The organism is Streptomyces cupreus, assembly GCF_014257025.1.
GTDB classification, from domain to species: domain Bacteria; phylum Actinomycetota; class Actinomycetes; order Streptomycetales; family Streptomycetaceae; genus Streptomyces; species Streptomyces cupreus.
Map to the genome: position 1 here is coordinate 56,515 of NZ_JACMSF010000027.1, position 50,448 is coordinate 106,962.

Sequence of the window (50,448 nt, forward strand, 5' to 3'; positions counted from 1 at the left end):
GGGGTGCGGATCGTGCACGCCGGCGCGGAGCTCGTCGTACTCGAAGTGGACGGTGTGCAGCGCCGGTTCGAGGTTGCCCGCCACGGCGAGGAGCTGTACGTCAACAACACCGCCCTCGAACCCCTGCCCCGCTTCCCCGACCCGACGGCCCAGCTCGCGCCCGGGTCCCTGCTGGCCCCGATGCCCGGCACGGTCGTCAGGGTCGCCGAGGGGCTCGCCGCGGGAGCCGCTGTACGGGCCGGGGAGCCCCTGCTGTGGCTGGAGGCGATGAAGATGGAACACAGGATCACAGCGCCGGTCACAGGGACGCTCAGCGCCCTGCATGCCGTCGTCGGCCGGCAGGTCGACGTCGGAGCTCTGCTCGCCGTCGTAGAGGAGGACCAGGACCAGTGAGCACCAACTTGGAAACCGAGGAGCACAAAGCCCTGCGAGCCGCGGTGGCCGCCCTCGGCAGGCGCCACGGACGCGGTTACGACCGAGAGTCGCTGTGGTCCGAGGCCGCCAAGCTCGGCTACCTCGGCGTCAACCTCCCGGAGGAATACGGCGGAGGCGGTGGCGGTATCGCCGAACTCTCCCTCGTCCTGGAGGAGTTGGGCGCGGCCGGTTGCCCGCTGCTCATGATGGTCGTCTCCCCGGCCATCTGCGGCACCGTGATCTCCCGCTTCGGAACGGACGCCCAGAAGCGGGAGTGGCTCCCCGGCCTCGCCGACGGCACCCGCACCATGGCCTTCGGCATCACCGAACCCGACGCCGGGTCCAACAGCCACCGCATCACCACCACCGCCCGCAAGGACGGCGCCGACTGGCTGCTCACCGGCCGCAAGGTCTTCATCTCCGGTGTCGACATCGCGGACGCCACCCTCATCGTCGGCCGCACCGAGGACGCCCGCACCGGCAATCTCAAACCCTGCCTGTTCATCGTCCCGCGCGACGCCGAAGGCTTCTCTCGGCGGCAGATCGACATGGAACTCAACGCCGCCGAGAAGCAGTTCGAGCTGGTCCTGGACGACGTACGACTGCCCGCCGACGCGCTCGTCGGCGACGAGGACGCGGGGCTCCTCCAGCTCTTCGCCGGACTCAACCCCGAGCGCGTCATGACGGCCGCGTTCGCGATCGGCATGGGCCGCCACGCCCTCGCGCAAGCGATTGCGTACGCCCGCGAACGCACCGTCTGGAAGGCCCCGATCGGCGCCCACCAGGCCATCGCGCACCCCCTCGCCCAGGCGCACATCGACCTGGAACTGGCCCGTCTGATGATGCAGAAGGCGGCTCATCTGTACGACGCCGGGGACGACGTGGGTGCGGGGGAGGCCGCCAACATGGCCAAGTACGCGGCCGGGGAGGCCTGTGTGAAGGCGGTCGACCAGGCCGTGCACACGCTCGGCGGGAACGGCCTCACGCGCGAATTCGGGCTCGCGTCGTTGATAACCGCCGCGCGCGTGGCACGTATTGCTCCGGTGAGCCGGGAGATGATTCTCAACTACGTCTCCCACCAGACCCTGGGCCTGCCCAAGTCGTACTGAGACCCTGCACGGCGTTGTGCGAGGAGGAACCGTGTTCCGCAGCGAGTACGCAGACATATCCCCCGTCGACCTGCCCATCCACGAGGCCGTGCTGGGCGGCGCGGCCGAGTTCGGCGACACGCCCGCCCTGATCGACGGCACCGACGGCACCACCCTCACATACGAGCAGGTGGACCGGTTCCACCGCAGGATCGCCGCCGCACTCGCCGAGGCCGGGGTGCGCAAGGGCGATGTGGTCGCCCTGCACAGCCCGAACACGGTGGCCTTCCCGACCGCCTTCTACGCCGCCACGCGCGCGGGCGCCTCGGTCACCACCGTGCACCCGCTCTGCACGCCCGAGGAGTTCGCCCGGCAACTCGGCGACAGCGCCGCCCGCTGGATCGTCACCGTCTCCCCGCTGCTGGAGGTCGCCCGGCGGGCCGCCGAACTCGCGGGCGGGGTCGAGGAGATCTTCGTCTGCGACAGCGCGCCCGGGCACCGCTCGCTGATCGACATGCTCGCCTCCACCGCCCCCGAACCGCGGGTCGGCATCGACCCCGCCGAGGACGTCGCGGCCCTGCCGTACTCCTCGGGCACGACCGGTGTGCCGAAGGGCGTGATGCTCACCCACCGGCAGATCGCCACCAACCTCGCCCAACTCGAACCGGCGGTCCCCGCGGGCCCGGGCGACCGCATCCTCGCCGTCCTGCCGTTCTTTCACATCTACGGTCTGACCGCGCTGATGAACGCGCCCCTGCGCAAGGGCTGCACGGTCGTCGTGCTGCCCCGCTTCGACCTGGAGACCTTCCTCGCGGCGATCCAGAACCACCGCATCACCGCCCTGTACGTGGCCCCGCCGATCGTCCTCGCCCTCGCCAAGCACCCGGCGGTGGAGAACTACGACCTGTCGTCGCTGAAGTACCTGATCAGCGCCGCGGCCCCGCTGGACGCGAGGCTCGCCGCGGCCTGCTCCCAGCGGCTGGACCTGCCGCCGATCGGCCAGGCGTACGGCATGACGGAACTGTCCCCGGGCACCCATGTCGTCCCCCTGGACGCCATGCGCGAGGCGCCCCCCGGCACGGTCGGCAAGCTCATCGCCGGCACCGAGATGCGGATCGTCTCCCTCGACGACCCCGACGAGGACCTCGGCGTGCGGGAGGCCGGCGAGATCCTCATCCGGGGCCCGCAGGTCATGAAGGGCTACCTCAGGCGCCCCGAGGACACCGCCGCGCTGATCGACAAGGACGGCTGGCTGCACACGGGGGACGTCGGTTACGCCGACGCCGATGGCTGGCTGTTCGTCGTCGACCGGGTCAAGGAGCTCATCAAGTACAAGGGCTTCCAGGTGGCCCCCGCCGAACTGGAGGCGCTGCTGCTGACCCACCCGGGCATCGCCGACGCCGCCGTCATCGGCGTCCACGACGACAACGGCAACGAGATCCCACGCGCGTACGTGGTCCGCCAGCCGTCGGCCGCGGACCTCTCCGAAGGAGAGGTCATGATGTACGTCGCCGAACGCGTCGCCCCCTACAAGCGGATCCGCCAGGTCGCCTTCATCGACGGCGTGCCCCGGGCCGCCTCCGGGAAGATCCTCCGGCGTGAGCTCAGGGAGCGCGCGTGACACTGATCGGCCGTACACGCGCGCGTGGCGTCGAGACGCTCAGCCTCGACTCGCCGGACAACCGCAACGCCCTGTCGGCGGCCCTGGTCGGCGAACTCGCCGTCGCGCTGGCCGACTGCGCCAAGGACACGGGCGTCCGTGCGGTCGTCCTCACCCACACCGGCAACACCTTCAGCGCCGGGGCCGATCTGCGCGATCCGCCCCACCCGGACGCGCTGGTCGGCCTGCTCCGGCAGATCGTGGAGCTGCCCCGGCCGGTGGTCGCCCGGGTCACCGGCCATGTGCGCGCGGGCGGCCTGGGCCTGATGGCCGCCTGCGACATCGCGGCCGCCGCGCACACGGCGAGCTTCGCGTTCACGGAGGTACGGATCGGGGTGGCCCCCGCGGTCATCTCGCTCCCGCTGCTGCCGCGTACGGACCCCCGCGCCCTCGCCCGCTACTACCTCACGGGCGAGCGCTTCGACGCCCCCGAGGCGGCCCGTATCGGCCTGCTGACGGCCGCGGGGGACGACGTGGACGCCGTACTGGAACCCGTCCTCGACGGCCTCAGGCGCTCCGCCCCCGAGGCCCTGGCCGAGACGAAGCGGCTGCTCACGGCTAGGGTGCTGGAGTCATTCGACCGGGACGCGGCCGACCTCACCGCGCTCTCGGCCCGGCTGTTCTCCGCCCCGCAGGCCCGCGAGGGGATGACGGCCTTCCTGGAGCGACGGGATCCCTCATGGGCGGTGTGAGTACGGCGGAACGCGACCGCGTTCCCAAGCAGGACCGCAGCCGGGCGACCCGGCAGCGGCTCCTGGAGGCCGCGGTGGCCTGCCTCGCCGAACACGGCTGGGCCGGCTCCACGGTGTCCGTCGTCGCCGAGCGCGCCGGGGTCTCGCGGGGCGCCGCCCAGCACCACTTCCCGACCCGCGAGGACCTCTTCACGGCCGCCGTCGAGTACGTTGCCGAGGAACGCTCCACGGCCCTGCGGGCACTGTTCCCGGAGGGCGCCGCGGAGGACCGGCGGGCGGTCGTGGCGGCGCTGGTCGACCTGTACACGGGCCCCCTGTTCCGCGCCGCCCTGCATCTGTGGGTGGCCGCCTCCAACGAGGAGCAGCTGCGCCCGCGCGTCACCGAGCTGGAGGCCCGCGTGGGGCGCGACTCGCACCGCATCGCCGTGGAACTGCTCGGCGCCGACGAGTCCGAGCCGGGCGTGCGGGAGACCGTGCAGGGGCTGCTGGACATGGCCCGGGGGCTGGGCCTCGCGAACCTGCTGACGGACGACAAGGGTCGGCGCGAGCGGGTGGTGGCGCAGTGGGCGTCACTCCTCGACGACGCCCTGGGCGTCACGGGCTGAGCCGCTCCACCCGCCAGCTCCCGTCCGGCTGGGTCACATAGCGCAGCCGGTCGTGCAGCCGGTTCTCGCGGCCCTGCCAGAACTCCACCGACTGCGGCGCCACCCGGAAACCGCCCCAGTGCGGCGGTACGGGCACCTGCTCGCCCTCCGGGTAGCGGGCGGCCAGTTCGGCGTACGAGGCGTCCAGGTCGGCCCGGGTGGGGATCACCGAGGACTGCTCGCTGGCCCAGGCACCGAGCTGGGAGCCGTGCGGGCGGGTGCGGAAGTAGGCGGCCGTCTCGTCGCGCCCGGTGCGCCGCGCGATGCCCTGGACGATGACCTGGCGGGCCATCGGGTGCCAGGGGAACAGCAGCGACACATAGGGGTTCTCCGCCAGGTCACGGGCCTTCTGGGAGTCGTAGTTCGTGTAGAAGACGAAGCCCTGCTGGTCGAACTGCTTCAGCAGCACCGTGCGGGAGCTGGGGCGGCCCTCGGCGTCCGCGGTGGAGACGACCATGGCGTTCGGCTCGAACAGATGAGCCTCGCTTGCGGCCTGCTTGAACCAGCGCGCGAACTGTTCCACCGGGGTGGCGGCCAGCTCGTTCTCGGCGAGGCCCGCGGCCCGGTACTGCTTGCGCATCACGGCGGGGTCCGGCGGTACGGCGTCTCGGTCGGTCACGCGGTCATCTTGCCGTATGCGCACGGCCGGTTCGGCACGGTGTCCTTCGTCACTGCGTGGCACTCAGTGCCGCAAGGCCTCCCCAAAGGTGGCACTCGGGGATATCGTTCTGATGCCGTTCCGGTTGGATGACCGCCAGCCGCAGCGGGCATCACCGGGGTACCGCCCAGGACCGCGAGTCCGTCGAGCCACGACCGCGGATCCACCGGGCGCGCAGCCGTCCCTGCCGTACCAGCAACGGTCCGCACCATCACCCCCACAACACCATCTGTCGCACACATCACGAGGGAGCCGCCTGATGTCCGACTTCGTACCCGGACTCGAAGGAGTCGTCGCGTTCGAAACGGAGATCGCCGAACCCGACAAGGAGGGCGGCGCACTCAGGTACCGGGGCGTCGACATCGAGGACCTCGTCGGCCATGTCTCGTTCGGCAACGTCTGGGGCCTGCTCGTCGACGGGGCCTTCAACCCCGGTCTGCCGCCCGCCGAGCCGTTCCCGATCCCGGTGCACTCCGGCGACATCCGCGTCGACGTCCAGTCCGCGCTCGCCATGCTGGCCCCGGTGTGGGGCCTGAAACCGCTGCTCGACATCGATGCCGAGCAGGCCCGCGACGACCTCGCCCGGGCCGCCGTGATGGCTCTGTCCTACGTCGCCCAGTCCGCGCGCGGGCAGGGCCTGCCGATGGTTCCGCAGCGCGAGATCGACAAGGCGCAGTCCGTCGTCGAGCGGTTCATGATCCGCTGGCGTGGCGAGCCGGACCCGAAGCATGTCGCCGCCGTCGACGCGTACTGGACCTCCGCCGCCGAGCACGGCATGAACGCCTCCACCTTCACGGCCCGCGTGATCGCCTCCACCGGCGCGGATGTGGCCGCCGCGCTCTCCGGCGCCGTCGGAGCGATGTCCGGGCCGCTGCACGGCGGTGCGCCCTCGCGCGTGCTGTACATGATCGAGGAGATCGAGCGCACCGGGGACGCCGAGGCGTATGTGAAGCAGGCCCTCGACAAGGGTGAGCGGCTCATGGGCTTCGGGCACCGGGTGTACCGCGCCGAGGACCCACGCGCGCGTGTGCTGCGGCGTACCGCGCGTGAGTTGGGTGCGCCTCGCTTCGAGGTGGCCGAGGCGCTGGAGAAGGCGGCGCTGGCGGAGCTGCACGCCCGGCGTCCCGACCGGGTGCTCGCCACCAACGTGGAGTTCTGGGCGGCCATCGTCCTCGACTTCGCGCAGGTGCCGGCGCACATGTTCACGTCGATGTTCACGTGCGCGCGTACCGCCGGGTGGTCGGCGCACATCCTGGAGCAGAAGCGGACGGGGCGGCTGGTGCGGCCGTCCGCACGGTATGTGGGGCCGGGGCCGCGCGATCCTCGGGAGATCGAGGGGTACGGCGACATCGCCCGCTGAGAGCAGCCCACAACGCAGACGACCCGCGAGCTCGGGTTCCTCCGCCTGACGGCGGAGGAGCCGGCCGGACGTACCGGCGAACTCGCGGGTCGGGTGACTGCTTGGGATTGGGCCGGCTGCACGCATCCGTCACGTGCTGGTCCGGCACCGCAACTAGTGGGGTGCTGGGCCGCTAGCCCGCAGCCACCTCACGCGTCCGGTTTCCATACATCTGCCGAACCACCTCCCTTCTCGTGTGCCCCACACACTAGGAAGCGACCGCGGCGGGTTCAACCACTTTTTTTCAGAGGTTGAGCCGTACGCGCCGTGGGGAGATGCCAGGCGTGAACGATCTTCGTGTCGTGCCGGTGGACGGCGACCGCATGCTGGAGCAGTGGCGGTACGTCCACAACCTCATCGTGCCGCCCGACGAGCTGAGCCCCGACGAGGTGCGCGAACGCAGTGGGCGGCACCGGCTGGAGAACGCCTATCTCGGGGACGAGCTCGTAGGCTGCTCGACCGTGCGGCCGCCGGGCGGCGAGGACGCGGTGGCGACCGTCATCGCGCGTGTGCTGCCCGAGTACCGGCGGCGCGGGTTCGGGGCGGCCCTCTACGAGCACTGCCTCGCCCGCGCGCGCGTGCTCGGTGCCCAGGGCATCCAGACCGTCGTCCTCGCCGCCAACACCGATGGGCTGCGGTTCGCCGAGGCGCGCGGTTTTGTCGAGGTGGAGCGGTATGTGGCGCCCGAGGACGAGACCGAAGTGTGGCTCACACTGCGGCTTGAGCGGTGAGTGGTACGACGTTTCCGGCGTGCAACGATTCCCTCAATCTTGTGGGGAACCGGGTGTGTGCTGCGTCACGTTCGAGTTGAATGATTGTTAGTGGGCGAACCGCCGCACCGTACGCGTGCGGACGCGGCTTGGCAGGGGGTCCAGGTGAGTGCTTCCCGGCGTAGTGGGACCACCGACGAACTGGGGCCGGACGAACCCGAGCGGGCCGGTCCCGAGGGCTCCGGCGGCTCCGATCTGCTCGCCGCGCTGCTGGACGGGATGGACGCGGCGCTGTGCGCCTTCGACGCCGACGGTGTCGTCACGCACTGGAACCGCGAGGCCGAGCGGATCCTCGGGTGGACCGCCGCCGAGGCCGTGGGGCGGCAGGGGTTCGCCGGATGGGCGGTGCGCAGTGCCGACGCCGAGGAGGTCGAGGGGCGGCTGATGTCCGCCATGGACGCCCCCGGACGGCAGGTGCACGAGTTCGCGCTGCTCACCAAGGACGGCGGCCGGGTCCTCGTACGCACCCAGTCCGCGGCCGTACGCGGCCCCGACGGCAAGCCCGCCGGCGTGTACTGCGCCTTCAGCGAGGTGCACGCGCAGATCGACCTGGAGCGGTCCATCGCGCTCAGCGAGGCACTCTTCGAGGACGCCTCCTGGGGCGTCGTGCTCGTCGACGCGGATCTGCGCCCCGCCGTCGTCAACGCGCACGCCGCGCGCGCGTTGGGCATCGGCCGTACGTCCGTCCTGGGCCGCCCGCTCGGCGAACTGCTCGCCCAGGGCGTCGAGGAACTGGAGAGCGCGCTCACCCATGTCCTCGCGGAGGGCGCGCCGCCCGCCCCGGCCGAGATCTGGGTGAGTGTGCGCATCCCCGAGGGCGAGCAGCGGCGCTGCTGGCGCTGCGGCTTCGTACGGCTGGCCTCGCCGCTCGCCGAGGAACCGGTGCCCCTGGGGGTGGGCTGGCTCTTCCAGGACGTGACCGAGGCCAAGCAGGGCGAGCAGGAGGCGGCGCTGCTGCGGTTCCGTACCAACCAGATGCACCGGGCCGCGCGCGCGGCGGCGGAGTGCGAGGACCCCACGGAGGCGGCCACCGTCCACCTCGACTTCGCGCTCGCCGGATTCGCCGACCACGCGCTGGTCGACCGCGTCGCGGGCGGCATCCTGAGCGACGCCGACGCGGCCGCCCCGGTCCGCCTGGTCAGAGCCGCCGCCACCCCCTCCGGCGCACCGGGCCCCAGCCTGCCCACCGGCGCCGCGGGCCTGCCCGTGCGCTACACCGAGAACCACCCGGCGCTCCAGTGCGTGGCGCGCGCCGGATCGGTGCGGGCCAGCGTCGGCACCGTACCGCCGGAACAGGCCCGCGCCTGGGCCGAGGCCCGCCAGTGGCCGCCCGACTCGGTGCACGCCCTGTGCGCGGTGCTGCGCAGCCGGGGCCGGACACTCGGCGTGGTGACGTTCCTGCGGGGAAGCGGCCGAAGCGCCTTCGAACGCTCCGACGCGACCTACGCCGAGGACGTGGCGGCGCGTATCGCGACGGCCCTGGACCTGGCGAGCGCCACCTGAGGGCTCACCGCCGGTAGAAGATCCGGTCCCCGTACTCCTCGAACACGCGCCCGTTCCACTCATGGCCGCCGTCCACGTTGCCGGAGCGCAGCAGCGGCGGCTCGATGCCCCGGTCGGTCAGGGCGCCGACCGCCGTGGCCATGACGGCCTGGAGCAGGGCCGCGGTGACGACGGTCGACGCGGGCGCGAACGGCGCCGGCACGGTGTCCAGGGTCAGCTCGGCGTCCCCGACGGCGATCTTGGAGTCGAGGACAACATCGCAGTGGTCCTTCAGACAGGTCCCGGAGACATGCCGCGACTTCGTCTCGGAGGCGTACGCCACGGACGTCACCCCGATGACCTTCACCCCGAGTGAGCGGGCGTTCATGGCCATCTCCACGGGCAGCGCGTTGCGCCCGGACAGCGAGACGATCACCAGCACGTCCCCCGCGCGCAGCGGCGAGGTGTCCAGGACGGCGGCGGCCAGTCCGTCGACCCGCTCCAGGGCGGAGCCCAGAGTGGCGGGCATCACATCGACGCCGACGACCCCCGGCACCGCCAGCAGGTTCATCAGCGCGAGCCCGCCCGCGCGGTAGACGACGTCCTGCGCGGCGAGCGAGGAGTGCCCGGCGCCGAACGCGAACAGCCGCCCGCCCTCGGCGACCGTGTCGGCGAGCAGGGTGCCGGCCGCCTCGATGTTCCCGGCCTCCTCGTCGCGGACCCGCTGGAGCAGCCCGATCGCGGCGTCGAAGAACTGGCCGGCCAGCTTGCGGTCGCTCATGCGCGGGGCCCCTTTGCCGTGCGAGAGTGCGGTGACGGTGGTGAGTGGTCGTGATCTGTGTCGCGGATCACCGTGCGGTCTGGACCAGTGCGGTGTCAATACGGCGGTACGGCTGGCCGGGGGCGCCCGCCGGGCGCGGCCGCGGGTCGGGCGCGCGCCACCGTGTACACGCGCGAAACCCCCTGGTTTCAACGGCACGGCACGGTTGTCAGCGCTATGGGTCAGAATTGAAGCCAGGGCCAGCGCACACGCCGCGAAGCTGTCGCGCTTCCGGCAGATCTCACCAAGGGGCACGTATGTCCGGACTGATCGACACCACGGAGATGTATCTCCGCACCATCCTTGAGCTGGAGGAGGAAGGTGTGGTCCCCATGCGTGCCCGGATCGCCGAGCGGCTCGACCAGAGCGGGCCGACCGTCAGCCAGACGGTGGCGCGGATGGAGCGGGACGGTCTGGTGTCCGTCGCCTCCGACCGCCATCTGGAGCTGACGGACGAGGGCCGCCGGCTGGCCACGCGCGTGATGCGCAAGCACCGCCTCGCCGAGTGTCTGCTCGTCGACGTGATCGGCCTGGAGTGGGAGCAGGTGCACGCCGAGGCCTGCCGCTGGGAGCACGTGATGAGCGAGGCCGTGGAGCGCCGTGTGCTGGAACTGCTCCGGCACCCGACCGAGTCGCCCTACGGCAACCCGATCCCGGGTCTTGAGGAGCTCGGCGAGAAGGACGGCGCCGACCCCTTCCTCGACGAGGGCATGGTCTCGCTGGCCGAGCTGGACCCGGGCCTTGAGGGCAAGACCGTCGTCGTACGCCGGATCGGCGAGCCGATCCAGACGGACGCGCAGCTGATGTACACGCTGCGTCGGGCGGGCGTGCAGCCCGGCTCGGTGGTCAGCGTGACCGAGTCGGCGGGCGGTGTGCTGGTGGGCAGCGGCGGCGAGGCGGCCGAGCTGGAGGCGGACATCGCCTCGCATGTGTTCGTCGCCAAGCGCTGAGCACCCGTAGTTGCCGACGGTGGCCAACTCCTGTTGCTGTGGGGGTAGTTGAGGCGACCGACGCGATCTCGTCGTTTCCAAGATTCAGTCCGTGGAATCGCAGCGTTCCGGCGCTTCGCGTGCGAGGCTGTCGCGAGGGGCATATGACCTGAGGGGGGCGGAGGATGCGCCGCAGACGTGTGGAAGGCCCCGGCGCCATGCGGCGCCGGGGCCTGTCCTCCCCTGTGCTGACCCGGAGCCCCGAGCTCTCAGGGTCATTCCCCTCGGACCGTCTTCCCCGAGCGGCCCGCCTCCCGTTGAAGATCTCCCCTCGTCTGCGGCCGTCAATCCCTGAGGGAGGTCACTCGAATGAGGGGTGTTGTCCGCCGAGACGGCATCTTCGAATAGAGGTTCGATAATCTGCGGGGCAAGGGCACGGCAGGCGGAGCTAGGGGGGTTCCAGGACCTATGGCACGGCGTATCGACGTGACCGGGACGGGCGGAGTACGCCTCGCGGCCTGGGAGTTCGGCGACCCACCGAAGAACGACCGGCTGGCCGCCGCCGAGGGCGAGCCGGGGCACGGCGTGCTGTTACTGCACGGGCTGATGGGCCGCGCCTCGCACTGGGCGGCCACGGCCCGCTGGCTCTCCGAGCGGCATCGCGCGGTGGCGCTGGACCAGCGGGGGCACGGTCGCAGCGACAAGCCGGCCGAGGCCGCGTTCACGCGCGAGGCGTATGTGGAGGACGCGGAGGCCGCCCTCGAACAGCTCGGCCTCGCGCCGGCCGTGCTCATCGGCCATGCGATGGGGGCGCTGACGGCCTGGCAGCTCGCCGCGAAGCGCCCTGACCTGGTCAGTGGCGTGATCATCTGCGATATGCGAGCCTCCGCCCTCGGGGCGTCCTCGCAGCGGGAGTGGGCGAACTGGTTCAAGTCCTGGCCCGTTCCCTTCGCGACCCTCGCCGATGTGCGCAAGTGGTTCGGCGAGGACGATCCGTGGGTGGAGCGGCCGAATCCCGCGCGCGGGGAGTTCTACGCCGAGGTCATGCAGGAGTGCGAGGACGGATGGCGGCCGGTGTTCGAGCCCGAGCAGATGCTGAAGTCCCGCGAGACGTGGGTGTACGACGCGCACTGGGAGGAACTGGCGCAGGTCCAGTGCCCGACGCTGGTCGTGCGGGGTCTGGACGGGGAGCTGGGGCGGGCCGAGGCGCAGGAGATGGTGCGGGTGCTGCCCAGGGGGGAGTACGCGGAGGTGGCCGACGCGGGGCACCTTGTGCACTATGACCAGCCGGAGGCCTGGCGGGCGGCGATCGAGCCGTTCCTGGACGCGGTACGGACGGTTTGAGGGCGCTCAGGGAGTTCCACGCCTCCGGCGTCGGCACGATCCGCCCACAGTCCCTAGCCCTTGCTCACCGCCGTCAGGATCTCCGGAAGCCTCGCCGCCGTCTGTGGCGCCGCCAGCCGTAGTCCCAGTGCCGTGATTCCCGCCCCGTACGCCGCGCCCACGGGCAGGAGCAGCCATCTCCAGTCCTCGCCGTTCGCCGAGACGTTCAGCCAGATCGTCAGGGCGATGAACGGGGCGCAGAGCAGGGCCGCCGCGACCATTCCGCCGAAGATGGAGATCCAGGCCAGGCCCACCTGGCCCGGGGCCACGTTCTTGTAGCCCTCCTGCGGGATGGAGTACGGGAAGCGGGCCGAGGTCCAGGCGCCGGTCGCCAGCATCGCGCCGAGCAGGGCGAAGGACAGGCCCAGGGCGTCGGGCAGGCGGGGCCAGTCGTCCAGCAGGGCGGCCGTCAGGACGGTCACCAGCGTCGCGTACGGCAGGGTGATCAGCAGCAGCGCGAGCGCACGCGCGCGTAGCTCGACGTAGGCGTCCCGCGTCGACGAGATCGTCATCGCGACCATCCAGAACGCCGAGGTGTCCTGACCGAACTGGTTGTACATCAGGATCCCGAGCATCCCGGCCGCGAAGCAGGCGAAGTAGATCGAGCCGGTGCCCTGGACGGCGTTGAACACCGGCACGATCAGTCCGATGGCCAGCGAGGTCACCCAGGCCGCCTTGGTCTTCGGATCCCGCCAGATGTAGCGCAGGCCGCGCTCCATGGCCGTACCGGTGCGCCCGGCGGGCAGCAGACGGGCCAGGCCGGTGGACTGCCGTACGGCGGTGTCGGTGGCCGCTTGCAGGGTCGAGCCGTCGGGTTCGGTCATCAGGCGGGTCAGATGGCGTGCCCATACGGCGATCAGGGCCGCCAGCACACCGGCCGTCAGGGCCAGTTGCAGCAGCGCGACACCGTACGAACCCTCGCTCGCCGCGTCCGCCGCCCCGATCGCCGACGCGGGCGGGATCCAGCGCAGCACGTCCGCCGCCGGGTCGAGTTCCCCGAGTCCCGAGGAACCGAGGCGCTGCGCACCGAAGTTGACGACCTGCGCGCCGACCGCGATGACCAGACCGCTCAGTACCGCGAGATCCCGGCCCTTCCGGCTGGTCAGCAGGCGGATGTTGGCGGCGGCGACGGCCCGCGCGAGGGCCACGCACACCAGCAGCGCGAGGACGACTCCGACGACGCCCACGACGTAGGCCATGGTGCCGTGCGCGACCGCGATCACCGAGCCGGTCAGCAGGCAGAGGGTGAACAGGGGGCCGATGCCGACCAGGGAGGCGGCGAGGAGGGCGCGTACCAGGGGACGCGGGCGCAGGGGGAGCATGACGAGGCGGGTCGGGTCGAGGGTCTCGTCGCCGCCGGGGAAGAACAGCGGCATCACCGCCCAGCCGAGCGCCAGCACCGCCACCAGCAGGATGACCACGGACGCGGCATGGGCGTGGCCGCGCAGGGCGATCAGACCGATCAGCTGCAACGCGGCCAACAGCAGCGTGACGACGACCGAGGCGACGTAGGCGGCGCGGCGTCCGCTGGACTGGCGCAGTCCGTTGCGCAGCAGCGACAGCTTCAGCCGGACGAAGACCGAGGTGACCGGTGTAACCGTGGGCGCGCTCATCGCGCCCCGCCGCCCAGCCAGTCGAGGTCGGACCCGGCGTCGCGCCCATGGGCCCCCACCAGCTCCAGGAACGCCTGCTGGAGGGAGGGCGCGGCCCCGCGCACCTCGATGAGGGGGCCGTGCGCCCGGATACGGCCCGCAGCCATGACGGCCACCCAGTCGCACAGCGACTCGACGAGCTCCATGACATGGGAGGAGAAGACGACGGTGGCGCCGGAGGCGGTGTACCGCTCAAGGACGCCCCGGATGGTCTGCGCGGAGACCGGGTCGACGCCCTCGAACGGCTCGTCCAGGAAGAGCACTTCGGGGTTGTGGAGGAGAGCGGCGGCGAGCCCGATCTTCTTGCGCATGCCGGTCGAGTAGTCGACGACGAGCTTGTGCTGGGCGCCGGCCAGGTCCAGCACGTCGAGGAGCTGCGTGGCCCGCTTGTCGACCTCGGCGCCGGGCAGGCCGCGCAACCGCCCTGAGTAGGCGAGCAGTTCGCGCCCCGACAGCCGTTCGAACAGCCGCAGCCCCTCCGGCAGCACCCCGATCCGCGCCTTCACCTCCACCGGGTCCCGCCACACGTCGTGCCCGACGACCTCGACCGACCCCTGATCGGGCCGCAGCAGCCCGGTCACCATGGAGAGCGTGGTGGTCTTCCCGGCCCCATTGGGCCCGACCAGCCCGATGAACTTCCCGGCTGGTAACTCCAGATCGATCCCGGCAACGGCGATTTGCTGCCCGAACCGCTTCCAGAGCCCACGTACCACCACAGCAGAGGTCATGGCCAAACCCTACGGCGGGCTATCGGTCCCGTCCGCACGCGTAGGCGAGCGGTGAGATCAACTCCTCGGCGTCCGGCAGCCAGCGATTGGCGGCTGTGGGCCGACAGGCCCACTGCACAGCGCCCCGGGACCCGAACCGGGTCGGGGGAGCGGCGACATAAGTGCCCTCGCCGAGCGCGTCGAGATCGAGCGAGGACAGCGACCAGCCCAGCTTCCGCACCAGGTCGGGCACCTTCACCGCCGCCCCGGGCAGCACGAAGAAGTGCATCCGGCCATCCGGCGTCAGCGTCACGGGACCGAGCGTCAACTCCATCCGCTCCATGCGGGCCAGCGCGAGAAACCCGGCCGTCTCCGGGACGGAGATCGCGTCGAACGTACGGCCGGTGGGCAGCAGGATCGAAGCGAGCGGCTGCTTCGACCACATCCGGCGCGCGACCGTCGCACTCCCCGTAGCCTGCGTCCCCCAGTCCGCGCGCGCCGGATGCGCCCCGGGCGCATCGCACGAGGCGTCGCCGCACGAGCAGCGCTGCACCCCGTCGACGGCTTCCAGCCAGGTGCCGGGAAACACGTCCCAGTGGCGCTCCTCGGCGTAGCGAACGGCGGTGTCCAGCAGCGATGCCCCGCGCTGCTTCGGAATCTGAGCGGTTTCAGTGCCCGCGATCGTCTCTTCCACGCACATCACAACTCCCGCACCCACCTGGAGTTACGGCTGCACCGCGCGCGGGGGAGGAGCATCGATTCGGCACCTGGGGCGCATGGATGCATGTGTGGGGGCGCGCGGGAGGATCCACGGCGGGAGCTGGGTAGCCACGAGTGGGGTCGGACACAGGCTCTTATCCCGGCAATCCTCGCATGCCTCGCATTTTCGGCATGTCCGCGGGGCATTGATCTTCACGGCCGGATCTTTTCGGTGCGAAGACAAGAAACCTCGGTGCGTGGGCAGGCACCGCAGCCACAGGGGGTACGCCATGGCCGCAAGGCCTCTCGTCGCGCGGCAGCCGAACGAACGGTTGCAGGCGCTCATCCAGGAAGCGGGCTGCTCGAACGCAGGGCTCGCCCGCCGGGTCAACATGTGCGGCGCCGAGCACGGCCTCGACCTGCGCTACGACAAGACGTCCGTGGCCCGTTGGCTGCGCGGACAGCAGCCGCGCGGACGCGCCCCGGCGATCATCGCGGAGGCACTCGGCCGCAAGCTCGGCCGTACGGTCACGATCGACGAGATCGGCATGGCCAACGGCAAGAACCTCGCCTCCGGTGTCGGCCTCCAGTTCTCGCCGACGGTACTGGGCGCCATCGAGCAGGTGTGTGAGCTGTGGCGCAGTGACGTGGGCCGACGGGACTTCCTGTCCGGCTCGTCCGTCGCCGCGTCCGCGCTCGTCGAACCCAGCCGCGACTGGCTGATCTCCGCGCCCGACTCCCAGGTCGCGCGCTCGGCGGGCCCGCGCGTGGGCAGGTCCGACGTCGCGGCCGTGAAGGCGATGACCCAGGCCCTGGTCGACCTGGACCACCAGTTCGGCAGCGGGCATGTGCGCCCGGTCGTCGTGCACTACCTCAACAGCGTCGTCTCGGGGCTGCTCGCCGGGTCGTACCGGGAGTCCGTGGGGCGTGAACTGTTCGCCGCGGTGGCCCGGTTGACCGAGCTCGCCGGCTACATGGCCATCGACACCGGCCAGCCCGGGCTCGCCCAGCGGTACTACATCCAGGCCCTGCGGCTCGCTCAGGCGGCCGGGGACCGCGGTTACGGCGGTTACGTCCTCGCCGCGTCCATGAGCCATCTGGCCGCGCAGCTCGGGAACCCGCGCGAGATCGCGCAGCTGGCGCGGGCGGCGCAGGAGGGGGCGCGCGGTCGCGCCACCCCCCGCGCGGAGGCCATGTTCTACGCCGCCGAGGCCCGGGGGCACGCGCTCATGGGCGACGTACGGGCGGCGCAGTCGGCGTCCGGTCGGGCGGTGAGCGCGCTGGAGGCGGCGGATCCGGCCGCCGGGGACGACCCGGTGTGGATCGCGCACTTCGACGAGGCCTATCTGGCCGACGAGTTGGCGCACTGCCATCGCGACCTCGGACAGGCCGAGGCGGCGGCGCGGCGCGCGGAGGAGTCCCTCGCCGGGCTGCCGGAGTCCAAGGCACGGCGGCGCGCGATCGGCTATGTGCTCCTCGCCACGGCCCAGGTCCAGCAGCGCGAGGTCGAACAGGCGTGCTACACCGGCCTGAAGGCCGTGGAACTGCTGGAGACCCTGCGGTCCAACCGGGGCGCCGAGTATCTGGAGGACTTCCAGCAGCGGCTTGAGCCGTACCGGGAGGAACCCGTGGTACGGGAGTTCGGGGCGCGCCTTGAGCTTCAGACGGCGGCCTGAAAGTACGGCCACGCGCGCGTGAACCCATGGGAAACGAAGGCGTCGACACGGAGAGGAGACCGTAGACAGCGGATGGGGGGCCGGTTCTGTTACGGCGGTCACAGGGACGGACATCACGTTCTGAGCTGCGTGGCACGCGACTCACGGGACCCGGTAGCGTGAGCCGACGATTCCGAAGGTCCCCCATTCGTAGGAGTCCCGGTGACGCAGAGTGGACAGGGCGAGGAGCCCTCGGCGCGACCCGCGCGCGAAGGCATCGTGCTGCCCTCCGACGGAGGCGAGCCGTTGCTCCCGGGCATGACGGGCGGACCCGGCGGCCCCCAGCACGCCCATCCGACCCCGCCGCCCGCCCCGGCGGCCCCGCCCGGCGGCCAGGCCTGGAACGGCGCCTGGGGCCCGGAGCAGCACCAGCCCCCGGCGGCCCCGCCTCCGGGGCAGGGCTGGACGCCCGCGCCCGCCCAGCCGTGGGCCGGACCGGAGCAGCCCGCGGTGGCATGGGGCACCCCGGACAACGCGCCGGCCCCGTCCCAGCCGCTCCCTCCGGAGAACGCCCCGGCACCGTCGTACGGCAGCCCGGCCTACGGCGGCCAGGACTACGGCACCCCGTCCCAGGGCTACGGCCCCCAGGGCACCGGCGCGCTTCCGCCCGCCGCGCCCTACGGTGACGACGGCGCCACCCAGTTCATCCCGCCCGTCGCGGACGGCGCCACGCAGTACATCCCCCCGGTCGTCGGCGACGCGGCCACCCAGTACATCCCGCCGGTCGGCGGCGGAGCCCTGCCGCCCGAGGTCACCCCCGAGGCGCCCGCCGAGAGCACCCAGGTGCTGGGCCGGGTCCGGCAGAATCCCGCCCCGAACCCGGACGCCGAGGCCACGCAGTACATCGCGCCCGTGCCCGCGAGCGCGGGTGGCGAGCGGCAGACGCCCGCCGAGTTCGACAACCTCTTCCGCAGCGAGCCGGGCGGTGAGCCCCCGGCCGCCTCCACCCAGCAGCTCCCGCGCTTCCAGCAGCCCCAGCCGCAGCCGTACGGCGCCCAGCAGCCGTCGTTCATCCCGAGACGTGAGAGGCACGACGACGAGGAGCCCCGCCGTGGCGGCCGTACCGGCTCCCGTGTGACGCTCTTCGCCGCCGTGGGGGTCGCGATCGCCGTCCTCGGCGTCGGCGCGGGCGCGCTGATGGCCAGTGGCGGCGAGGACGACAAGAGCGACAACAAGACCGTCGCCGCCACGGCGCCGGCGAGCCAGTCCGCCTCGCCCTCCCCGTCCGCCGACCCGGCCGAGCAGCAGGCCGTCGAGCTGGACAAGCTGCTGGCCGACAGCGGCAACAGCCGGACCATGGTCATCAACGCGGTGGCCGACGTGAAGGCCTGCACCAACCTCTCCCAGGCGGCCAAGGACCTCAGGGACGCCGCCAAGCAGCGCAACGACCTGGTGACCAAGCTGTCCACGCTGGCCGTCGACAAGCTGCCGCAGCACACCGAGCTGACCACCGCGCTCAACAAGGCCTGGCAGGCGTCCGCGTCGGCCGACAACCACTACGCGGCCTGGGCCGACCAGGTCGCGCAGCGCAAGGGCAGCCTCTGCAAGAAGGGGCAGGCCAAGTCCACCCCGCAGACCCAGGCCGGCAACCAGGCCAGCGGCACGGCCAGCACCGAGAAGATCAAGGCCTCGGGCCTGTGGAACTCGATCGCGAAGACCTACGGCCTGACCGAGCGCCAGCCGACCCAGCTCTAGGAGTCGATCAGCTCAGGTCGGCCTGCTGGAGGGTCTTCGTCACATCGATGAAGCCCTTCCGGGCCGACACCAGCCGGCCGTCCCGTACGACCTGGAGGGTCACGTCGGCGTTGACCAGCTGCGGGAAGCCGACCTGGGCGAGGCTCTCCGAGAAGTCCCAGCTCAGCGGTGGGGTGAGACCGCCCGTGCTGATCTCCAGACCGTTGTCCAGGGCGCGGCGGACCGAGCGGGCGGTCACCTCCCCGTCGCCGATGGAGTCGACGACGGCCTTGAACACGGTGTAGGCGATCCAGGTGGTCTGCACTCCGGCGTCCGCGGGGTCGATGCGGTTGTCGCCGAAGGCCTGCGCGCTGATCACCTTCTTCATCTCGTCCCAGCGCTTGTCGCTGGCCACGGGATACCAGCCGGTGATGTACGCGTCCTCGTAGGGCCCGGACTTGCCGCCGGAGGCGTTGATCACGGTCTGGTCGACGCCGCCCAGCACGGTCGCCGTGCGCACGTCGGGGTACTCCTTGCGGTCTCGCCGGAAGGAGTCCATGAAGGTGCTGGTGCGGTCCCCGAGGGCGGGCACCACGCAGCCGGCGCTCGTCGGGTCGGTGCTGGTGTACTCCAGCGCCCGCTCCGAGTGCGCCGAGTACTCGGTCGCGTCCTCCGCCGCCAGCTGGTCGCCCGCGTTCGCGTGGCCGCCCGCGGAGAGGCCCGAGTTCAGCAGGGCGGGCAGCTCGTCGCCCGCGATGCTGTCGGGCCGTACGAGTGCGACGGGCCCGCAGTTCTTGGCGAGCTCCCGGCCGAGGCCCGCCAGCAGGCTGGGCTGGCCGCCGTTGACGGGGTAGGACAGCGGGCTGGTGAACTCGGAGGCGGTGACGCCGTAGCCACCGATGTAGGGGATGCCCGCGCTCTCCAGCGTGGGGAAGAAGGAGTCGCCGTACTGGCTGTAGGAGCCGACGACGGCGACCACGTTCTCGTCGACGGCGCGCTCGGCGCACTTCGCCGCGGCGACGCTGTCGTTGTGGTCGTTGCAGTTCAGGACCCGCAGCTTGCGGCCGTTGATGCCGCCCTGGGAGTTGATCCAGCGGGCGTAGGCGAGCGCCAGCGCGGGCATGCCGGGCTTGTTGGTGGCGCTGGTGTCCTGCGGTGCCCAGGTCATCACGGTGATCGGATCATCCCCGGAGCCCCCCGAGACGCCGGGAATAACTCCGCAACCGACGGCGAGTGACGCACACACGGCCAGGACCGCCGCTTTGCTCGCGGTGGCTCTGACGGGTCGAGTGAGCGCGGGGAGGTGGGTATTGCGGAAGCGACGCCTGCCGGTCATGGACACGCACGATTCCGCCACATCACTAACCCGGGAGTGATCTACGGTCAACGTAAGGTGACGTGAAGGTGAATTACGGGGGCCTGCGAACGGAGTTCGAGCGAGAACGTACGATCGATGACCGTGCAAGGTTCGGAGAACTCTTCCCGTCGCGGCCGTCGCTCATCCACCATGGGCGGCATGCCACTCAACGACATGCCGTGGTGGCGCTGGCGCAGCAATGTGCGCTCCGCGCTGCACATGCTCTCCGACCCGGTGTTCCAGCGGGACGCCTGGCTGGCCGGCGTCGACGGCTACGGAGACGTCACCGATGCCGTGTACCGCCTGGTCGAGGACACCTGGCTGGACAACTGGTCCGCCGAGAAGTACGTCGGCACGATCTTCCGGGACTCGCAGGAGGCGGCGCTCGTCGACACCGCCGTGCTGCGGGTGCTGCGGATCATGCACCAGGTCGGTCCTGACGCGCCCGTCGCCGCGTATCTGGAGCACCAGGGGTGGCCGGACGCGGTGCGCGCGGCGCGGGACGCGCATGTGCGGATGGCGGCGAGCGACGGGGACGACCCGGACGCTCCGCCGCGCACCCTTGAGGTGCTGCGGATCATGACGAGGTCCGCGTAGCGGGACGGCCGTGATCGGGGGGCTCCGTTTGTGGGACCCTGTCCTGCATGAACGAGCAGTCCGACCGAGCCGCGGTCCCCTCCGACCAGTACGTCCTGACCCTGTCCTGCCCCGACAAGCAGGGCATCGTGCACGCCGTGTCGAGCTACCTCTTCATGACCGGCTGCAACATCGAGGACAGTCAGCAGTTCGGCGACCACGACACGGGTCTGTTCTTCATGCGCGTCCACTTCTCGGCGGAGGCGCCGGTGACGGTGGACAAGCTGCGGGCGAGCTTCACGGCGATCGGTGACGCCTTCCAGATGGACTGGCAGATCAACCGGGCCGACGAGAAGATGCGCATCGTCCTGATGGTCTCCAAGTTCGGGCACTGCCTGAACGACCTGCTGTTCCGGGCGCGGATCGGGGCGCTCCCGGTGGAGATCGCGGCGGTGGTCTCCAACCACACGGACTTCGCGGAGCTGGTGGGCTCGTACAACATTCCTTTCCACCACATTCCGGTGACGAAGGACACGAAGTCGGCGGCCGAGGCGCGGCTGCTGGAGATCGTGCGCGAGGAGAACGTCGAGCTGGTCGTTCTCGCGCGTTACATGCAGGTCCTCTCGGACGACCTGTGCAAGCAGCTCAGCGGCCGGATCATCAACATCCACCACTCCTTCCTGCCGAGCTTCAAGGGCGCGAAGCCGTATCACCAGGCGCATACGCGGGGTGTGAAGCTGATCGGTGCGACGGCGCACTATGTGACCGCCGACCTCGACGAGGGGCCGATCATCGAGCAGGAGGTCGAGCGGGTCGGGCATGACGTCACGCCGGACCAACTGGTGGCGATCGGCCGCGATGTGGAGTGCCAGGCGCTGGCGCGGGCCGTGAAGTGGCATGCCGAGCGGAGGATTCTGCTCAATGGGCGACGAACGGTTGTGTTCGCCTAGGAGTTCGGGGCGTTCCGCAGTCGCCGACGTATCGGCAACCAGCCCCTACATCCGGCTCAACGACGCCACCGAGAACAGCACATCCCTGATGGCCTCGCGGTCGCCCACCTGCCCCGCCGCTGCCTCCGTCGGAGACACATGTCCCGCCGCCAGGCGGCAGAACTCCACGCCGTCCAGCGCCACGTGCGCCACCTCGTGCTCGGCGGAGCCCACCGCCGCGGGGGAGTCCAGCGGGATCAGCCACTCGCCGCCGCCCGAGCCCTCGATCTCCAGGCGGACGCTGCGGCCGGGGCCGCCGGCCAGGCCGAGGTGGCGACCGTGCCGCGGGGACGCCAGGCCGTTGCGGCGGCGTCTGGCCAGGGCCCCCGGCAACATACGGGCCCCCAGGTCGATCATGTCGTGCAGATGGCGGGCCGAGGGCAGGGTGTACGGGTAGTCCACGGCCTCCGCGATGTCCTCCGCGTGCACCCAGCACTCGAAGGCCCGGTCCAGCATCGCGTCGTGCAGCGGCAGCTCGAAGTCGCCGTAGGAGACCGTCATGCCGCCCGCCTGGCCGCCGGTGAAGGAGACCGTGCGGACCAGGTCGTGGCTCTGCTCCCGCCAGGGCGCCCGGACCGAGCGGTTGGGCGGGAAGTGGGAGGCACGCCAGTACGCCTCGGTGCGGGCGGACGGGGTGGGGCGGTCGGCCTCGACGTCGCCCAGGGGGTCGTCGAGGCCCAGGGCGATCGCGGCCAGGCCGTCGACGGTCAGCAGGTGTGCGATCACCCCGGCGACCGTCGTACGGCGGCTCGTGGCCTCGTCGGCCCTGAACCACCGCAGCCGCACGGGCGCGTGCCACTCCGCGTCCCCGAAGTCCTGGAGCAGCGCGTCCAGTCGCGCGGTCTCGGCGTCGTACGCCGCCGCCCAGCCCGGCACCGGGATGCGCGGCGGGCGGCGCTCCAGGCAGCTCTCCAGGACCCGGGTGCGCAGGGCGGGGTCCAGGTCGAGGCTCTCGGCTTTGTGCAGCAGGCCCACGGCCTCGCGCAGCCGCAGCGCCTCGTCGGCGCAGGAGCCGCAGCCGCCGAGGTGCGTCTCGACGGCGAGCGTCTCCTCCGGCGAACACGCGGCCAGCGCCCACGCGCCGAGCAGCGACTTCAGCACCAGGTGCTCCAGGACGAGCGGCACCGGATCCGTGACGAGGTCGGGCAGCGGCCTTCCGGTGTCCTCGACGGAGGCGCGGGGGAGCGGTATGCGGGGCGGCTCCTCCGGGTCGGGCCGTGGACCGCTGCCGTAGCCCTTTCCGGAGCCGCCGGAGTCCGACACACTGGCGTCCTTGTCGCCCTTCTCCGGGCCGTCCTGACCCTCGTAACCCTGCTCCTCCTTGGGCTCGCCCTCTTCCTCGTGCTCGTCGTACGCCTCGAACCGGCCGGCGTCGGTCACACGGCACCCCCGTATCCCGGCGGGGCGTCGGCGTCGTGGGCGGTGGAGAGCAGTTGCAGGCCGAGGCGGAGCCGGCGGCGGGCCTCGTCCTCGGTGACGCCGAGGTCGGTGGCTGTCTGGCGGTAGTCGCGGCGCTGGAAGTACGCCTGCTCCAGCGCGGCGCGCAGCGGCACCGGCATGGCCTGCACGATGTAGTCGGCGCGGGCGGCGACGGAGGCGTGGCGCACCTTGCGCTCCAGCTCCTCGGTGGTGCCGTGGCCGCCCTGGGCCAGCGCGGCGGTCTCGGTGGCGCGCAGCCGCTGCACGGCGAGGCGGTGGGTGAGGGTGGCCACCCAGGAGCGCAGGGGGCCCTGCTTGGGGTCGTAGGTGTCGGGGTGCTCCCAGACGTGGGCGAAGACCTCGCGGGTGATGGTGTCGGCGGCGCGCTCGTCGCCGAGGACGGTGTGGGCCAGGCCGTGCACCAGGGAGGCGAAACGGTCGTAGAGCTCGCCGAGGGCGGCCGCCTCCCCGCGCGCCAGCCGCTGCTGCATCCTGCGGTCCCAGCGGGGCGGTGCGTCCTTCTTCGCCATGCGGCCCCCTCGCCTCACACTGCCTGTGCCCTGGTCAAGCCTGATCCCACCGTCTCCTCGAATGTAGTCGGCACCTCTGGCAGCGCACGCCCCTTTGTCGCAATGTGCGCCCCCTGACGGGCCCCAGGTGATAGTGAACCGTCGCCTACCCAGTCCAGAACTGATCGAACAAGACCGAAGACGACAGAAACAAGCCTCTTTCCATCTCTTTCTGTTTCTGGCCCGGTGTTTCAGGGCACTGCCGCTGGGCAGCCGCGCTGCGAGGAAGCGTAGGGACGGCTTCCGTTTGCGGGGGGTCCGGCGAGCGAAGGGCATGGCGGTGGCGTTCAAGGTGACCTGCGAGGAGCAGGGCGGGTGGGCCGTACTGCGGGTCTCGGGCGAACTGGATCTGGTGACCTCGCCCGTGCTGCGCCAACGCGTGCACGACGAGGTGGCCGAGGGCCGGCACAGCCTTGTCCTCGATCTGTCCGAGGTCTTCTTCTGCGACTCCAGCGGCGTCGGCGTGCTCATCGCCGCCCGACGGCTCGTCCGCTCCTGCCGGGGCCGTCTGCGCCTGATACTGCCCGCGCACGGTGCCGACGAGGGCTCTCACGTCAACCGCGTCCTCGGCGCCCTCGGCGTCCGCCGCCTCTTCGACGTCCACCCCGACCTGGGCTCGGCCACCGACGAGGAGACCGGACCGCTGTCGGCGTAGCCCGTCGCACTGCCACACCGTTGTCCCGAAATTCCCCCGGTCTTGGCACAACCGTCGCTTTCCCGCTCCCGGACGGGCCCTGACGTCGTACGCTCCCTGCCAGAACGCACCCCACGTGACGTAAAGGCGGCACGAAAAGACATGGTCAGCAGCGAGTACGAGCGCAGGATCGCCGCCCGGTTCGCCACCTTCGACCAGGACGGCAACGGCTACATCGACCGTGAGGACTTCAACGCGGCGGCCAAGGCGCTGCTCACGGAGTTCGGTACGGCGGCCCGGTCCGACAAGGGCCAGGCGCTGTACATCGGCGCCGAGGCGTTCTGGCAGGGCATGGCGGGAATAGCGGACCGGGACGGCGACCAGCGCATCACGCGGGACGAGTTCGTGGGCGGCGCGGTCAAGCGGCTGCGCGACAACCCGGACCGGTTCGCCGAGATCGCCCGCCCCTTCCTGCACGCGGCCCTCGCGGTGGCCGACGGGGACGGCGACGGAGCGGCCACCCTCGCGGACACCGCGCGCGTGCTGACCGCCCTCGGCGTGGACGCGGAGGTCGCGCGGGCCGCGGCGGCCACCCTCGACGCCGACAGCGACGGCAGGGTGGAGGAGTCCGAGATCGTGACCGCCTTCGCCCGCTACTTCACCGTCCCCGAGTAGCGCTCCCTGAGCTTGTACTTGAGCACCTTGCGCAGCGTGTCGCCCCGCGGAAGAGCGTCCACCACCTCCAGCTGCTCCGGCAGCTTGTGCACGGACAGCCCTTCCGCGCGCAGATACGCCGTGACCTGCGCGAGGCTCAACTTCACTGCCCCCTCGGGCTGTTCGACCACGGCACACACGCGTTCCCCGCGCTCGGTGTCCGGCAGCCCGATGACGGCCGCGTCCGCGACCGCCGGATGCCGGTGCAGCAGATCCTCGATCTCCTTCGCCGAGATGTTCTCGCCCTTGCGGATGATCACGTCCTTCAGTCGCCCGGTGAGCACCAGATGCCCGGTGCCGGTGAGCAGCCCCAGGTCGCCGGTGCGCAGGAAACCGTCCTCGTCGAAGGCCTGAGCGGTCTGCTCCGGGTCCAGATAGCCCCGGCACACCGCCTCCCCGCGCAGCCGCACCTCCCCGTCCACGATCCGGATCTCCATGCCCTCGGGCGGCCGTCCCTCGGTGGTGGCGAGCAGCTCCGGGGCGTCGTCCGGGTCGCCCATCGTGATCATCGGCACCTCGGTCATGCCGTAGCCGTGGGTCAGCTGCACGCCCATCTCCCGGACCACGGCGTGATACAGCTCCGGCGGCTTCGGCGCCCCGCCCCCCGCCAGCAGCCGGAGCGTCGGAACCACCTTCGTGCCGGGCTGTTTGCGCTGCTCGGTCAGGAACATCGAGTAGAACGCCGTCGATCCGCCCGCCATCGTCACCCCGTGCCGGCGATAGCCCTCCAGCGCCTCCGGCAGCGCGAACTGCTCGAACAGCACCGCCGGGAAGCCGTACAGGAGCAGCATCACCATGTAGTCAGGGCCGCCTATGTGGGCGTAGGGGAAGGCGATCGAGCCGACGTCGGCGTCGGTGGGGCGCAGGGCGTGGGCGAGGCAGGAGCCGCCCGCGATCAGCGAACGGTCCGTGTGCAGCACGCCCTTGGGGTCGGAGGTGGTGCCCGAGGTCCAGTAGATCCAGCGCACGGAGGTGCCCTCGGCGGGCGGGGCGGGCAATACCCGCGGATCGCCGTCCGGGAGTCGGTCGTACGCCTCGAAGACGCCCTTCGCGCCGAGTCGCCGGGCCATCTCCGTGTGGTCGAAGCCGCGCCAGGTGCCCGGTACGGCGAAGTACTCGGCCTTGGACTCGCGCAGGGCGAAGCCGACCTCGCGGTCGCGGTAGAAGGGGATGACCGGGGACTGTACGGCGCCGAGGCGGGCCAGGGCGAAGGAGAGCAGGGCGGTCTCGATCCGGGTGGGCAGTTGCCAGGCGACGACCGTGCCGGCGCGTACGCCCATGTCGTACAGGCCGGCCGCCACTCGCTCGGCACGCGCGCGTAGCTCGCCGAAGCTCGATGTGCGGTCCTCCTGGAGGAGGACGGGCCGGTCCGGGGTGAGGTCGGCGCGGCGGGCGAGCAGGTCCCACAGGGTCCGGGCGGAGCTCAGGTCGAGTGCGGTGTCGGTCACGGTGGCGACCCCCTTTGCTGACGGTGCGTCAGATAGTGGCCAGAGCGTAGGGCTCCCCGCCTTGTCGGTCCAGGGGTGCGGGGCTAGCCTGAACTGACGGATCGTCAGATTGGTGGGCCGCCGTATGGACCTCACGTACACGCCCGAGGAGGAGGAGTTCCGGGCGCGCCTGAGGCGGTGGCTCGGCGAGGTGCTGCCGAAGCTGCCCCCCGCGCCCGCCCCCTCCGACTGGCCCGCACGACGCGCCTACGACCTCGGCTGGCAGCGCATGCTCCATGACGCCGGATACGCCGACGTCCATTGGGACGCCTCCCCGACCACCCGCCTGATCTACCTGGAGGAGACCGAGCGCGCGGGCGCCCCCTACGTCGGCGCCAACTTCGTCGGACTGCTCCACGCCGGCCCCACCATCGCCGCCGAGGGCACCCCTGAACAGCGGTCGCGCTGGCTGCCGCCGATCCTGCGCGGCGAGGAGGTCTGGTGTCAGGGCTTCAGCGAACCCGGCGCCGGCTCCGACCTCGCGGCGCTGCGCACGCGCGCGTGGCGCGACGGGGACGCCTATGTGGTGACCGGCTCCAAGATCTGGACCTCGCATGCCGAAGTCGCCGACTGGTGCGAGCTGTTGGTCCGTACCGACCCCGAAGCGCCCAGGCACCGGGGCATCACCTGGCTCGCGATGCCCATGGACGCGCCCGGCGTCACCGTACGGCCGCTGCGGACCCTCGCCGGGTCCACCGAGTTCGCCGAGGTGTTCCTCGACGAGGTACGGGTGCCGATCGCGAACCGGGTCGGCGCGGAGAACGACGGTTGGCGCGTGACGATGGTGACCCTCTCCTTCGAACGCGGCACGGCCTTCGTCGGCGAAGTGGTCGCCTGCCGCCGCGTCCTCGGCGAACTGGCCGCGGAGGCCCGCAAGAACGGCCGCTGGGACGACCCGGTGCTGCGGCGCAGGCTCGGCCGCCTGAACGCCGAGTTCCGCGCGCTGTGGCGGCTGACGCAGTGGAACGTGAGCGAGGCGTCGGCGGGCGGGGTGCCGGGGGTCGGCGGTTCGGTTTTCAAACTGAGGTATTCGCACGCCCGCCAGGAGCTCTACGACGCCGCCGCCGACGTCCTCGGACCGGGCGCCCTCGACCTCGACCGGCCCTGGGTGCTCGACCGGCTGTCGTCGCTGTCGTACACCATCGCGGCCGGCACCTCGCAGATCCAGCGCAACATCGTGGCCGAGCGGATCCTGGGGCTGCCGAAGGGGAAGTGAGCATGCGTTTCCAACTGACCGAGGACCAGAGGGCGTTGCAGGCCGGGGTGCGGGAGCTGCTGGACCGGCGGTTCGGTGCCGAGGCTCTGCGGGCGGCCGTGGACGAGCCCGGGCTGGACCGGGCGCTGTGGCGGGAGCTGGGCGCGGCCGGGTTCTTCGCACTGCGTCTGCCCGAGGCGGACGGCGGGGTCGGACTCGGGCTGCCGGAGGCGGTGTTGGCTTTCGAGGAGGCGGGTCGGGCGCTGCTGCCCGGGCCGTTGACCGCCACCCATCTCGCGGCGGGCTCGGTGCCGGGCGCCGCCACCGGGGAGACGGTCGTGACGGCCCCGGACGGCGGCCTGGTGGAGTGGCTGGCGTGGGCCGACGTGGTCCTCGGGGACGCGGACGGGGCCGTACCCCTGCGCTCTCTGGACCCCCTGACACCGCTTCACCGGGTGGCCCACCAGGGCGAGGCGGACCCCCTCGCCGTCCTCCTCGCCGCCGCGGAGCAACTGGGCACCGCCACGCGCGCGTGCGAACTCGCCGTGCAACACGCCCGGACCCGCGAACAGTTCGGACAGCCGGTCGGAGCCTTCCAGGCGGTGAAGCATCTGTGCGCCGACATGCTGGTGCGGGCGGAGACGGCCCGTGCCGCCGTGTACGCGGCCGCCGTGACCGAGGACCCCGCCGACATCGCCGCGGCCCGGCTGCTGGCCGACGAGGCCGCCGTACGCGGCACCCGCGACTGCCTCCAGGTGCACGGCGGAATGGGCTTCACCTGGGAGTGCGAGGTGCATTTGCATCTCAAGCGCGCGTGGGCGCGGTCACAGCGTGGCGGAGGAATTACGGAAAGTGAGGAAGTGCTCGCCGCCGATCTGGTCGCGTGAAAGGCGAAAAGCGCGCTGGGCTGCGGAACCGGAATGGTGGCGGCAATGGGTGTCGCGGATTGTGGCATACCGGAACTACGGAGCGTTGATATCGGGTTGTGTCCTATGTGTGACTCGTCACGGCCTGGAGTCGGCGCCGTGCTCCGGTACCTTGTGTGGGATGCGAGTGGTTCCGAGCACGAGCCATGCCGGAGGTGCCCTTGAGGCGGCTCCGGATCCGGCGGTGCGCGCCGGTTCTCGCAGGGCGGGCGCGGTTTCGGCCCCCGCTTGTTCGACTCCCCGTCAAGAGCGTCGCACAGTATCCCGCATGGGTACTCCTTCGCGCTGGAATATGCCCGAAGCGCTTGTTGGGGTGACTGTACGTCAACCATGCTTTCTCGTAAGGGATTCACGTTCCGTGATCCTGGCTCCGGCCATTGTTCTGGTCATGCAAAAAATGGCTACGATCGTGGCCCTCGCGAGGCGCGGGGCTATGAGTCCGCCGGTTCGGATGGTGTGAGCGGTGCAGGTGCTTCAAGTGCAGCTGGAGATCCGGCCCGACCCCGCTGAGGTGGGTCGAGCCCGGCGGTGGGCCCGCTCGCGGCTCGCCGGATCCGGGATAGGGGTCGACGAGCCGCTGTCGGAGACGCTGATCCTGCTCGTGTCCGAACTGGTCACCAACGCCGTGGTGCACACCGGCTGTCCGGCCGTGCTGCGGCTGTTCCTGCCCGGGGTGGCGGCCGACGCCGAGTCGGTCACCGTACGTCTGGAAGTGGCGGACGCCAGCGGCCGGGCCCCGGTGCCGCGTTGTGCCGGCGGCGGAGAGACGGGCGGGCGGGGCCTCGCCCTTGTCGACGGTCTCGCGGACCGCTGGGGCTGGATGCCCGAGGGTCCCGGCAAGCGGATCTGGTGCGAACTCGACCAGTGCGCCGAGGGGCGGGAGCCCGCGGTGGCCTACGGCGGCGGAGCCTTCGAAGGGCTGGCCTACGAGGCGGTGTGAGGGCGCCCGTGGTGTACGCGGCGGTGTCCGCGGGCGTCGGGCCCGGAACCCTGCGCCGGACGCGGTGCGATGCGCCGGGACATGCTTCTACGTGCGCCTGTCGCATATAGGGCGTAAGTCATAAATCCCCGAACAGGTGTTGACGGCGCGTGTCCGTTTGATCACGCTTGTGGTCAGCGATTCGCCGTGAGGGGACGACGAGGGTTTCGGTGACGGGAGCCCTCGACGAGTGTGGGTCGTGATTCGGCGTCGGCTCCCTCAGGGCCCGAGGGGCAGCCGGGGTGGGAGCGCCGAAGTCGGATGGCGGTGCGCGCTGCCGTGCTCGGGGCGGGCAGATCGCGCGCCGCCAACCGCACTTCAGGACCTCACAGAACGGCGACCGGTGCCACCGGGGCGCCTGTGGCGCCGACGAAGGGCTCGGGGGTCGCCGACAACAGGAAGGCGTACCGACCTTCTTGTCCACAGGCTGTGGACAACTCTTCGAGATTCCAGTTCTGCCCCTGCGGCATCCCCATCTCCACCAGGTCCAGCGCGTGCACGGGCAGCCACAGGTCCTCGATCTCCGGCGGGAAGATCTCGAACGTGAGGGTGTCATTGGCGACGGCGGCCACATCGCGCGCGTGGAACCACTCCGGAGTGCGGATCGACAGCCCCGGCGACGGATAGCCGTAACCGTGCTTGTCCCCGGCGAGACACACCCGCATCTGCCCGGTGCGTACGAGCACGATGTCGCCCGCACGCACGCGCGTGCCCGCGAGTTCCTCGGCGGCCTCCAGGTCCTCGGGCGTCACCGCGTGCGCACCGTCGAGCTGTTCAACGCCATGCGCGCGTGCCACGTCGAGGAGCACCCCGCGCGAGACGATGTGCCGCGCGGTGGCCATTCCCGCGAACTCGGCGCCGCCGTGCGCGGTGATCGTGCCGGCCGGGCGGCCGTTGTAGAGCCGGCCCGAGTGCGAGACATGCGTCAGCGCGTCCCAGTGCGTGCCCGCCTGAAGGCCCATGGTCACGGCATCGTCGCTGCACGCGACCGTGCCCGGACCGAAGATCTCCTGGTTGATCTGCACCATCACATGCAGCGGATTGACCCGCCCCGGGATCATCCCGGTCTGCACACCGTCCTGCTGCAACGGCAGCGCGAGCGGAATCCGCCGTCCGCTGCGGACGCAGGCCGCGGCCTCGCGGACGACCTCGTCGGTGATCAGGTTGAGGGTGCCGAGTTCGTCGTCGGCTCCCCAACGGCCCCAGTTGTTCACACGCTTGGCGATCTCGTGGAACACGTCCGGCAGTGACATCGGTCCCTCCCCGGGGCTTGTCTCCGACTGTCCGACGGGTCATAAAATCTAACGGTCCGTCAGAAACCGCGGGAAGGGGCCGGGCGTGGGGAACTTCTTGGCAGGCAAGGTCGTCGCCGTGACCGGCGCGGGGCGCGGTATCGGGCGGGCGGTGGCACTGGCGGCGGCGGCCGAGGGGGCGCGGGTCGTCGTCAACGACTACGGGGTCGCCGTGGACGGGGCCTGCCCGACCAGCGAGGTCGCCGAGGGCGTCGTCAAGGAGATCGAGGCCGCCGGGGGAGAGGCCGTCGCGGTGGGCGACGACATCTCCACCATGGCGGGCGGGCAGCGGGTCGTGGACGTGGCCGTGTCGTCGTACGGGCGGATCGACGGGGTCGTGTGCGTCGCCGGGATCCTGCGGGAGCGGATGCTGTTCAACATGACCGAGGAGGAGTGGGATCCGGTGATCGCCACTCACCTCAAGGGGACGTTCACGGTGTTTCGTGCGGCTTCCGCGGTGATGCGGGGGCAGCGCTCCGGGACGCTGATCGGTTTCACGAGCGGGAACCATCAAGGGTCCTATGCGCAGGCCAACTACAGCGCGGCCAAAGGCGGGATCATTTCGCTGGTACGCAGCGCCGCGCTGGGCCTGAACAAGTACGGGGTGACCGCCAATGCTGTGGCACCGGTTGCTCGTACGCGGATGTCGGCGAAGGTCCCCATGGAGCTGACGGAGATCGGGGAGCCGGAGGAGGTGGCGGCGCTCGTGGTCTATCTGCTGTCGGACCGGGCCAAGGAGCGGGGGATCACCGGGCAGGTGTACACGCTTGCCGGGCCCAAGCTGGCGGTGTGGGCACAGCCCCGGGAATTGCGGGCCGCGTATGCGGACGGCGCTTGGACGCCGGAACGGATCGCGGAGTTCTTGCCGGGGACGGTGGGGGTCGATCCGATGCCGTTGCTTCGGCCGCCGAACGCCTCGTAGAGGAGAGTTCTGTGGACTTCGGATTCAGTGCCGAGGACGAGGCGTTCCGCGCGGAGGCCAAGGCCTGGCTCTCCGCCCATGTCGACCCCGATCTGGACCGCCGTACCTGGGAGCGCACCCTCGGAGCAGCCGGCTGGATCGGGCTCTCCTGGGCCGGGACCGGGTACGGCAACCGTTCCGCCACGCTCACCCAGCAGGTCGCCTGGGCCGAGGAGTACGCCCGTTCCGGGGCGCCGCCGCGCTCCGGGCACATCGGGGAGAATCTGCTGGCGCCCACCCTGCTCGCCCATGGCACCGACGAGCAGAAGGGCCGGTTTCTGCCGCCCATAGCCGCCGGTGACGAGCTGTGGTGTCAGGGGTACAGCGAGCCCGGGGCCGGGTCGGATCTGGCGTCCGTGCGGACCGTGGCCGTGCGGGATGTGCACGGCGGGTACCGCATCACCGGGCAGAAGATCTGGACGTCGCTCGCGCACGAGGCGGACTGGTGCTTCGTGCTGGCCCGTACCGAGCCGGGCTCCCGCCGCCACCGGGGGCTGAGCTTCCTCCTCGTGCCGATGGACCAGCCGGACCACATCGATGTCCGCCCCATTCGGCAGATGACCGGCACCAGCGACTTCAACGAGGTGTTCTTCGACGGCGCGCACGCGCGCGTGGAGCACGTCGTCGGCGGCGAGGGCCATGGCTGGCAGGTCGCGATGAGCCTCCTCGGGTTCGAGCGCGGGGTGTCCACGCTGGCCCAGCAGATCGGCTTCGCACGGGAGTTGGAGACGGTTGTGCGGGTCGCTGTGGAGACGGGTGCGGCGGCGGATCCCGTTCTACGGGACCGGCTCGTCCGGCAGTGGGCCGAGCTGCGCGTCATGCGCTGGAACGCCCTGCGCACCCTGGGCGGTTCCGGTGACGCGGGCGCCTCCAGCGTGGCCAAGCTGCTGTGGGCCGGGTGGCATCAGCGGCTCGGGGAGCTGGCGGTGGCGGTGCGGGGCGCGGGGGCCGCGGTCGGGCCGGTCGACTGGGCGCCTTCCGCGCCGTACGAACTCGATCCGCTTCAGCATCTGTTCCTCTTCTCCCGGGCCGACACCATCTACGGCGGCTCGGATCAGGTCCAGCGCACAATCATCGCCGAGCGGGTGCTCGGTCTGCCCAGGGAGCCCAAGGGGGTCGTCTGATGCGCGGAGTGCTGTTCGACGGGAAGCGGACCGAGGTCGTGGACGACCTTGAGGTGCGGGAGCCGGGGCCGGGCGAGGTGCTGGTCGCGATCGCGGCGGCGGGGTTGTGCCACAGCGATCTTTCTGTGGTCGACGGGACCATACCTTTCCCCGTTCCTGTGGTGCTCGGCCATGAGGGCGCGGGTGTGGTGGAGGCCGTGGGGGCGGGGGTCTCGCATGTCGCGCCCGGGGATCATGTGGCGCTGTCCACGCTCGCCAACTGCGGTGCCTGCGCGGAGTGCGACCGGGGGCGGCCCACCATGTGCCGACAGGCGATCGGGCGGCCGGGGCAGCCCTTCCTGCGGGGCGGGCGCTCGGTGTACCAGTTCGCCTCCAACTCCGCCTTCGCCGAGCGGACGGTGGTGAAGGCCGTTCAGGCCGTGCGGATCCCTGGGGAACTTCCGCTGGTGTCCGCCGCGTTGATCGGGTGCGGGGTGCTGACCGGGGTCGGAGCCGTGCTCAACCGGGCGCGGGTGGACCGTGGAGACAGGGTGGTGGTGATCGGGACTGGTGGAATCGGGCTCAATGTCATCCAGGGCGCGCGGATCGCGGGTGCCCTGCGGATCGTCGCCGTCGACTCCAATCCGGCCAAGGAGGAGGTGGCGCGCCGGTTCGGTGCGACCGACTTCCTGACCTCCACCGAGGGGGTGCGGGACATCCTGCCCACGGGTGCCGACCACGCCTTCGAGTGCGTCGGACGCGTCGAGCTGATCCGCGAGGCCGTCGATCTGCTCGACCGGCACGGCCAGGCCGTCCTCCTCGGCGTGCCACCGGCCACGGCCGAGGCGTCCTTCCGCGTCTCGACCCTCTACCTGGACAAGTCGATCCTGGGCTGCCGCTACGGCTCATCCCGCCCGCAGCGGGACATCGCCCTGTACGCCGAGCTGTACCGGGCAGGACGGCTGCTCCTCGATGAACTCGTGACGCGGACCTACCCGGTCGAGGACTTCGAGAAGGCGGCGGCGGACGCGGAGGCGGGCCGGGTCGCCCGGGCGGTGCTGACGTTCTCGGACTGACGGAACGTCCGGCGGTACGCCGTCGGCGTCACCCCGAGCGCCGTCTGCAAGTGCTGCCGCATCGACTGTGCCGTACCGAATCCCGAGTCCTGTGCCACCTGGTCCATGGACAGGTCGGTGGACTCCAGCAAGTGCCGGGCCCGTTCCACGCGCTGCTGGGTGAGCCACTGGCCGGGGCTGACGCCGACCTCCTCGCGGAAGCGGCGGGTGAAGGTCCGTACCGACATGGCCTCCTGTGCCGCCATGTCCCGCAGCTGGATCGGCTCGTGGAGGCGGCCCAGGGCCCAGGCACGGGCCCCGGTCGTCGTCGACTGCTGGGGATCGGGCACCGGGCGGTGGATGTACTGCGCCTGGCCGCCGTCGCGGTGCGGGGGTACGACCGTACGGCGGGCGATCTCGTTGGCGACGGCCGTGCCGTGGTCCCGGCGGACCATGTGCAGGCACAGGTCGATCCCGGCGGCGACGCCGGCCGAGGTCAGGACGTCGCCGTCGTCGATGAACAGGACGTCCGGGTCGACGTCGATGGCCGGGAACAGGCGCTGCAGCTGGTCGGTCTCCGCCCAGTGCGTGGTGGCGGGGCGGCCGTCGAGGTATCCGGCGGCGGCGAGGACGAAGACGCCGGTGCAGATGGAGGCGAGCCGGGTGCCGGGGCGGATGTGGGCGAGCCCTGCGGCCAGCTCCTCGGTGAGCACGCCCTGCTCGAAGACCGGGCCGAGTTCGTAGGAGGCCGGGACGATCACCGTGTCGGCGGTGGCCAGCAGCTCGGGGCCGTGCTCGACCATGACGGCGAAGTCGGCGTCCGTGACGACCGGGCCGGGTGGCCGGATCGAGCAGGTCAGGACCTCGTACAGAGGGCGGCCCTGGGCGTCCTTGGGGCGGCCGAAGATGCGGTGCGGGATACCCAGCTCGAAGGGGAGCAGTCCGTCGAGGGCGAGCACGACGACGCGATGCGGACGGAACTCGGGCGTCTGCGGGTCACTGCTCATGGCCCGATCCTAACGAATGCTGACCTTCGGGCCACTCGATGAGGCGGATTCCGGCCGCGATCATCTATGCCGTGACCCAGACAACCGAGGCCGCAGCCACCGCAGAGGACACCCTGACCCGCCGCAGGCGCCGTATTCACCGTGCCTGGTTCGTCGCCGCCGTCACCTTCGTGACGATCATCGGCGCCGCCGCCTTCCGCTCCCTGCCCGGGCTGCTCATCGACCCGCTGCACCAGGAGTTCGGCTGGTCCCGCGGCACGATCAGCTCGGCGGTCTCCATCAACCTCGCGCTCTACGGGCTGACCGCGCCCTTCGCGGCGGCGCTGATGGACCGTTTCGGCATACGCAAGGTCGTGGCGGTCGCACTGACCATGATCGCCATCGGCTCCGGCCTCACGTACTGGATGACGGCGGCCTGGCAGCTCCTGCTGTGCTGGGGTCTGCTGGTGGGCCTCGGCAGCGGTTCCATGGCGCTGGCCTTCGCCGCGACCGTCACCAACCGCTGGTTCACCGAGCGGCGCGGACTGGTCACCGGCATCCTCACCGCCGCCTCGGCCTCCGGGCAGCTGATCTTCCTGCCCGTGCTGTCCTGGATGGTCGAGGAACACGACTGGCGCCCGGCGGCTGTGACGGTCGCGTTGGCGGCTCTCGCGGTCGTCCCCTTCGTCTGGCTGCTGCTGCGCGACCATCCGGCGGACGTCGGCCTGAAGCCGTACGGCGCAACGGAGTACGTACCGAAGCCGCCGCCCGTGACGGGCGCCGCCCGCCGTGCGGTGACGGTCCTGTTCAAGGCGGCTCGCACAGGCCCCTTCTGGCTGCTCGCCGGCACCTTCGCGATCTGCGGCGCCTCCACCAACGGCCTGATCCAGACCCACTTCGTGCCCGCCGCCCACGACGAGCACATGCCGGTCCAGGCCGCGGCCTCGTTGCTGGCGGTGATCGGGGTGTTCGACGTCGTCGGCACGATCGCCTCCGGCTGGTTCACGGACCGCTACGAGGCGCGCCGGCTGCTCGCGGTGTACTACGCCCTGCGCGGGATCTCGCTGCTGTTCCTGCCGATGCTGCTCGCGCCGAGCGTGCGGCCGCCGATGATCTTCTTCATCGTGTTCTACGGCCTGGACTGGGTCGCGACCGTCCCGCCGACCGTGGCGCTGTGCCGGGAGCACTACGGGGAGGACAGCGCGATCGTGTTCGGCTGGGTGCTGGCGTCCCACCAGGTGGGGGCCGCGCTGGTGGCCTTCCTCGGTGGGGTGGCTCGGGATGTGTTCGGGTCGTACGACGTCGTCTGGTACGCGTCGGGGGCGCTGTGCGCGGCGGCGGCGCTCATGGCGCTGGTGATCCGCCGCCGGCCGGCCACCGAGTTGGCGGTCGCCTGAATCGTCGGTACGACGGCCAGTGGCCGTCAGAGGAACCGGCCACGGTGGAACAGCAGCGGCGCCGCGTCCTCCTCGCTCGCCCCGAGCGCGTTCACCCGGCCGACCACGATGAGGTGGTCGCCGCCGGTGTGGACGGCGTGGATCGCGCAGTCCACCCAGGCGAGGGCGCCCGCGAGGCGCGGCGAGCCGGACACCGGCGCCGGGTCGTGGGCGACCCCGGCGAACTTGTCGCCGCCGCTGACCGCGAAGCCACGGCACAGCTCGCCCTGGTGCGCACTCAGGACGTTGACGCAGAAGACGCCGGCGCGGGCGATGCGCGGCCAGGTCGTCGACGTACGGCCGACCATGAAGGCGATCAGGGGTGGGTCGAGGGAGAGGGCGGAGAAGGACTGGCAGGCGAAACCGGCGGGGGAGGCTTCGCCGTCGGCGGCGGGTGACGTGACAACGGTCACCCCCGTCGCGAAGTTCCCGAGCACCCGCCGGAACTCGGCCTGGCTCACCGGCGCCCGCTCGTCCTCGCCGACGCACCGCAACTCGGGCCGCGGCAGCGGCTCCACGCGCGGGGCGTCGACCGACCTGAGGTAGCGGACGGCGGCTGCCGCCATCCCTGCGTGTCCCATCACACCGTTCATTGAAGCTGACGGTGTGTCAGATTGGAAGGGGTGTGCGAGGGCGCCGGGCACGCGTGCGTACGCTGCGCCCATGGGGTGGGGATACAGCGGTCAGGACCGGAGAGCCGACGGCTCGGCAGGGCCGACGTCCGAGCTGTACGCGGCTGCCGCCGTGGCCGCCGGACAGTTGCCGCCGGTCTGGCTGGTCTGGTGGATCGGGGAGCAGTCCGGCGACGACTACGGTATCGGCTTCAACTCGCTCGGCATGGCCTGCGTCTTGATCTTCGCGCCGCTCGTCCTGCCCGTGCTCGGCCTCCTCCAGGCGGTTCTGCACGCCCTGCCCGCCCTCCACCTGGCCCGCTTCACCGCCGCCCGCGCGCGGGGCCCGATCTGGGGCTGGTACGTGGTGTGCGGCGTGCTGCTCGGCGTGGCCTGGGCGGTACTGGCCGCAGGGCTGTGGGACTGGTCGTTCACCGTGATGGCGCCGCTGTTGGCGGCGCTGGGCACCCTTCCCGTCCTTGGTGCGGCCTGGGTCGCCAGGCGCGCACGATGGGGGTTCTGGCGCACCTGGCTCGGCTCGGGCCTGGCCTCCATGGTGCTGTTCGTCCTGGTCGGGCTGGGCGGGGTGCTGGCCTCGGTCACGGGGCTGCTCAAGGAGTACGAGCCTCCGAAGCTGTCCGCGGGGCAGCTCACCGGCGTCTGGCGGGGCGAGGACGGGGCGGTCCTGCGGCTGGACTCCGGCGGACGGGCCGAACTCGCCGAGCTGCCCACCGTCTCCGATTCCGACGACTGGACGGTCGAGCCGCCCTTCGCCGTGTGCGAGGGCACCGGTACCTGGGAATTGGTGCGGGAGGACGAGGACGAGGGCGTCGACCGTGACGGCGTCGGCCTGCGTGTCGGAAGCGGATGCGGGCAGCCGACGCTCTGGACGATTGGCGGCACCGAACGCGAGCCCGAGCTGTTCGTCCTCTTCGGCGATCCGGACGCGGGAGACCTGCGCATCCTGCGGAAGGAACCTCAGCGCCCCTCGTAGACAGGGCTCCTGCGCTCCACGAAGCTCGCCACCCCCTCCTGCGCGTCCCGCGTCGCCATGTTGATCTCCTGCGCCGCCGCCTCCGCCGCGAAGGCGGTCGCGCGGTCGCTGTCGAGGGAGGCGTTGACGAGCTGTTTCGTCAGGGCGAGGGCGCGGGTGGGGCCGGCGGCGAGGCGTTCGGCCCACTCGCGGACCGTCTTCTCCAACTCCCCGTCCTGGACGACCCGGTTGACCAGCCCGAGCCGTTCCGCGTTCGCCGCCGACAGTGCGTCGCCGAAGAACATCAGCTCCTTCGCCCGCTGCGGACCGATCAGCCGGGGCAGGAGATAGGCGCCGCCGCCGTCCGGGACGAGACCCCGCCTGACGAACACCTCGATGAACCGGGCCGATTCGGCGGCGAGTACGAGATCGCAGGCGAACGCCAGATGCGCGCCGAGGCCTGCCGCCGTGCCGTTCACGGCGGCGATCACCGGTTTCTCGCAGTCGAGGACGGCGGAGACCAGGCGTTGGGCGCCGAGGCGGAGCATGCGGGCCACATCGCCGGGGATCCGGTCGCCCGTCGCAGCTGTGCCGCGAAGGTCCGCGCCCGCGCAGAATCCGCGGCCGGTTCCGGTGAGTACGACCGCTCCCACCTCCGCGTCCGCCGACGCCTCCACGAGCAGTTCGACGATGCGTTCCCGCTGGTCAGGGGTGATGGCGTTGAGGGCCTCGGGGCGGTCGAGCGTGATGCGGCAGACCCGATTGTCAGTGGCGTGCTGTACCAATGACTCAACGGAATTTCCGGGCACACGGGGGGAATCAGACATGTCAGCGACACACCGCCAGCGCGTCCAGCGCCACCGCGCCCTGCCCCTGCGGCAGCACCATCAGCGGATTGATGTCCAGCTCCGCCAGATCGTCCCCGAGCTCCAGCGCCATGCGCTGCACCCGCAGGACGACTTCGACGAGCGCGTCCGTGTCCGCGGGGGGCCGCCCCCGGACCCCGTCGAGGAGGGTCCGCCCGCGCAGTTCATGGAGCATGTCCCGCGCCTGCTCCTCCCCGAAGGGCGGCACACGTACAGCGGTGTCCCGCAGCACCTCGACCAGCACCCCGCCGAGTCCTACGGTCACCGTGGGCCCGAAGAGTTCGTCATGCGTGAGACCGACGACCATCTCGGCGCCCCGCTCGACCATCTGGCAGACCAGGATGCCGTCCAGGGAGACGTCCTCGTAGCGGGCGATGTCCGTCAACTCCCGGTAGGCGTCGCGGACCTGGCTGGCGGAGGTGAGGCCGACCTTGACCAGGCCCAGCTCGGTCTTGTGGGCGATCCGCGCGCCGGACGCCTTCATCACCACGGGGTAGCCGACCAGGCCCGCCGCCCGCACGGCGGCCGCCGCGCTGGTCACCAACTGCTCGCGCGGTACGCGAATGCCGTACGCCCGCAGCAACTGCTTCGCCGCGTGCTCGCTCAGCTGCTGTCCTGGGCGCATCAGTGCCCGGGCCTTGCGGAAGGACGGAGACGGGGTGCGCGGGGCGCGGTCGAAGGGGGAGCGGTAGCCGGTGGTGAAGCGGTGGTGGTCGAGGTAGGCGCGGACGGCGGTGATGCAGTTGGCGACCGTGCGGAAGGTGGCCACCCGCGAGGAGCCGAGCAGCACTTCGCGGTAGGCGGGTTCGGTGCCGACCGGCGACCCCCACACCACGCACACCAGCTTGTCGGTGCGCTCGGCCGCGTCGACCAGGTCCTTCACGAGCCGGTCGCTCAGCGGCGGGAAGGGCCCGGTGACCGGGCAGATGAGGACACCCACCTCCGGATCGTCGAGGAGGGCGTCGATGATCTTCCGGCCGCGCCGGTCGCCGACCGGATGGCCGCCGTTGTCGACCGGGTTGGCCACGCTCAGGTACTCGGGTATCCACTGGTGCAGCTCGGCCTGCTTGGCCTCCGGCAGCACCGGCAGCCGCAGTCCCGCCTCGGTCGCCAGGTCCGCGAAGTGTGCGCCCGTGCCGCCCGAGATCGAATAGACGACGACGCCGTCGGCAAGCGGGGGCCGTGCCCGGGCCAACAGGGTGGCGGTGTCCTGGAGTTCGTCGAGACCGTCGACGCGGATCACTCCGTACTGCCGCATGGCCGCGTCCACCACCGCGTCCGCGCCGGTCAGCTTGCCGGTGTGTGAGGCGGCCGTGCGGGCGCCGGTCTCGGTGCGGCCCACCTTGACCGCGACCACCGGCACCTTGCGCCGGGCCGCCCGGTCGGCGGCGAGGAGGAAGGCGCGGCCGTCCTTCAGGCCCTCCATGTAGCAGGCGATGGCGCCCACCTCCGGGCGCTCGGCGAAGTAGGAGATGAAGTCGGAGGTCTCCAGGTCGGCCTCGTTGCCGGTGGGCGCCCAGTGGGACAGGCGGATGCCGAGTTCCTGGAGGGCGAAGACGGGCCGGCCCTGGTGCCCGGACTGGGTGATCAGGGCGATGGCGGGGCCGTCGAGGTCGGTGCGGAACTCCTCGAAGGCGTTGAGGTTGGTGTTGGGACCGAGCAGCCGCATCCCGGACCGCTCCACGGCGGCGGCGAGCCGGGCCTGTGCGGCGGCGCCCTCCTCACCGGTCTCGGCGAAGCCGGAGGCGAAGACGACCGCGAACTTCACCTTGGCCTCGGCCAGTTCCTCGATCACCGCAAGGGGGTCGGCGACCAGCAGTACGGCGAGATCGACCTGCTCGGGCAGGTTGGCGACGGAAGGAGAGCAGGGGATGCCGAAGACGGACGGGCGGCTGGGGTGCACGGGATGGAGCCGGGCGCCGACCCGCTCGGACCAGGCGAGCAGTTGCCGGGTGACTCCGGTGTTGGGCCGGCCCTCGGTGTCCGAGGCGCCGATCACGGCGACCGATCCGGGACGGAAGAAGCGGTCCAGATCGGGTACGCCCGCATAGAGCGGACGCCCGCTGACGTCGAGATCGTCGACCTCGGCCGGACGGCCGTGGACGGCGGGCCCGGGCTGCTCCCCGCAGGCGATGACCCGGGTCCGGCGGGAGTCGGTGGTGAGGGTGCCGTGGGTTGATCCAAGCATCGGTCCGCCCGCTCCTGTGTGACAGCGATTAACTGACGCAATGTCAGATTACTGAACTGACGTTCCGTCAGGAATGGCTGTGCAGACAAAGTTGAACGGAGGAGACGCCCTTGGGTGAAGAATCTCAGGTGACAGGCAGCCGGGACACCCGGTCTCCGGCCTCCTTCACCACCGCCTTCGCGATCTTCTCGGCGTCCATGGCCAGTTCCCGGAGCATCCCGCTGATGGGGTTGGTGAAGCCGGTGAAGTACAGGCCAGGGGCATGGGACGGGGTGCGGGCGCCGTGGACGACCGGTCTGCCACCGGCGTCGAGGACGTCCAGATGGCCGACGAGACCCTCCAGGGCGCGGACGTATCCGGTGGCGGCGATGACGGCGTCCGGTTCGACGAGGGTGCCGTCGGCGAGGGCCACCTTGCCGTCGTCGAAGCCGTCGACGGCGGCCACCACCTCCACCCGGCCCTTGCGGACGGCGTCGATGAGGCCGACGTCCTGCACCGGGACGGCCCCTTCGAGCACCCGGCTGTACAGGCCGGTGTCCGGCCGGGGCAGCCCCTGCGCGGACAGGTCCGGCACGCTCAGCTTCGCCAGCGGGCGGGAGAGACGGTCGACCAGGGCGACCGGCAGGCGTCGGCACAGGACGCCCGAGTACTGGGCGGCCCAGCCGGCCGTGGAGCGGCGCACGATGTGCGGGGCGGTGCGCACCGAGAGCCGTACCCGGGAGGCGCCGCCCTCGACCAGGTCGACGGCGATCTCGGCGCCGGTGTTGCCGACGCCGACGACGAGGACGTCACGGCCGGCGTAGGGCTTGGGGTTGCGGTAGGCGGAGGCGTGCAGGAGCTCGCCGGTGTAGGTGTCGCGGCCGGGCCAGTCCGGGAACCGGGGGGTGTGGTTGTAGCCGGTGGCGACGACCACTGCGGCGCCGGTCAGTTCACGGCCGCCGGTGGCGCGCAGGAGCCAGCCGTCGCCGGCGGGGGCGCGCTCCACGCGGGAGACCTCGACGCTGGTGACGATCTCCAGCTCGTGGTGCTCGGCGTACTTCTCCAGATACCGCACCACGTCGTCCCGGCCCACCCACCGCCCGAACCGCCGGGGCATCGGCAGCCCGGGCAGCCCCGACAGGCGCCGGGTGGTGTGCAGGTGCAGCCGGTCGTAGTGGCCGCGCCAGGAGGCGCCGACGCGGTCGGACTTCTCCAGGACGACGGCGCGTATGCCCCGGGCGCGCAGGGTGTACGCGACGGCGAGCCCGCCGGGACCGCCACCGATGACGTACACCGGGTGGTCGGCGTCGGCTGGTGAATGCGCTGTGGAGTCGGCCATGAGCGCGAGCGTAATCACGCACCCCGTTGATGGGTCTCGGTCAAGACCGGAATTGGTTGCGGATTGATCACGCCTGTAGGAGGAGTGGGTGGGGCTGGTGGCGTACGTGGTCTGGTTGTGGGGTTTCGAAGGAGAGACGCTGCGGGGCCCACCTAGTCGTCGGCCGCGACCAGCAGCGTCAGGGTGCTCGCCGGGCGGTCGATGAGGACGAGTTCGTGGAAGTCGATGTGGATGCCGCCCCAGTCGTGGCGGGCGTCCTCGGGGAGGGGGCCCAGGAGGGAGGTGCTGGTCGCGGTGGCGATCGGGGTATGGACCTGCTCCTGCATGCGTTCTACGAGTGCCTCCGGGACCGGACCGTGCTGTCCGGCCCACTTGCGGATGACGGTGCTCGCAGTCGCCGCGTCGACGGCTCGGTAGCTGTCGGGGGTGATCCGGTCGAGCCACCATCCGCCGTGCCGGGGCCAGTCCTGGACGCCGGAGCCGTCGTAGGTGTCGCGGAACTGCGGGTGCGCGATCAGGGCGGCCAGCAGGGCGCGGTCCTCGGGCGGCTCGGCCGGCAGACGGAAGCGCTTGATGTCGATCCAGCGGTGGCCGTGCGCGGAGGACTCGGCGAACTTGAAGTCGCGGAAGTTGATGAAGGGGCTGCCCAGGTGGACGAGGGTGGGCGGTACGGCTCGCATGCCGGTCATCGTGGAACCAGCCGGACATACCAGCCGGACATACCGGGGCATGACGGGAAGCCGGCACCGGGCTCCGGGTGAAGGGCCGGGGCCCGCGTGGCCCTGTAAGTCCGAGGACGAGGACCCACAGCTTCATGGCAAACGCACAGCCGGGGGTCTCCCCTCGAAACCAGATCTGACGTACCGTCAGATCCATGGACACGATCTGGCTCAGCGGCGCGGAATGGCTGGCCGTGCTCCGCATAGGCCTCGGCCTGTGGTGGCTGGAGAGCTGGCGGCACAAGGACAAGAAGAGCTGGTTCGAGGGCGGCGGCATCGCCTGGGCTGCGGACGTGGCGGCCAAGCACCGCTGGAACGCCGTACGTTCCGGCTTCGACGTGGTCGTAGCGCCCCGCCCGCGCACGATGGCGTACGTCGTCGCGTACGCCGAACTCGCCCTCGGACTCGGCCTGATCGCCGGATTCCTGACCCCCGTCGCCCTGGTCGCCGGCCTGTTGCTCAACGGCGTCTACTTCGCGCTGATGATCCACGACTGGGCGGAACAGGGCCAGAACTCGATGATGGCGCTCATCTCGGCGGTCGCCCTCTTCGGCATGTCCTGGCAGACCTGGTCGCTGGACAACGCACTGGGGCTCTTCTGATGGCCGCCGAGAAAACCGACCGGCACCCCGCCCGCTTCGACCTCCCCGAACCCGACGCCTTCACCCGCCCCTACTGGGACGCGGCAGCGGCGGGCCGCCTGCTCGTCCGCCGCTGCCGGGCCTGCGGAAGGGCCCATCACTACCCGCGCGAGTTCTGCCCGTACTGCTGGAGTGAGGACGTCACCTGGGAGACCGCGAGCGGCCGGGCCACGCTCTACACCTGGTCGGTCGTCCACCGCAACGACCTGCCGCCCTTCGGGGAGCGCACCCCGTACGTCGCCGCCGTCGTCGACCTGGCCGAGGGCCCCCGGATGATGACGGAGATCGTGGAGTGGACGGGGTCGGCGGGGGAGGCGCCGCTGCGGGCCGGGATGGAGCTGGAGGCGGGGTTCCGGGAGGGGGTGCCGGTGTTCCGGCCGCGAAAGCGCGCGCTCCCGGACGGCGCGCACGCCTGGAAAGCGCGCGCTCCAGAAAGCTCGCACTCCTGGGAAGCGCCCACTGCCGGAAACACGCGCTCCCATGCGAATGAATGAGCGACCGGTTTCAATGGCCTCATGGCCCTCGATGATCAGCGCTACAAGGCACCGCGCCTCCCCGACCTGCGAACCCCGCACCTCTGGCTGCGCCCCTGGGACCCGGAGTCGGAGCAGGACGTCGAGGCCTGGCTGCGGGGCCGCACCGACCCGGAGTTCGAGCGCTGGAACACCCCCCTGAGGTTCACGACGGACCTCGACTCCGCGCGCGATCAGCTACAGGCGTCGGCGCGGACCGCGGAGGAGGGCACGGCGGCGCCGTACTGCATCGCGGACCCCGAGACCGGGCGGCCGCTCGGGCACATCGGCGTCAATGTCATCAACCGTGTGATGAGCACCGCGCGCGTCGGCTACTGGGTGCTCCCCGAGGCGCGCGGCCACGGAATCGCGACCCGCGCCCTCGCCCTGGCCACCCGCTGGGCGCTCACCGATCTGGGACTGCACCGCCTGGAACTCGATCACGCGGTGGGCCACGAGTCGTCCTGCCACATCGCGGAGCGCTGCGGTTTCACCTACGAGGGGACCCTCAGGGGTGCCATGTGGGAGGCGAGGCGGCACGACGCCTACCGGGACATGCATCTGCACGCACGACTTGCGGATGATCCGGATCCGGATGCGTCATGAAGGCGTGACTCTCGCGTCGATGTGACGGCCGCGTGTTCACCCCGGAAAAGCATGGCCAAGTCCCGTACAGACGCGGGATCATGAGACATGCGCTCGGACGACTGGTACGTCACCGAAGACCTCGACCGCTTCCTCTCCCACGCGGGTGGCTTCCTGCGGTCGCGCCCCGATCTGCACACCGTTGCCCTGACGGTCACGGAGTCGCTGCGCACGCGCGGACTGCGCGCGTACGGCGGTGACGAGCCGCCCGTGTTCGGGGTGATGAAGCGGGACGGCCAGGTGCGCGGAGCCTATTTCCGCACCCCGCCCTACCGGCTCAACGTCACCCCTCTCACCGCGGACGAGACCGACGCCCTCGCCGCCCACCTGGTCGCCATCGGCCACCCGGTGCCCGGCATCATCGGCACCCGTGAGACGACCGCCGGCTTCGTCCGCTCCTGGCAGCGGCACACAGGCGCGACCTCGGCCCTGCGCCAGCGCCAACGGCTGCACCGGCTGGGCATGTTGATGATGCCGCAGCCGGTGCCGGAGGGCGGCGCGCGGGTGGCGGGCGAGAAGGACAGGGACCAACTGATCCGCTGGTACGGCGAGTTCACCGAGGGCGTCGGCGAGCATGCGGCCGGGGACCTGGAGGCCTGGGCCGACCATCGCATCGCCTACGGCGGCGTCACCTTCTGGGAGGACATCGACGGCACGCCCGCCTCCATGTGCGGGGTCACCCCGATGGTCGCGGGACAGGTCCGTATCGCCCCCGTCTACACCCCGCCCCACCTGCGCGGACGCGGTTACGCCGGTGCCGTGACGGTCGAGGTCAGCCGGGCCGCCGTCCGCGCCGGCGCGGAGGAAGTCCTCCTCTTCACCGACCTCGCCAACAACACCAGCAACGGCCTCTACCAGCGGATCGGCTACCGGGCGGTGGCGGACTTCGAGGTGTACGACTTCTCGGGCGGCGCGGGCTCGTAGCGATCAGGGCCAGAGGAGTTCCCGGGCCCAATCCGAGCCAGTACGGCGGTAGTTCAGCCGTACATGCTGACGCTTCTCCTCGCCCTGGAAGAACTCCACCTCCTCCGGGAGCAGGCGGTAGAGGGTCCAGGTCGGGACAGGTGCGTCCGGTTCCTGCTGCGCCCGCGCCCAGGATTCGGCCGACACCCGCGCCAACTCCTCCAAGGAGCCCAGGACTTCGCTCTGCCGTCCGGTCAGCGCCGCCGCCAGTGCCCCGGTCGACCGGGCGTGCAGATCCGCCTGGCTCTCCATCGACGCGGCCGCCGTCACCGGCCCCCGCACCCGCACCTGCCGCCCCAGCGCCGGCCAGTAGAAACCCAGCGCCGCGAACGGCCGTGCCGCGAGCTGCCGCCCCTTCCTGCTGCCGACATGCGTCGCGAACGACCAGCCGTCCGCGTCCGCCCCGTGCAGCATCACCGTCCGTACGTCCGGCCGGCCCTCCTCGTCCGACGTCGCCAGCGACATCGTGTGCGGCTCCACCTGCCCCGCCGCCACCGCCTCCGCGAACCAGTTCGCGAACAATGGCAGCGGCTCGGCCGGCGCCGCCTTCGGGTCGAAGGGCCGCAACTCGGTCACCTCCGGGTCCCACACCCGCAGTGACCTCAGCAGCTCATGAAGATCCATGCACTGATTGTCAGACGGTTCCCAGGTCCGAGGACACCCAACGTTCGGGCCGCATCCGTACGACCACCTGCTCGCCATGGTTCTTCCAGGCGAAGTCCACGTAGCCGTCGACCTTGTCCTCCGGCAGATACCGCGCGGAGATCTCCCTGAGCCGCTCCTTCGTCGCGGGCACGGTCTCCACGACCGGGCCCTCCACCGATACGTACCGGATCGTCGGCTCCAGTCGGTCCACCATCAGTGAGTACCGGCCCGCCGCGCTGATCAGCTGGTTCTTACGGGACTCAAGGCCGGTCATGATCCATACGCTGCCGTCGTCCTCGACCTGGTACCAGATCGGCACGGTCAGGGGCGCTCGGTCCGCGCCTCCGTCCACCGAGAACGCGGCGACATGCGGCTCGGCCAGAAACTGCTCGCGCTCTTCGCGGGTCAGGGCCATCGTCGGTCTCCTCCTGCGTTCGTCGAGTCGTCCTGCTCCGGTTTGTTCTGTGCCCTGGTTCATTCTGTGCTCTGGTTCACAACCACGCCCGACGGGTACCTGTTCCCCACCGGCCGACGTCGCCTTCCGTTGACCCGCGCGTCACCAGGTCTTCTTAGCGTGCCCACTATGAGAAGAACCTCGATCATGCTCAGTGCCGTCGCCCTGACGGCCGCCCTCGCGGCGCCCTCCGCGCTCGCCGGTGAGCAGCACCATGACTTCGGGCAGGCCACGCTCACCGGCTGGGCCTCGCTCCCGGCGGAGACGTTCGTCCCGGGCAGCGAGCCGTCCGGGGCCGCGATCGGCGCGGGCCCCTTCAACGGCATCTCCGCCCCCTTCGCCGACCAGCCGGTCCAGGGCTTCAGCGGCATCGTGAACCGGCACGACGGCACCTACGACGTGCTGTCGGACAACGGCTACGGCGGCAAGGCCAACAGCGCCGACTTCCTGCTCCGGGTGCATCGGGTCAAGCCGGACCCCCAGACCGGGAAGATCGAGGTGCTCGGCGGGTTCAACCTGACCGACCCCGACCACAAGGTGCCCTTCGCGCTCACCCGCAGCGACCGCACCCTCACCGGCGCCGACTTCGACGTCGAGTCGATCGTGAAGGCGTACGACGGCACGTACTGGGTGGGGGACGAGTTCGGCCCGTTCCTGCTGCACTTCTCGCGTACCGGGAAGCTGCTGGAGGCACCGATCTCGCTGGAGGGCGTCAAGGCGCCGGAGAACCCGTACCTGAACGGCGGTACGCCCAACCTCGGTGGCAGCAGGGGCTTCGAGGGCATGGCCCGTTCCGTCGACGGCCGGTATCTGTACCCCCTCCTGGAGGGCACCGTCGCCGGTGACACCCCCGGTGACCTGCGCTTCAACCAGTTCGACCTGAAGGCCGGAAAGTACACCGGCAAGCGCTGGACGTACCGCCTTGAGTCCTCCGCCCACGCCATCGGCGACGCCATCGCCGTCGACAAGCACCATTTCCTCGTCATCGAGCGGGACGGCGGTCAGGGCGCGACGGCAAAGTTCAAGCGGATCTACCTCGCCGACACCCGCGACCGCAACGACGACGGCGTCATGGACAAGACCCTCGTCGCGGACCTGATGAACATCGCGAACCCGAAGAAGCTCGGCGGCTTCGGCGAGACCTTCACCTTCCCGTTCCAGACGATCGAGGACGTGGTCCTGCTCGACGACCGCACCCTCGCCGTCCTGAACGACAACAACTTCCCCTTCTCCTCCGGCCGCACGGCGGGCAAGGCGGACAACAACGAGTTCATCACCATCCGCCTCGGCGAGCGCCTGCACGCCGACCCGCGCGCCCTTTTCTAAGCCCTTCCCTTTTCTAAGCCCTTCCCAGCACCACCGTCCCCGACGAGCAGAACCACCCACCCGTCCCGGACGCCACAGCGAGGCGCGGCAACTCGCCGTCACCGGCCAAGACTTGCCGCGCCTCGCACTCGCCCCTGAGCTGCCGCACCGCTTCCACCAGCAGGAACAGGCCCCGCATCCCGGGATGTTGGGCCGACAACCCACCCCCGTCCGTGTTCACCGGCAACTCCCGCGCCTGCATGAACGCCCCGCCCTCCCCCTTCTTGCAGAACCCGAGATCCTCCAGCGTCACGAGCGTCATGTAAGTGAACGCGTCGTAGATCTCCGCCACGTCGATCTCTCCGGGCCGCACCCCCGCCCGCTCGAACGCCAGCCGCCCGCTCACCGCCGCCGGCGACACCGTGAAGTCCTCCCACTGCGACATCGCGGAATGCGACACGCACTCCCCGCTCCCCAGCACCCACACCGGCGCCTTGCGGCAGTCCCGTACGTACTCCTCCGCCGCCAGCAGCACCGCCGCCCCGCCGTCGGAGCGGATGCAGCAGTGCAGCTTGGTGAAGGGGTCCGCGATCATCGGTCCCGACAGGACGTCGTCGATCGTGATCGGGTCCCGGAACATCGCCTCCGGATTCAGCGCCGCGTTCTGCCGCGCCTGCACCGCCACCTCGGCCAACTGCTCGATGGTCGTGCCGTGTTCGATCATGTGGCGGCGCGCGGCCATCGCGTACTTGGCGATCAGGGTGTGGCCGTACGGCACCTCGAACTGCAGGGGACCGCGAGCTCCGAAGGACAGGTTGCCCGTCCTGCGGCCCGCCCTGATGTCCGCGCGGGCCGTCGATCCGTACACCAGCAGAACCGCGTTCGCATGCCCCGCGGCTATCGCGTCCGCCGCGTGCGCCGCCATGACCTCCCAGGTCGAGCCGCCCACCGAGGTGGAGTCGACCCAGGTCGGGCGCAGGCCCAGATACTCGGCCACCTCGACCGGCGCGAGGACGCCTGTTCCGGCGGACGCGAAGCCGTCGACCAGCGCGCGGTCGAGGCCGGCGTCCGCCAGGGCTCGGCGGGCCGCCTGGGCGTGCAGGGTGTACGGGGTCGCGTCGTCCACGCGGCCGCAGTCGGAGAGGGCCACCCCGACCACGGCGACTTTCCGGTTTCCGGCAGTCATGACAGGCCTCTCCCATCAGTGCATCCCTCTGTGCATCTCGACCCGGCACTCCTAATATGACGGACCGTCAGATCCGGAGGGAAGGGGCAGCGATGGACGCCGGTTTCACCGCCGAACAGGACGAGATCCGCCGTACTCTCCGCGAACTGCTCCACAAGCGGTGCGGCCCGGAGGAGCTGCGGGCCGCCATCGACAGCCCGGCAGGCCATGACCCCGCCCTGTGGACCGCCCTCTCCGAACAACTCGGCGTGCCAGGACTCGCCCTCCCCGAGGCCTACGGCGGAGTCGGCTGCTCGGTGACAGAACTCGCCCTGGCATTGGAGGAGTTGGGGCGTCTCCTCACCCCCTCACCCCTCCTCGCCTCCGCCGTCCTCACCGCCCCGCTGATCCTCGCTCTCGGCACCGACGACCAGCGCGCCGAGCTGCTGCCCCGCATCGCCGACGGCTCGCTCACCGCCGCCCTGGCCGCCCCCGCCGCCGCCCTGGCACTCACCGGTGACAACAGTGGGGGCTGGGCGGGGGGCGGGCGCGCCGGGGGTGTTCAGGCCCGGCGGGAGTCGGTCGGGGGTGGGCGCGCGGGTGGCGTGCAGGTCGGGCGGGAGTCGGCCGGGGGTGGGCGCACGGGTGGCATGCAGGCTGGGCGGGCAGAGGGCGGCGTGCAGGTCGGGCGGGCAGAGGGTGGCGTGCAGGTCGCGGGTGTCGTTGAGGCCCGAAAGGCGGTCGGCGGCTGGCGGCTCTACGGCGAGGTCGAGCGCGTCCTCGACGGGCACAGCGCCGGGCTCCTCCTCGTCGCCGCCCACACCGGTGGCTTCGCCCGGTCCCACACCGACCTCTTCCTGGTCCCGGGGGATGCCGACGGGCTCGTCCGGGTACGGCAGACCGCCCTGGACTCCACCCGGCCGCTCGCCCGGCTCCAACTCCGCGATGTCGAGGCGCGGTTGCTGGGGGAGGAGGGCGCGGATGTGCTCGGGGTTCTCGCCCGGCTCGGAGACACCGTCGCCGCCGTACTCGCCTGCGAGGCCGTCGGTTCCGCCGACCGGGTGCTGGAGCTGACCGTCGAGTATGTGAAGCAGCGGGAGCAGTTCGGGCGGCCGATCGGGTCCTTCCAGGCCGTCAAGCACCGGCTGGCCGATGTGTACGTCCAGGTCCAGGCCGCGCGGTCCGCCGCCTACTACGCCGCGTGGGCCTCCGGCCGAGAGGAAGCCACCGGGACCATCGCACGCCAGGAAGCTGCCGGGGCCGCCGCTTGCCGGGAAGCCGTGGGGTCTGCCGGTCGTCGGGAAGCCGCAGGGCCTGCCGGTCATCGGGAAGCCGCAGGGCCTGCCGGTCATCGGGAAGCCGTGGGGCCTGCCGGTCGC

General features: G+C 71.2%; 49 protein-coding genes (1 of these 49 only partly in view). 30 read left to right on the forward strand and 19 right to left on the reverse strand.

Going from position 1 to position 50,448, the window contains the following annotated elements:
• The 5 genes in view from H4N64_RS23970 to H4N64_RS23990 are tightly spaced (at most 31 nt apart) and all read left to right on the forward strand, a layout consistent with a single transcriptional unit that may run on beyond the window.
• A protein-coding gene (locus H4N64_RS23970) for an ATP-binding protein (protein ID WP_186284475.1) crosses the window boundary here: on the forward strand, positions 1 to 393 show its 3' portion. Its footprint begins 1,461 nt before the window's first position; the window shows 393 of its 1,854 coding nt (coding positions 1,462-1,854); the start codon falls outside the window, past its left edge; it ends in the stop codon at positions 391 to 393.
• A complete protein-coding gene (locus H4N64_RS23975; protein WP_186284476.1) occupies positions 390 to 1,523 on the forward strand; it encodes an acyl-CoA dehydrogenase family protein in 1,134 nt (377 codons plus the stop codon). The genes H4N64_RS23970 and H4N64_RS23975 overlap by 4 nt, the downstream gene beginning before the upstream one ends.
• A gap of 31 nt (positions 1,524 to 1,554) precedes the next feature.
• Entirely contained in the window at positions 1,555 to 3,123 is a 1,569-nt protein-coding gene (locus H4N64_RS23980) for an AMP-binding protein (RefSeq protein WP_186284477.1), read from the forward strand.
• The gene (locus tag H4N64_RS23985; protein WP_186284478.1) at positions 3,120 to 3,854 is read left to right on the forward strand and encodes an enoyl-CoA hydratase family protein; all 735 of its coding nucleotides are present in this window, start codon (positions 3,120 to 3,122) and stop codon (positions 3,852 to 3,854) included. The genes H4N64_RS23980 and H4N64_RS23985 overlap by 4 nt, the downstream gene beginning before the upstream one ends.
• Entirely contained in the window at positions 3,842 to 4,459 is a 618-nt protein-coding gene (locus tag H4N64_RS23990) for a TetR/AcrR family transcriptional regulator (protein WP_186284479.1), read from the forward strand. The genes H4N64_RS23985 and H4N64_RS23990 overlap by 13 nt, the downstream gene beginning before the upstream one ends.
• Here the strand turns inward: H4N64_RS23990 and pdxH are convergent.
• On the reverse strand, positions 4,449 to 5,117 hold the full coding sequence (pdxH, locus tag H4N64_RS23995; protein ID WP_186284480.1) for a pyridoxamine 5'-phosphate oxidase: 669 nt from the start codon (positions 5,115 to 5,117) through the stop codon (positions 4,449 to 4,451). The genes H4N64_RS23990 and pdxH overlap by 11 nt on opposite strands.
• Before the next feature lie 298 nt (positions 5,118 to 5,415).
• On the opposite strand from pdxH, the gene H4N64_RS24000 reads away from it, so the two are divergent.
• The 3 genes from H4N64_RS24000 (at position 5,416) to H4N64_RS24010 (ending at position 8,828) form a co-directional block, all read left to right on the forward strand.
• Positions 5,416 to 6,516: a citrate synthase 2 gene (locus H4N64_RS24000; protein ID WP_186284481.1), complete on the forward strand. Its 1,101-nt coding sequence runs from the start codon at positions 5,416 to 5,418 to the stop codon at positions 6,514 to 6,516.
• A 323-nt stretch (positions 6,517 to 6,839) separates the two neighbouring features.
• Positions 6,840 to 7,286 (forward strand): GNAT family N-acetyltransferase, encoded by a 447-nt coding sequence (locus H4N64_RS24005; RefSeq protein ID WP_418896286.1) that lies wholly within the window; start codon positions 6,840 to 6,842, stop codon positions 7,284 to 7,286.
• A gap of 144 nt (positions 7,287 to 7,430) precedes the next feature.
• Positions 7,431 to 8,828 (forward strand): PAS domain-containing protein, encoded by a 1,398-nt coding sequence (locus H4N64_RS24010; protein WP_186284483.1) that lies wholly within the window; start codon positions 7,431 to 7,433, stop codon positions 8,826 to 8,828.
• Between the two features lie 4 nt (positions 8,829 to 8,832).
• Here the strand turns inward: H4N64_RS24010 and H4N64_RS24015 are convergent, their stop codons facing one another.
• The gene (locus H4N64_RS24015; RefSeq protein WP_186284484.1) at positions 8,833 to 9,588 is read right to left on the reverse strand and encodes an SIS domain-containing protein; all 756 of its coding nucleotides are present in this window, start codon (positions 9,586 to 9,588) and stop codon (positions 8,833 to 8,835) included.
• A 296-nt stretch (positions 9,589 to 9,884) separates the two neighbouring features.
• Here H4N64_RS24015 and H4N64_RS24020 point away from each other — a divergent pair, with 296 nt between their 5' ends.
• Together H4N64_RS24020 and H4N64_RS24025 are read left to right on the forward strand one after the other, a co-directional pair.
• On the forward strand, positions 9,885 to 10,577 hold the full coding sequence (locus H4N64_RS24020) for a metal-dependent transcriptional regulator (protein WP_186284485.1): 693 nt from the start codon (positions 9,885 to 9,887) through the stop codon (positions 10,575 to 10,577).
• 447 nt (positions 10,578 to 11,024) lie between these two features.
• Positions 11,025 to 11,900 (forward strand): alpha/beta fold hydrolase, encoded by an 876-nt coding sequence (locus H4N64_RS24025; protein WP_186284486.1) that lies wholly within the window; start codon positions 11,025 to 11,027, stop codon positions 11,898 to 11,900.
• A gap of 53 nt (positions 11,901 to 11,953) precedes the next feature.
• On the opposite strand, the gene H4N64_RS24030 is transcribed toward H4N64_RS24025, so the two are convergent.
• Genes H4N64_RS24030 through H4N64_RS24040 form a run of 3 tightly spaced genes read right to left on the reverse strand, consistent with a single transcriptional unit; the run spans position 11,954 to position 15,001 of the window.
• The gene (locus H4N64_RS24030) at positions 11,954 to 13,552 is read right to left on the reverse strand and encodes a transporter (protein ID WP_186284487.1); all 1,599 of its coding nucleotides are present in this window, start codon (positions 13,550 to 13,552) and stop codon (positions 11,954 to 11,956) included.
• The gene (locus H4N64_RS24035) at positions 13,549 to 14,319 is read right to left on the reverse strand and encodes an ABC transporter ATP-binding protein (RefSeq protein WP_186284488.1); all 771 of its coding nucleotides are present in this window, start codon (positions 14,317 to 14,319) and stop codon (positions 13,549 to 13,551) included. The genes H4N64_RS24030 and H4N64_RS24035 overlap by 4 nt, the downstream gene beginning before the upstream one ends.
• A gap of 19 nt (positions 14,320 to 14,338) precedes the next feature.
• Entirely contained in the window at positions 14,339 to 15,001 is a 663-nt protein-coding gene (locus H4N64_RS24040) for a bifunctional DNA primase/polymerase (RefSeq protein WP_186284522.1), read from the reverse strand.
• 286 nt (positions 15,002 to 15,287) lie between these two features.
• On the opposite strand from H4N64_RS24040, the gene H4N64_RS24045 reads away from it, so the two are divergent.
• Both H4N64_RS24045 and H4N64_RS24050 read left to right on the forward strand, forming a co-directional pair.
• Complete coding sequence (locus H4N64_RS24045) at positions 15,288 to 16,673, forward strand: transcriptional regulator (protein WP_186284489.1); 1,386 nt, start codon at positions 15,288 to 15,290, stop codon at positions 16,671 to 16,673.
• 201 nt (positions 16,674 to 16,874) lie between these two features.
• Entirely contained in the window at positions 16,875 to 18,407 is a 1,533-nt protein-coding gene (locus tag H4N64_RS24050) for a hypothetical protein (RefSeq protein ID WP_336246792.1), read from the forward strand.
• A gap of 7 nt (positions 18,408 to 18,414) precedes the next feature.
• Here the strand turns inward: H4N64_RS24050 and H4N64_RS24055 are convergent, their stop codons facing one another.
• A complete protein-coding gene (locus H4N64_RS24055) occupies positions 18,415 to 19,722 on the reverse strand; it encodes an ABC transporter substrate-binding protein (protein ID WP_186284490.1) in 1,308 nt (435 codons plus the stop codon).
• A gap of 117 nt (positions 19,723 to 19,839) precedes the next feature.
• On the opposite strand from H4N64_RS24055, the gene H4N64_RS24060 reads away from it, so the two are divergent.
• Both H4N64_RS24060 and purU read left to right on the forward strand, forming a co-directional pair.
• Positions 19,840 to 20,340 carry an SCO4402 family protein gene (locus tag H4N64_RS24060; protein WP_186284491.1) on the forward strand — a complete coding sequence of 167 codons (501 nt, stop codon included), beginning with the start codon at positions 19,840 to 19,842 and terminating at the stop codon, positions 20,338 to 20,340.
• Between the two features lie 47 nt (positions 20,341 to 20,387).
• Complete coding sequence (gene purU / locus H4N64_RS24065; protein ID WP_186284492.1) at positions 20,388 to 21,269, forward strand: formyltetrahydrofolate deformylase; 882 nt, start codon at positions 20,388 to 20,390, stop codon at positions 21,267 to 21,269.
• Positions 21,270 to 21,314: 45 nt separating this feature from the next.
• Here the strand turns inward: purU and H4N64_RS24070 are convergent, their stop codons facing one another.
• Together H4N64_RS24070 and H4N64_RS24075 are read right to left on the reverse strand one after the other, a co-directional pair.
• Positions 21,315 to 22,688 (reverse strand): maleylpyruvate isomerase N-terminal domain-containing protein, encoded by a 1,374-nt coding sequence (locus H4N64_RS24070; protein ID WP_186284493.1) that lies wholly within the window; start codon positions 22,686 to 22,688, stop codon positions 21,315 to 21,317.
• Positions 22,685 to 23,257: a sigma-70 family RNA polymerase sigma factor gene (locus tag H4N64_RS24075; protein ID WP_186284494.1), complete on the reverse strand. Its 573-nt coding sequence runs from the start codon at positions 23,255 to 23,257 to the stop codon at positions 22,685 to 22,687. The genes H4N64_RS24070 and H4N64_RS24075 overlap by 4 nt, the downstream gene beginning before the upstream one ends.
• A gap of 313 nt (positions 23,258 to 23,570) precedes the next feature.
• Between H4N64_RS24075 and H4N64_RS24080 the strand changes: the two genes are divergently transcribed.
• Complete coding sequence (locus H4N64_RS24080) at positions 23,571 to 23,951, forward strand: STAS domain-containing protein (RefSeq protein ID WP_186284495.1); 381 nt, start codon at positions 23,571 to 23,573, stop codon at positions 23,949 to 23,951.
• A gap of 141 nt (positions 23,952 to 24,092) precedes the next feature.
• A complete protein-coding gene (locus H4N64_RS24085; RefSeq protein ID WP_186284496.1) occupies positions 24,093 to 24,605 on the forward strand; it encodes an EF-hand domain-containing protein in 513 nt (170 codons plus the stop codon).
• Here H4N64_RS24085 and H4N64_RS24090 read toward each other — a convergent pair.
• Complete coding sequence (locus H4N64_RS24090) at positions 24,584 to 26,092, reverse strand: AMP-binding protein (protein WP_186284497.1); 1,509 nt, start codon at positions 26,090 to 26,092, stop codon at positions 24,584 to 24,586. The two genes, H4N64_RS24085 and H4N64_RS24090, sit on opposite strands and share 22 nt — an antisense overlap.
• A 124-nt stretch (positions 26,093 to 26,216) precedes the next feature.
• On the opposite strand from H4N64_RS24090, the gene H4N64_RS24095 reads away from it, so the two are divergent.
• The 3 genes from H4N64_RS24095 to H4N64_RS24105 all read left to right on the forward strand — a co-directional run bounded on the left by H4N64_RS24095 (position 26,217) and on the right by H4N64_RS24105 (position 29,192).
• Positions 26,217 to 27,347 carry an acyl-CoA dehydrogenase family protein gene (locus tag H4N64_RS24095; RefSeq protein ID WP_186284498.1) on the forward strand — a complete coding sequence of 377 codons (1,131 nt, stop codon included), beginning with the start codon at positions 26,217 to 26,219 and terminating at the stop codon, positions 27,345 to 27,347.
• A 2-nt stretch (positions 27,348 to 27,349) separates the two neighbouring features.
• Positions 27,350 to 28,213: an acyl-CoA dehydrogenase family protein gene (locus tag H4N64_RS24100; protein WP_186284499.1), complete on the forward strand. Its 864-nt coding sequence runs from the start codon at positions 27,350 to 27,352 to the stop codon at positions 28,211 to 28,213.
• A 502-nt stretch (positions 28,214 to 28,715) separates the two neighbouring features.
• Positions 28,716 to 29,192, forward strand: coding sequence for an ATP-binding protein (locus H4N64_RS24105; RefSeq protein ID WP_336246793.1), 477 nt, complete (start codon positions 28,716 to 28,718; stop codon positions 29,190 to 29,192).
• Positions 29,193 to 29,557: 365 nt separating this feature from the next.
• Here H4N64_RS24105 and H4N64_RS24110 read toward each other — a convergent pair whose 3' ends face one another.
• Complete coding sequence (locus H4N64_RS24110) at positions 29,558 to 30,484, reverse strand: cyclase family protein (RefSeq protein WP_186284500.1); 927 nt, start codon at positions 30,482 to 30,484, stop codon at positions 29,558 to 29,560.
• Between the two features lie 85 nt (positions 30,485 to 30,569).
• On the opposite strand from H4N64_RS24110, the gene H4N64_RS24115 reads away from it, so the two are divergent.
• Genes H4N64_RS24115 through H4N64_RS24125 form a run of 3 tightly spaced genes read left to right on the forward strand, consistent with a single transcriptional unit; the run spans position 30,570 to position 33,663 of the window.
• Entirely contained in the window at positions 30,570 to 31,445 is an 876-nt protein-coding gene (locus H4N64_RS24115; RefSeq protein ID WP_186284501.1) for an SDR family NAD(P)-dependent oxidoreductase, read from the forward strand.
• Positions 31,446 to 31,456: 11 nt separating this feature from the next.
• A complete protein-coding gene (locus H4N64_RS24120; protein WP_186284502.1) occupies positions 31,457 to 32,608 on the forward strand; it encodes an acyl-CoA dehydrogenase family protein in 1,152 nt (383 codons plus the stop codon).
• The gene (locus tag H4N64_RS24125; protein ID WP_186284503.1) at positions 32,608 to 33,663 is read left to right on the forward strand and encodes a Zn-dependent alcohol dehydrogenase; all 1,056 of its coding nucleotides are present in this window, start codon (positions 32,608 to 32,610) and stop codon (positions 33,661 to 33,663) included. The genes H4N64_RS24120 and H4N64_RS24125 overlap by 1 nt, the downstream gene beginning before the upstream one ends.
• Here the strand turns inward: H4N64_RS24125 and H4N64_RS24130 are convergent.
• Positions 33,579 to 34,649 (reverse strand): GlxA family transcriptional regulator, encoded by a 1,071-nt coding sequence (locus H4N64_RS24130; protein WP_186284504.1) that lies wholly within the window; start codon positions 34,647 to 34,649, stop codon positions 33,579 to 33,581. The genes H4N64_RS24125 and H4N64_RS24130 overlap by 85 nt on opposite strands.
• A 38-nt stretch (positions 34,650 to 34,687) precedes the next feature.
• Between H4N64_RS24130 and H4N64_RS24135 the strand changes: the two genes are divergently transcribed.
• Positions 34,688 to 36,025 carry an MFS transporter gene (locus H4N64_RS24135; RefSeq protein ID WP_222109333.1) on the forward strand — a complete coding sequence of 446 codons (1,338 nt, stop codon included), beginning with the start codon at positions 34,688 to 34,690 and terminating at the stop codon, positions 36,023 to 36,025.
• A 26-nt stretch (positions 36,026 to 36,051) separates the two neighbouring features.
• On the opposite strand, the gene H4N64_RS24140 is transcribed toward H4N64_RS24135, so the two are convergent.
• Positions 36,052 to 36,645, reverse strand: coding sequence for a flavin reductase family protein (locus H4N64_RS24140; RefSeq protein ID WP_186284506.1), 594 nt, complete (start codon positions 36,643 to 36,645; stop codon positions 36,052 to 36,054).
• A gap of 82 nt (positions 36,646 to 36,727) precedes the next feature.
• On the opposite strand from H4N64_RS24140, the gene H4N64_RS24145 reads away from it, so the two are divergent.
• Complete coding sequence (locus H4N64_RS24145) at positions 36,728 to 37,669, forward strand: PALP domain-containing protein (RefSeq protein ID WP_260859930.1); 942 nt, start codon at positions 36,728 to 36,730, stop codon at positions 37,667 to 37,669.
• On the opposite strand, the gene H4N64_RS24150 is transcribed toward H4N64_RS24145, so the two are convergent.
• The 4 genes from H4N64_RS24150 to H4N64_RS24165 form a co-directional block, all read right to left on the reverse strand.
• Positions 37,654 to 38,475 carry an enoyl-CoA hydratase/isomerase family protein gene (locus H4N64_RS24150; RefSeq protein WP_186284507.1) on the reverse strand — a complete coding sequence of 274 codons (822 nt, stop codon included), beginning with the start codon at positions 38,473 to 38,475 and terminating at the stop codon, positions 37,654 to 37,656. The two genes, H4N64_RS24145 and H4N64_RS24150, sit on opposite strands and share 16 nt — an antisense overlap.
• A gap of 1 nt (position 38,476) precedes the next feature.
• The gene (locus tag H4N64_RS24155; RefSeq protein WP_186284508.1) at positions 38,477 to 40,702 is read right to left on the reverse strand and encodes an acetate--CoA ligase family protein; all 2,226 of its coding nucleotides are present in this window, start codon (positions 40,700 to 40,702) and stop codon (positions 38,477 to 38,479) included.
• A 124-nt stretch (positions 40,703 to 40,826) separates the two neighbouring features.
• The gene (locus tag H4N64_RS24160; RefSeq protein ID WP_186284509.1) at positions 40,827 to 42,020 is read right to left on the reverse strand and encodes a flavin-containing monooxygenase; all 1,194 of its coding nucleotides are present in this window, start codon (positions 42,018 to 42,020) and stop codon (positions 40,827 to 40,829) included.
• A gap of 152 nt (positions 42,021 to 42,172) precedes the next feature.
• Positions 42,173 to 42,700 (reverse strand): hypothetical protein, encoded by a 528-nt coding sequence (locus H4N64_RS24165; protein WP_260859931.1) that lies wholly within the window; start codon positions 42,698 to 42,700, stop codon positions 42,173 to 42,175.
• Between the two features lie 194 nt (positions 42,701 to 42,894).
• On the opposite strand from H4N64_RS24165, the gene H4N64_RS24170 reads away from it, so the two are divergent.
• The 4 genes from H4N64_RS24170 to H4N64_RS24185 all read left to right on the forward strand — a co-directional run bounded on the left by H4N64_RS24170 (position 42,895) and on the right by H4N64_RS24185 (position 45,461).
• Positions 42,895 to 43,341 carry a DoxX family protein gene (locus H4N64_RS24170; protein WP_186284511.1) on the forward strand — a complete coding sequence of 149 codons (447 nt, stop codon included), beginning with the start codon at positions 42,895 to 42,897 and terminating at the stop codon, positions 43,339 to 43,341.
• Entirely contained in the window at positions 43,341 to 43,874 is a 534-nt protein-coding gene (locus H4N64_RS24175) for a Zn-ribbon domain-containing OB-fold protein (RefSeq protein WP_260859932.1), read from the forward strand. The genes H4N64_RS24170 and H4N64_RS24175 overlap by 1 nt, the downstream gene beginning before the upstream one ends.
• Positions 43,875 to 43,895: 21 nt before the next feature.
• A complete protein-coding gene (locus H4N64_RS24180) occupies positions 43,896 to 44,498 on the forward strand; it encodes a GNAT family N-acetyltransferase (protein ID WP_186284512.1) in 603 nt (200 codons plus the stop codon).
• A gap of 87 nt (positions 44,499 to 44,585) precedes the next feature.
• Positions 44,586 to 45,461 (forward strand): GNAT family N-acetyltransferase, encoded by an 876-nt coding sequence (locus H4N64_RS24185; RefSeq protein ID WP_186284513.1) that lies wholly within the window; start codon positions 44,586 to 44,588, stop codon positions 45,459 to 45,461.
• 3 nt (positions 45,462 to 45,464) lie between these two features.
• Here H4N64_RS24185 and H4N64_RS24190 read toward each other — a convergent pair whose 3' ends face one another.
• A complete protein-coding gene (locus H4N64_RS24190; RefSeq protein ID WP_186284514.1) occupies positions 45,465 to 46,124 on the reverse strand; it encodes a pyridoxine/pyridoxamine 5'-phosphate oxidase in 660 nt (219 codons plus the stop codon).
• Between the two features lie 10 nt (positions 46,125 to 46,134).
• On the reverse strand, positions 46,135 to 46,560 hold the full coding sequence (locus H4N64_RS24195; protein ID WP_186284515.1) for a pyridoxamine 5'-phosphate oxidase family protein: 426 nt from the start codon (positions 46,558 to 46,560) through the stop codon (positions 46,135 to 46,137).
• Between the two features lie 168 nt (positions 46,561 to 46,728).
• On the opposite strand from H4N64_RS24195, the gene H4N64_RS24200 reads away from it, so the two are divergent.
• Complete coding sequence (locus tag H4N64_RS24200) at positions 46,729 to 47,925, forward strand: esterase-like activity of phytase family protein (protein ID WP_260859933.1); 1,197 nt, start codon at positions 46,729 to 46,731, stop codon at positions 47,923 to 47,925.
• Positions 47,926 to 47,938: 13 nt separating this feature from the next.
• Here the strand turns inward: H4N64_RS24200 and H4N64_RS24205 are convergent, their stop codons facing one another.
• Positions 47,939 to 49,090 (reverse strand): thiolase C-terminal domain-containing protein, encoded by a 1,152-nt coding sequence (locus H4N64_RS24205; RefSeq protein WP_186284516.1) that lies wholly within the window; start codon positions 49,088 to 49,090, stop codon positions 47,939 to 47,941.
• 92 nt (positions 49,091 to 49,182) lie between these two features.
• On the opposite strand from H4N64_RS24205, the gene H4N64_RS24210 reads away from it, so the two are divergent.
• Positions 49,183 to 50,448, forward strand: a 1,266-nt coding sequence (locus tag H4N64_RS24210) for an acyl-CoA dehydrogenase family protein (protein WP_186284517.1), incomplete at its 3' end; no start/stop codon positions are given.

Coding starts and splice junctions, on each gene's coding strand:
- H4N64_RS24170 (WP_186284511.1), top strand. CDS start 42,895: ATGGACACGATCTGGCTCAGCGGCGCGGAATGGCTGGCCGTGCTCCGC.
- H4N64_RS24025 (WP_186284486.1), top strand. CDS start 11,025: ATGGCACGGCGTATCGACGTGACCGGGACGGGCGGAGTACGCCTCGCG.
- H4N64_RS24130 (WP_186284504.1), bottom strand. CDS start 34,649: ATGAGCAGTGACCCGCAGACGCCCGAGTTCCGTCCGCATCGCGTCGTC.
- H4N64_RS24135 (WP_222109333.1), top strand. CDS start 34,688: ATGAGGCGGATTCCGGCCGCGATCATCTATGCCGTGACCCAGACAACC.
- H4N64_RS24030 (WP_186284487.1), bottom strand. CDS start 13,552: ATGAGCGCGCCCACGGTTACACCGGTCACCTCGGTCTTCGTCCGGCTG.
- H4N64_RS24200 (WP_260859933.1), top strand. CDS start 46,729: ATGAGAAGAACCTCGATCATGCTCAGTGCCGTCGCCCTGACGGCCGCC.
- purU (WP_186284492.1), top strand. CDS start 20,388: ATGAACGAGCAGTCCGACCGAGCCGCGGTCCCCTCCGACCAGTACGTC.
- H4N64_RS24175 (WP_260859932.1), top strand. CDS start 43,341: ATGGCCGCCGAGAAAACCGACCGGCACCCCGCCCGCTTCGACCTCCCC.
- H4N64_RS24125 (WP_186284503.1), top strand. CDS start 32,608: ATGCGCGGAGTGCTGTTCGACGGGAAGCGGACCGAGGTCGTGGACGAC.
- H4N64_RS24075 (WP_186284494.1), bottom strand. CDS start 23,257: ATGGCGAAGAAGGACGCACCGCCCCGCTGGGACCGCAGGATGCAGCAG.
- H4N64_RS24185 (WP_186284513.1), top strand. CDS start 44,586: ATGCGCTCGGACGACTGGTACGTCACCGAAGACCTCGACCGCTTCCTC.
- H4N64_RS24205 (WP_186284516.1), bottom strand. CDS start 49,090: ATGACTGCCGGAAACCGGAAAGTCGCCGTGGTCGGGGTGGCCCTCTCC.
- H4N64_RS24015 (WP_186284484.1), bottom strand. CDS start 9,588: ATGAGCGACCGCAAGCTGGCCGGCCAGTTCTTCGACGCCGCGATCGGG.
- H4N64_RS24035 (WP_186284488.1), bottom strand. CDS start 14,319: ATGACCTCTGCTGTGGTGGTACGTGGGCTCTGGAAGCGGTTCGGGCAG.
- H4N64_RS24085 (WP_186284496.1), top strand. CDS start 24,093: ATGGTCAGCAGCGAGTACGAGCGCAGGATCGCCGCCCGGTTCGCCACC.
- H4N64_RS24145 (WP_260859930.1), top strand. CDS start 36,728: ATGGGGTGGGGATACAGCGGTCAGGACCGGAGAGCCGACGGCTCGGCA.
- H4N64_RS24110 (WP_186284500.1), bottom strand. CDS start 30,484: ATGTCACTGCCGGACGTGTTCCACGAGATCGCCAAGCGTGTGAACAAC.
- H4N64_RS24055 (WP_186284490.1), bottom strand. CDS start 19,722: ATGACCGGCAGGCGTCGCTTCCGCAATACCCACCTCCCCGCGCTCACT.
- H4N64_RS24150 (WP_186284507.1), bottom strand. CDS start 38,475: ATGTCTGATTCCCCCCGTGTGCCCGGAAATTCCGTTGAGTCATTGGTA.
- H4N64_RS24190 (WP_186284514.1), bottom strand. CDS start 46,124: ATGGATCTTCATGAGCTGCTGAGGTCACTGCGGGTGTGGGACCCGGAG.
- H4N64_RS24160 (WP_186284509.1), bottom strand. CDS start 42,020: ATGGCCGACTCCACAGCGCATTCACCAGCCGACGCCGACCACCCGGTG.
- H4N64_RS24140 (WP_186284506.1), bottom strand. CDS start 36,645: ATGGGACACGCAGGGATGGCGGCAGCCGCCGTCCGCTACCTCAGGTCG.
- H4N64_RS24080 (WP_186284495.1), top strand. CDS start 23,571: ATGGCGGTGGCGTTCAAGGTGACCTGCGAGGAGCAGGGCGGGTGGGCC.
- H4N64_RS24155 (WP_186284508.1), bottom strand. CDS start 40,702: ATGCTTGGATCAACCCACGGCACCCTCACCACCGACTCCCGCCGGACC.
- H4N64_RS24195 (WP_186284515.1), bottom strand. CDS start 46,560: ATGGCCCTGACCCGCGAAGAGCGCGAGCAGTTTCTGGCCGAGCCGCAT.
- H4N64_RS24045 (WP_186284489.1), top strand. CDS start 15,288: ATGGCCGCAAGGCCTCTCGTCGCGCGGCAGCCGAACGAACGGTTGCAG.
- H4N64_RS24000 (WP_186284481.1), top strand. CDS start 5,416: ATGTCCGACTTCGTACCCGGACTCGAAGGAGTCGTCGCGTTCGAAACG.
- H4N64_RS24165 (WP_260859931.1), bottom strand. CDS start 42,700: ATGCGAGCCGTACCGCCCACCCTCGTCCACCTGGGCAGCCCCTTCATC.
- H4N64_RS24095 (WP_186284498.1), top strand. CDS start 26,217: ATGGACCTCACGTACACGCCCGAGGAGGAGGAGTTCCGGGCGCGCCTG.
- H4N64_RS24020 (WP_186284485.1), top strand. CDS start 9,885: ATGTCCGGACTGATCGACACCACGGAGATGTATCTCCGCACCATCCTT.
- H4N64_RS24100 (WP_186284499.1), top strand. CDS start 27,350: ATGCGTTTCCAACTGACCGAGGACCAGAGGGCGTTGCAGGCCGGGGTG.
- H4N64_RS24180 (WP_186284512.1), top strand. CDS start 43,896: ATGGCCCTCGATGATCAGCGCTACAAGGCACCGCGCCTCCCCGACCTG.
- H4N64_RS23990 (WP_186284479.1), top strand. CDS start 3,842: ATGGGCGGTGTGAGTACGGCGGAACGCGACCGCGTTCCCAAGCAGGAC.
- H4N64_RS24060 (WP_186284491.1), top strand. CDS start 19,840: ATGACCGTGCAAGGTTCGGAGAACTCTTCCCGTCGCGGCCGTCGCTCA.